This window comes from Nitrosophilus alvini (assembly GCF_015100395.1).
GTDB classification, from domain to species: domain Bacteria; phylum Campylobacterota; class Campylobacteria; order Campylobacterales; family Nitratiruptoraceae; genus Nitrosophilus; species Nitrosophilus alvini.
The window spans coordinates 680,172-737,842 of the sequence record NZ_AP022847.1 but is presented as its reverse complement, the minus strand read 5'-3'; the positions used below and the strand labels follow the sequence as shown (position 1 = coordinate 737,842).

The 57,671-nt window shown below is 36.8% G+C and carries 58 protein-coding genes, 1 tRNA gene and 1 pseudogene (2 of these 60 cut by a window edge); 28 read left to right on the top strand and 32 right to left on the bottom strand.

The window, feature by feature from the left end; translation table 11 throughout:
* The 4 genes from EPR_RS03845 to EPR_RS03830 form a co-directional block, all read left to right on the top strand.
* Window positions 1–38, top strand: partial view of an N-formylglutamate amidohydrolase gene (locus EPR_RS03845; RefSeq protein ID WP_200763957.1) — the end only. Its footprint begins 760 nt before the window's first position; only the last 38 of its 798 coding nucleotides appear in the window; the start codon falls outside the window, past its left edge; it ends in the stop codon at window positions 36–38.
* A complete protein-coding gene (locus EPR_RS03840; RefSeq protein WP_200763956.1) occupies window positions 35–1,939 on the top strand; it encodes a flavohemoglobin expression-modulating QEGLA motif protein in 1,905 nt (634 codons plus the stop codon). The genes EPR_RS03845 and EPR_RS03840 overlap by 4 nt, the downstream gene beginning before the upstream one ends.
* Window positions 1,936–2,979 carry a glutathione synthetase gene (locus EPR_RS03835; RefSeq protein WP_200763955.1) on the top strand — a complete coding sequence of 348 codons (1,044 nt, stop codon included), beginning with the start codon at window positions 1,936–1,938 and terminating at the stop codon, window positions 2,977–2,979. Before EPR_RS03840 ends, EPR_RS03835 begins: the two co-directional genes overlap by 4 nt.
* A 57-nt stretch (window positions 2,980–3,036) precedes the next feature.
* Window positions 3,037–3,111, top strand: a tRNA-Glu gene (locus EPR_RS03830).
* Window positions 3,112–3,115: 4 nt separating this feature from the next.
* Here EPR_RS03830 and EPR_RS03825 read toward each other — a convergent pair.
* The 12 genes from EPR_RS03825 to EPR_RS03770 all read right to left on the bottom strand — a co-directional run bounded on the left by EPR_RS03825 (window position 3,116) and on the right by EPR_RS03770 (window position 16,127).
* A complete protein-coding gene (locus EPR_RS03825; protein WP_200763954.1) occupies window positions 3,116–3,634 on the bottom strand; it encodes a hypothetical protein in 519 nt (172 codons plus the stop codon).
* A 63-nt stretch (window positions 3,635–3,697) separates the two neighbouring features.
* Complete coding sequence (locus EPR_RS03820; RefSeq protein ID WP_200763953.1) at window positions 3,698–5,437, bottom strand: ABC transporter ATP-binding protein; 1,740 nt, start codon at window positions 5,435–5,437, stop codon at window positions 3,698–3,700.
* Window positions 5,438–5,448: 11 nt separating this feature from the next.
* Window positions 5,449–6,354 (bottom strand): histone deacetylase family protein, encoded by a 906-nt coding sequence (locus tag EPR_RS03815; protein WP_200763952.1) that lies wholly within the window; start codon window positions 6,352–6,354, stop codon window positions 5,449–5,451.
* A gap of 9 nt (window positions 6,355–6,363) precedes the next feature.
* Window positions 6,364–7,632 (bottom strand): glucose-6-phosphate isomerase, encoded by a 1,269-nt coding sequence (locus EPR_RS03810; RefSeq protein ID WP_200763951.1) that lies wholly within the window; start codon window positions 7,630–7,632, stop codon window positions 6,364–6,366.
* Window positions 7,632–8,573, bottom strand: coding sequence for a ferrochelatase (gene hemH, locus EPR_RS03805; protein ID WP_200763950.1), 942 nt, complete (start codon window positions 8,571–8,573; stop codon window positions 7,632–7,634). The genes EPR_RS03810 and hemH overlap by 1 nt, the downstream gene beginning before the upstream one ends.
* Window positions 8,570–9,694, bottom strand: a complete 1,125-nt coding sequence (locus EPR_RS03800) for an NAD(P)/FAD-dependent oxidoreductase (RefSeq protein ID WP_200763949.1) — start codon at window positions 9,692–9,694, stop codon at window positions 8,570–8,572. The genes hemH and EPR_RS03800 overlap by 4 nt, the downstream gene beginning before the upstream one ends.
* 32 nt (window positions 9,695–9,726) lie before the next feature.
* Window positions 9,727–11,775: a glycine--tRNA ligase subunit beta gene (gene glyS / locus EPR_RS03795; RefSeq protein WP_200763948.1), complete on the bottom strand. Its 2,049-nt coding sequence runs from the start codon at window positions 11,773–11,775 to the stop codon at window positions 9,727–9,729.
* Between the two features lie 171 nt (window positions 11,776–11,946).
* Complete coding sequence (locus EPR_RS03790; RefSeq protein WP_200763947.1) at window positions 11,947–12,411, bottom strand: tRNA (cytidine(34)-2'-O)-methyltransferase; 465 nt, start codon at window positions 12,409–12,411, stop codon at window positions 11,947–11,949.
* A 26-nt stretch (window positions 12,412–12,437) separates the two neighbouring features.
* Complete coding sequence (purU, locus tag EPR_RS03785) at window positions 12,438–13,274, bottom strand: formyltetrahydrofolate deformylase (protein WP_200763946.1); 837 nt, start codon at window positions 13,272–13,274, stop codon at window positions 12,438–12,440.
* Window positions 13,271–14,470, bottom strand: a complete 1,200-nt coding sequence (locus tag EPR_RS03780) for a CCA tRNA nucleotidyltransferase (protein WP_200763945.1) — start codon at window positions 14,468–14,470, stop codon at window positions 13,271–13,273. Before EPR_RS03780 ends, purU begins: the two co-directional genes overlap by 4 nt.
* Window positions 14,471–14,480: 10 nt before the next feature.
* On the bottom strand, window positions 14,481–15,548 hold the full coding sequence (gene leuB / locus EPR_RS03775) for a 3-isopropylmalate dehydrogenase (protein ID WP_200763944.1): 1,068 nt from the start codon (window positions 15,546–15,548) through the stop codon (window positions 14,481–14,483).
* 72 nt (window positions 15,549–15,620) lie between these two features.
* Window positions 15,621–16,127, bottom strand: a complete 507-nt coding sequence (locus tag EPR_RS03770; protein ID WP_200763943.1) for a 3-isopropylmalate dehydratase small subunit — start codon at window positions 16,125–16,127, stop codon at window positions 15,621–15,623.
* A gap of 243 nt (window positions 16,128–16,370) precedes the next feature.
* Between EPR_RS03770 and rpoD the strand changes: the two genes are divergently transcribed.
* Complete coding sequence (gene rpoD, locus EPR_RS03765; RefSeq protein WP_200763942.1) at window positions 16,371–18,200, top strand: RNA polymerase sigma factor RpoD; 1,830 nt, start codon at window positions 16,371–16,373, stop codon at window positions 18,198–18,200.
* Between the two features lie 13 nt (window positions 18,201–18,213).
* Window positions 18,214–18,906 (top strand): hypothetical protein, encoded by a 693-nt coding sequence (locus tag EPR_RS03760; RefSeq protein ID WP_200763941.1) that lies wholly within the window; start codon window positions 18,214–18,216, stop codon window positions 18,904–18,906.
* On the opposite strand, the gene EPR_RS03755 is transcribed toward EPR_RS03760, so the two are convergent.
* The 3 genes from EPR_RS03755 to hemL form a co-directional block, all read right to left on the bottom strand.
* The gene (locus EPR_RS03755) at window positions 18,894–19,436 is read right to left on the bottom strand and encodes a hypothetical protein (RefSeq protein ID WP_200763940.1); all 543 of its coding nucleotides are present in this window, start codon (window positions 19,434–19,436) and stop codon (window positions 18,894–18,896) included. The genes EPR_RS03760 and EPR_RS03755 overlap by 13 nt on opposite strands.
* Before the next feature lie 9 nt (window positions 19,437–19,445).
* Entirely contained in the window at window positions 19,446–19,754 is a 309-nt protein-coding gene (locus EPR_RS03750; RefSeq protein ID WP_200763939.1) for an AtpZ/AtpI family protein, read from the bottom strand.
* Window positions 19,755–19,861: 107 nt separating this feature from the next.
* Window positions 19,862–21,148 carry a glutamate-1-semialdehyde 2,1-aminomutase gene (gene hemL / locus EPR_RS03745; RefSeq protein ID WP_200763938.1) on the bottom strand — a complete coding sequence of 429 codons (1,287 nt, stop codon included), beginning with the start codon at window positions 21,146–21,148 and terminating at the stop codon, window positions 19,862–19,864.
* 140 nt (window positions 21,149–21,288) lie between these two features.
* On the opposite strand from hemL, the gene EPR_RS09295 reads away from it, so the two are divergent.
* Window positions 21,289–22,194 carry an energy transducer TonB gene (locus EPR_RS09295; protein WP_200763937.1) on the top strand — a complete coding sequence of 302 codons (906 nt, stop codon included), beginning with the start codon at window positions 21,289–21,291 and terminating at the stop codon, window positions 22,192–22,194.
* On the opposite strand, the pseudogene EPR_RS09345 reads toward EPR_RS09295, so the two are convergent.
* The 7 genes and pseudogenes from EPR_RS09345 to EPR_RS03705 all read right to left on the bottom strand — a co-directional run.
* Window positions 22,184–23,392: pseudogene (locus tag EPR_RS09345) on the bottom strand (EAL domain-containing protein); the annotation flags it as partial. The gene EPR_RS09295 and the pseudogene EPR_RS09345 sit on opposite strands and share 11 nt — an antisense overlap.
* Before the next feature lie 18 nt (window positions 23,393–23,410).
* On the bottom strand, window positions 23,411–24,130 hold the full coding sequence (locus tag EPR_RS03730; RefSeq protein WP_200763935.1) for a sensor histidine kinase: 720 nt from the start codon (window positions 24,128–24,130) through the stop codon (window positions 23,411–23,413).
* A complete protein-coding gene (locus EPR_RS03725; protein WP_200763934.1) occupies window positions 24,120–24,662 on the bottom strand; it encodes a hypothetical protein in 543 nt (180 codons plus the stop codon). Before EPR_RS03725 ends, EPR_RS03730 begins: the two co-directional genes overlap by 11 nt.
* 2 nt (window positions 24,663–24,664) lie before the next feature.
* Window positions 24,665–26,731: a TonB-dependent receptor plug domain-containing protein gene (locus EPR_RS03720; protein WP_200763933.1), complete on the bottom strand. Its 2,067-nt coding sequence runs from the start codon at window positions 26,729–26,731 to the stop codon at window positions 24,665–24,667.
* Entirely contained in the window at window positions 26,715–27,314 is a 600-nt protein-coding gene (locus EPR_RS03715) for a GNAT family N-acyltransferase (protein WP_200763932.1), read from the bottom strand. Before EPR_RS03715 ends, EPR_RS03720 begins: the two co-directional genes overlap by 17 nt.
* A gap of 84 nt (window positions 27,315–27,398) precedes the next feature.
* On the bottom strand, window positions 27,399–28,349 hold the full coding sequence (locus EPR_RS03710; protein ID WP_200763931.1) for an HpcH/HpaI aldolase/citrate lyase family protein: 951 nt from the start codon (window positions 28,347–28,349) through the stop codon (window positions 27,399–27,401).
* An 8-nt stretch (window positions 28,350–28,357) separates the two neighbouring features.
* Window positions 28,358–28,693, bottom strand: a complete 336-nt coding sequence (locus tag EPR_RS03705) for a cytochrome c (RefSeq protein WP_234697174.1) — start codon at window positions 28,691–28,693, stop codon at window positions 28,358–28,360.
* Window positions 28,694–28,799: 106 nt separating this feature from the next.
* Between EPR_RS03705 and folD the strand changes: the two genes are divergently transcribed.
* The 9 genes from folD to ychF all read left to right on the top strand — a co-directional run bounded on the left by folD (window position 28,800) and on the right by ychF (window position 36,948).
* Window positions 28,800–29,645 carry a bifunctional methylenetetrahydrofolate dehydrogenase/methenyltetrahydrofolate cyclohydrolase FolD gene (gene folD, locus EPR_RS03700; RefSeq protein WP_200763930.1) on the top strand — a complete coding sequence of 282 codons (846 nt, stop codon included), beginning with the start codon at window positions 28,800–28,802 and terminating at the stop codon, window positions 29,643–29,645.
* A 52-nt stretch (window positions 29,646–29,697) separates the two neighbouring features.
* Entirely contained in the window at window positions 29,698–30,462 is a 765-nt protein-coding gene (lepB, locus tag EPR_RS03695) for a signal peptidase I (protein WP_200763929.1), read from the top strand.
* Window positions 30,463–30,573: 111 nt separating this feature from the next.
* Window positions 30,574–31,248, top strand: a complete 675-nt coding sequence (locus EPR_RS03690; protein WP_200763928.1) for a site-2 protease family protein — start codon at window positions 30,574–30,576, stop codon at window positions 31,246–31,248.
* A 15-nt stretch (window positions 31,249–31,263) separates the two neighbouring features.
* The gene (gene rpiB / locus EPR_RS03685; RefSeq protein ID WP_200763927.1) at window positions 31,264–31,701 is read left to right on the top strand and encodes a ribose 5-phosphate isomerase B; all 438 of its coding nucleotides are present in this window, start codon (window positions 31,264–31,266) and stop codon (window positions 31,699–31,701) included.
* A gap of 102 nt (window positions 31,702–31,803) precedes the next feature.
* A complete protein-coding gene (locus EPR_RS03680; RefSeq protein ID WP_200763926.1) occupies window positions 31,804–32,355 on the top strand; it encodes an adenine phosphoribosyltransferase in 552 nt (183 codons plus the stop codon).
* Window positions 32,355–33,560: a tryptophan synthase subunit beta gene (gene trpB / locus EPR_RS03675; RefSeq protein WP_200764150.1), complete on the top strand. Its 1,206-nt coding sequence runs from the start codon at window positions 32,355–32,357 to the stop codon at window positions 33,558–33,560. Before EPR_RS03680 ends, trpB begins: the two co-directional genes overlap by 1 nt.
* Before the next feature lie 18 nt (window positions 33,561–33,578).
* On the top strand, window positions 33,579–34,139 hold the full coding sequence (locus EPR_RS03670) for a DedA family protein (RefSeq protein WP_200763925.1): 561 nt from the start codon (window positions 33,579–33,581) through the stop codon (window positions 34,137–34,139).
* 59 nt (window positions 34,140–34,198) lie between these two features.
* Window positions 34,199–35,668 (top strand): leucyl aminopeptidase, encoded by a 1,470-nt coding sequence (locus EPR_RS03665; RefSeq protein WP_200763924.1) that lies wholly within the window; start codon window positions 34,199–34,201, stop codon window positions 35,666–35,668.
* 176 nt (window positions 35,669–35,844) lie between these two features.
* Complete coding sequence (gene ychF / locus EPR_RS03660) at window positions 35,845–36,948, top strand: redox-regulated ATPase YchF (protein ID WP_200763923.1); 1,104 nt, start codon at window positions 35,845–35,847, stop codon at window positions 36,946–36,948.
* 14 nt (window positions 36,949–36,962) lie between these two features.
* Here ychF and EPR_RS03655 read toward each other — a convergent pair whose 3' ends face one another.
* Together EPR_RS03655 and EPR_RS03650 are read right to left on the bottom strand one after the other, a co-directional pair.
* The gene (locus EPR_RS03655; protein WP_200763922.1) at window positions 36,963–37,247 is read right to left on the bottom strand and encodes a hypothetical protein; all 285 of its coding nucleotides are present in this window, start codon (window positions 37,245–37,247) and stop codon (window positions 36,963–36,965) included.
* Between the two features lie 3 nt (window positions 37,248–37,250).
* Window positions 37,251–38,072 (bottom strand): phosphatidylserine decarboxylase, encoded by an 822-nt coding sequence (locus tag EPR_RS03650; RefSeq protein WP_200763921.1) that lies wholly within the window; start codon window positions 38,070–38,072, stop codon window positions 37,251–37,253.
* A gap of 116 nt (window positions 38,073–38,188) precedes the next feature.
* On the opposite strand from EPR_RS03650, the gene gltX reads away from it, so the two are divergent.
* The 3 genes from gltX to EPR_RS03635 are packed head-to-tail and all read left to right on the top strand — an operon-like array spanning window position 38,189 to window position 41,393.
* Window positions 38,189–39,487: a glutamate--tRNA ligase gene (gene gltX / locus EPR_RS03645; RefSeq protein WP_200763920.1), complete on the top strand. Its 1,299-nt coding sequence runs from the start codon at window positions 38,189–38,191 to the stop codon at window positions 39,485–39,487.
* Entirely contained in the window at window positions 39,487–39,780 is a 294-nt protein-coding gene (locus EPR_RS03640) for a YggT family protein (protein ID WP_200764149.1), read from the top strand. Before gltX ends, EPR_RS03640 begins: the two co-directional genes overlap by 1 nt.
* Complete coding sequence (locus EPR_RS03635; protein WP_200763919.1) at window positions 39,777–41,393, top strand: lytic transglycosylase domain-containing protein; 1,617 nt, start codon at window positions 39,777–39,779, stop codon at window positions 41,391–41,393. The genes EPR_RS03640 and EPR_RS03635 overlap by 4 nt, the downstream gene beginning before the upstream one ends.
* Here the strand turns inward: EPR_RS03635 and EPR_RS03630 are convergent.
* Window positions 41,341–41,847, bottom strand: a complete 507-nt coding sequence (locus EPR_RS03630) for a hypothetical protein (RefSeq protein WP_200763918.1) — start codon at window positions 41,845–41,847, stop codon at window positions 41,341–41,343. The genes EPR_RS03635 and EPR_RS03630 overlap by 53 nt on opposite strands.
* A 122-nt stretch (window positions 41,848–41,969) precedes the next feature.
* Here EPR_RS03630 and mobB point away from each other — a divergent pair, with 122 nt between their 5' ends.
* Genes mobB through EPR_RS03595 form a run of 7 tightly spaced genes read left to right on the top strand, consistent with a single transcriptional unit; the run spans window position 41,970 to window position 48,766 of the window.
* Window positions 41,970–42,464 (top strand): molybdopterin-guanine dinucleotide biosynthesis protein B, encoded by a 495-nt coding sequence (gene mobB / locus EPR_RS03625; RefSeq protein WP_200763917.1) that lies wholly within the window; start codon window positions 41,970–41,972, stop codon window positions 42,462–42,464.
* Window position 42,465: 1 nt separating this feature from the next.
* Entirely contained in the window at window positions 42,466–43,308 is an 843-nt protein-coding gene (locus EPR_RS03620) for a class 1 fructose-bisphosphatase (RefSeq protein ID WP_200763916.1), read from the top strand.
* Window positions 43,309–43,326: 18 nt separating this feature from the next.
* A complete protein-coding gene (locus EPR_RS03615) occupies window positions 43,327–43,530 on the top strand; it encodes a hypothetical protein (protein ID WP_200763915.1) in 204 nt (67 codons plus the stop codon).
* Window positions 43,531–43,542: 12 nt separating this feature from the next.
* Window positions 43,543–45,453 (top strand): methionine--tRNA ligase, encoded by a 1,911-nt coding sequence (metG, locus tag EPR_RS03610; RefSeq protein WP_200763914.1) that lies wholly within the window; start codon window positions 43,543–43,545, stop codon window positions 45,451–45,453.
* Window positions 45,454–45,485: 32 nt separating this feature from the next.
* Window positions 45,486–46,478 (top strand): hypothetical protein, encoded by a 993-nt coding sequence (locus tag EPR_RS03605; RefSeq protein ID WP_200763913.1) that lies wholly within the window; start codon window positions 45,486–45,488, stop codon window positions 46,476–46,478.
* Between the two features lie 14 nt (window positions 46,479–46,492).
* Window positions 46,493–47,650, top strand: coding sequence for a calcium:cation antiporter (locus EPR_RS03600; RefSeq protein ID WP_200763912.1), 1,158 nt, complete (start codon window positions 46,493–46,495; stop codon window positions 47,648–47,650).
* A gap of 18 nt (window positions 47,651–47,668) precedes the next feature.
* Entirely contained in the window at window positions 47,669–48,766 is a 1,098-nt protein-coding gene (locus EPR_RS03595; protein ID WP_200763911.1) for a TRAP transporter substrate-binding protein, read from the top strand.
* Window positions 48,767–48,840: 74 nt separating this feature from the next.
* Here the strand turns inward: EPR_RS03595 and queC are convergent, their stop codons facing one another.
* From queC to EPR_RS03575, 4 genes are read right to left on the bottom strand one after another with little or no spacing between them, the layout of a single operon-like run.
* Entirely contained in the window at window positions 48,841–49,512 is a 672-nt protein-coding gene (gene queC / locus EPR_RS03590; protein WP_200763910.1) for a 7-cyano-7-deazaguanine synthase QueC, read from the bottom strand.
* Between the two features lie 36 nt (window positions 49,513–49,548).
* Complete coding sequence (locus EPR_RS03585) at window positions 49,549–50,319, bottom strand: CheR family methyltransferase (protein WP_200763909.1); 771 nt, start codon at window positions 50,317–50,319, stop codon at window positions 49,549–49,551.
* Window positions 50,312–50,884 (bottom strand): CheB methylesterase domain-containing protein, encoded by a 573-nt coding sequence (locus EPR_RS03580; protein WP_200763908.1) that lies wholly within the window; start codon window positions 50,882–50,884, stop codon window positions 50,312–50,314. Before EPR_RS03580 ends, EPR_RS03585 begins: the two co-directional genes overlap by 8 nt.
* A 14-nt stretch (window positions 50,885–50,898) precedes the next feature.
* A complete protein-coding gene (locus EPR_RS03575; protein WP_200763907.1) occupies window positions 50,899–52,893 on the bottom strand; it encodes a methyl-accepting chemotaxis protein in 1,995 nt (664 codons plus the stop codon).
* Window positions 52,894–53,053: 160 nt separating this feature from the next.
* On the opposite strand from EPR_RS03575, the gene ybeY reads away from it, so the two are divergent.
* Complete coding sequence (gene ybeY / locus EPR_RS03570) at window positions 53,054–53,470, top strand: rRNA maturation RNase YbeY (protein WP_200763906.1); 417 nt, start codon at window positions 53,054–53,056, stop codon at window positions 53,468–53,470.
* A gap of 101 nt (window positions 53,471–53,571) precedes the next feature.
* Window positions 53,572–54,510, top strand: a complete 939-nt coding sequence (locus tag EPR_RS03565; protein WP_200763905.1) for a calcium/sodium antiporter — start codon at window positions 53,572–53,574, stop codon at window positions 54,508–54,510.
* 28 nt (window positions 54,511–54,538) lie between these two features.
* Here the strand turns inward: EPR_RS03565 and mrdA are convergent, their stop codons facing one another.
* The 3 genes from mrdA to yihA form a co-directional block, all read right to left on the bottom strand.
* Window positions 54,539–56,332 (bottom strand): penicillin-binding protein 2, encoded by a 1,794-nt coding sequence (mrdA, locus tag EPR_RS03560; RefSeq protein ID WP_200763904.1) that lies wholly within the window; start codon window positions 56,330–56,332, stop codon window positions 54,539–54,541.
* Window positions 56,333–56,758: 426 nt separating this feature from the next.
* Window positions 56,759–57,223 (bottom strand): N-acetyltransferase, encoded by a 465-nt coding sequence (locus EPR_RS03555; protein WP_200763903.1) that lies wholly within the window; start codon window positions 57,221–57,223, stop codon window positions 56,759–56,761.
* Window positions 57,220–57,671, bottom strand: partial view of a ribosome biogenesis GTP-binding protein YihA/YsxC gene (gene yihA / locus EPR_RS03550; RefSeq protein WP_200763902.1) — the 3' portion only. It continues 151 nt past the right edge of the window; only the last 452 of its 603 coding nucleotides appear in the window; the start codon falls outside the window, past its right edge; the stop codon is at window positions 57,220–57,222. The genes EPR_RS03555 and yihA overlap by 4 nt, the downstream gene beginning before the upstream one ends.

Here is a 57,671-nt window from a genome sequence, read left to right as displayed (position 1 = left end):
TACTCAAAGAGTTGGTATCGTTAGGAGCAAAATTATGAAAAATCAATCAGACGGACTAACAGCCAAACATATAGATGAAATATGCGAAAAACTCCGAAAAAATATGCTTATAAGAGAAAGACTGCCCGGATGGGGAAGAATTCATATTGACAGAATGCTGCCTTTTTTGGCACTTTACAGAAGACCCGCAAATAGAGATGATATAGGTACCAAAAGACTTGTTTACGGTGAAGCAGCATATATCATTGCAGAAGAGTCTGCAAACAGTCGCCTAAAACTACTTATAAAAAAAATTGCTGATACAGTAAAAGAGGACTGTGGTGCATTTTTACTGGTGGAGATATGGTCTAAACCCTATAATAAAAATATAGAGGAGTTTTCGGAAGAGGAAAAAAGGCCCGAATTTACAATATATGCACCTAAACTGGGGGTACTTACAAACAGTGTAGAGTCCCTGAAAAACAAGCTGTCAGAAATCTCCATACATAAACTTGAAGCAAAAGTCAATATCAAATACTCAAAAACCATTTCACCTCCAGACATTGAACCTCTGTTCGACAAAGAGTGTTCTGAGCAAAACAGAATATTTTGCATAGGTCTTGAGGTAAAACCGATATATCAAGACATAGAAGGTAAAAAACTTTATCCGTTTGAACTGGCAAAACTTCATAAAGGAGTCTCTCAGGCTCTTAAAAAAGCTTTTTTTACCTTTTCAAAAGAGCATACAAATACTGTTCCTGCCGACTATAGGGCTCTGGGACGAAGAGCGGTTACAAAAATTGTCAAAAAAACAGATGAAGAACTGGCAAAAATCGAAGATAGTTTTGACTTCCTTCTTCAGGCTACACCTGTAAATATTCACGATGCATGGGAAAATTTCAAAAAAAGCGGTTTTGAAAAAGAGCCTGTTTTTTATTACAGACCTCGTCCTTTTGATCCTTCCATCGTCAAAAGAGAACTTTTTTCGATTCCGATTGAAGATATAGAAGATCCTACACTTTTTGAAATTTTTTCAGAAAAAAGAGATGAACTTGACAGAAAACTGACAATGCTTAGCGACAGAGGCACAAAAAAGTTCCTCTACGGAAGCCTTCAGGTTTACGGAAGACCGGATGAAAACCTCAAAGAGAGCGCAAAAAAAATAATAGAAATTACAAAAGAACATACTACCCCAAAAGAAAGCAAAAAAATCGATGCCAAACGGTTTGCCGAATACGCAAAAAAAGAGATAGAATATTATAAAAATATATATCCTGACTTCAAAGCTGATATAGAGATAAGAGAAGATATAGTCTCAAGTGCGATGGTCAGCAGCGAAAAATTTCTTATCTATAAATGGGCCACTTTCCCTGAACATAGAATCGAAGCACTGCTTAATCATGAAATAGGAACACATATACTAACCTTTTTCAACGGCCTTTCCCAGCCTTTCAAACAGCTTCACACAGGTCTTTGCGGATATGATGAAATGCAGGAAGGGCTCGCTGTCCTTTCCGAATATCTATGCGACGGGCTTACTATCCAAAGACTAAAAATTCTCGCAGCAAGGGTTCTCGCTGTGGATGCTATGGTAGAAGGTGCCGATTTTATTGAAACTTTCAGATTTTTGATAAATTCTGCCAATCTTTCACATAAATCGGCTTTTTCTGTTACTACACGGGTATTCAGAGGCGGCGGGCTGACAAAGGATGCCGTATATCTCAGAGGTTTTCTGGAAATATTGAACTATATAAAAGAGGATGGAAAGATAAAACCTCTATATGCAGGGAAAATAGCAGCAAAACATATACCGATAATTCAGGAACTGATACTTAGAAAAGTACTGCATGAGCCACCTTTATATCCTAAATACCTCGATACACCAAATGCAATAAAAAAAATTGAAAATCTGAAAAAGGAAAAAGATATTTTGGAAATTATAAAAAGGGATCTACAATGAGAATCGGTTTTGTACTTAATGACGTTTTTAATGAAACACTGCCTAGCACCACGATAAGGCTTGCACTTACTGCTGCAAATATGGGTCATGAGGTATGGCTAACTGATGTGGGGAGTTTTGCATATGATCCGGATGAGAAGATTTATGCAAGATCGGTTTCTCCTTCAAGAAGAGATTTTAAAAACGATTTTGACTTCATGAAACATCTGCAGTCAAAAGAAGCCAAAAAGGAACGAATCACGGTAGATGCTCTGGACATTCTGTTTCTTAGAAACGATCCCGCTTCCGATTATGAAAAACCGTGGGCTCAGCATGCAGGTTATATTTTTGGAAGAACTGCAAGAAGACACGGGGTTATAGTTTTGAATGACCCAGACGGACTTGCAAAAGCTATAAACAAGATGTATTTTCAGCATTTTCCCAAAATTGTAAGACTTAAAACTTTAATTACGCGCAATCATGATGAAATAAGAGAGTTTTATCTTCAAAACAATAAAAAGATAATTCTCAAACCGCTTCAGGGCTCGGCAGGAAGAAGTGTTTTTTTTGCCGGACCTGAAGATGAAAACAATCTCAATCAGATGGTAGATGCAGTCATAAGAGACGGATATGCCATAGCACAAGAGTTCTTTTCAGAGGCAACAAAAGGTGATGTAAGACTATTTATGATGAATGGAAAACCTTTTAAATACAGAGGAAAATATGCAGCTTTTAAAAGAGTCAGTGGTAAAGGAGATATAAGAAGCAATATACATGCAGGGGGACATGCCGAACCGGCGAAAATCACCGATAAGATGCTTGAACTTGCTGAAATCATAAGACCAAAGCTTGTTCAGGATGGTATGTTTCTGGTAGGACTCGATATCGTTGGAGACAAACTGCTTGAAGTTAATGTTTTCAGTCCTGGAGGTCTGCATAGTGCACAGAAATTTGAAAAAGTAGATTTTGCAGAAGGTGTTATACATGCACTCGAAAAAAAAGTCTTATATAAAAAATATTACCACAAAAACTTTGATAATAAAGAGCTAAACACTCTTTAAATTTTTTAACTTTTTTTAAGATTTTTTCGGTATCATTTCATTCACATTTAAAACGCTGGCCCCATCGTCTAGCGGTTAGGACACCGCCCTTTCACGGCGGTGACGGGGGTTCGAGTCCCCCTGGGGTCACCACAATTTAGTCTTTTTTTCTTGCCTCGATAATATATCTCTTATCAATCCAAAGGTCTTTTTCTTCTTTAACCCATTTGCCATTTTTAAAATATCCGCTAATTTTATATCTGTTTTTATCATCATGCAGATAGGAAGTAAATTTTCTTCCTTTCTTCCATTTTTCAACTTTTTTGTTTGCTATATCTACAAGATAGGCATCTCTCACTATTTTAAAAACATTAGGCCTGAAAAAAGTTATTATAAGCTTTTTTCTATTTTCCAAAAGTGAAACTCTTTTTTTCGTTTTTTTCAATCTTTTTATCTCATTCTTAAAATAATCTACCTGCTGATTGAGATAATTTATCTTTTTTTCCATCTTTTCTATCTTTTTATTACAAGTTTGAAGCTTATTGCGACATTGTATTTCGGAACTTTTTACTGTAAGCGTCATACCGCCATTTCTGATAATGCTGACCTCATTTTGTGTCGCGAAAAGTACTGAAGCAAGAGAGAGAATTATTGTGATTTTGATTAAACTTTTCATAAGAGCTCCTTTATTAAGGACACTTTAAATATTACTATACAAAAATTTAAACATTGTTTAATCTTATTTTTGTTCTTTTATTTTTTCAAATTCTCCCTCTTTTACTATTTTACCGTTGTCTAGAAAATAGATATAATCTGCCTGTTTTATAGTGCTTGGTCTATGTGCTATGATAACTGTAGTTCTATTTTTCAAAAACTCATTCAATGAATCAAAAAGTCTATATTCTGTATCCATATCTAAAGCTGATGTAGATTCATCTAAAATGACAACTTTTGGTTCCTGAATGATCATCCTCGCAATTGCAATCCTTTGTCTCTGTCCGCCGGAAAGTCTTATCCCCCCTTTTCCTACCGCGGTATCGAGTCCTTTCTCCATCTCCTTTACAATTGAATCTATTTGTGCAATTTTCAAAGCTTTCCATATCTTTTCTTCCGGAATATCTTTTCCCAAAGTAAGGTTGAATCTTATAGTATCATTGAAAAGCACGGGAGTTTGAAGTACCAAAGAGACATGCTCCCTTACAACATCGAGTCCTATCTCTTTTATAGAAACATCGTTATAATACAATTCTCCCGACGATACAGGATAAAACCCTACAAGAATTCTGGCAAGAGTGGTTTTTCCGCTTCCGCTGGCTCCAACAACAGCCACTTTTTTGCCGCCTTCGATTTTCATTGAAACATTTTTAAGAATCTCTTTTGATTCATCATATGAAAAAGAGACATTTTCAAGCTCGATAGAAACTGGCCAATTGCTCAGAAACGGGTTTTTTTTGTGCGGATACTGCGGTTCGTTTTTAAGTTCCAGCAGTTCATTAATCCTCTCAAGAGCAACAGTGGCATTTTTATACGCATACTGTATACCCAAAATCTCCTGAACAGGTGTCATCATAAACCAGAGATATCCAAATATCGCCAACATAAGACCTATACTCAGATCCGAATACGCAACCGCAAGGATACCGGCTGCTCTGAATATTTCAAAACCACTTACAAAAACAAGAAAAGAGAGTCTGCTTGCCGCATCACTTTTCCAACTGAAATTTATAGATCGCTGTTTTACCTCTTTGGCAAGATCGACAAGTTTTGAGAAAAATTCTCTGTCCTTGTTTGCTGCTCTTATCTGTTCAAAAAGTTCTAGAGTCTCTATAAGAGTTTTTTGAAAAATTTCGATTGCACGGTTCTCTTCTTTTTTAAGTTTTGAAACTCTTCTGGCAAGTTTCGTTGCAAAAACAACAACCAAAGGATTTAAAAAAAGAATAAAAAGGGCAAGCTGCCAGTGGATCCACAAAAGCACTATACTTACACCCGTGAGCGTAAGAACGGAAATAAGAAATTTGCTTATGGAGATGCTCAAAAAAGTATCTATTGTATTTATATCTGTCACCATTCTCGATGCAATGGAGCCGCTACCAAGCATCTCGTATTCGGCCATGGAAACTTTTTCTAGATGATGTAGAATATCTCTTCTTATAATATAAGTTATATTTTTGGATATATTTTCAAATATTCTGTTCTGTATAACATTTAAAGCAAAAAAAGCTGCCCTCAAAAAGAGCACTACAATAAGAACTATAACAACATAGTACAATGCGCTTCCGGGGCCCAAAAGAGAGTCGATAGCTCCGGTCAAAAATCCCGGTTTATGCAGTAAAACCTCATCTACCAGCACCGGCATCAGAAGCGGCGTAGGAACACTGGCCGCCACCGCAAACAGTGCCAGCATCTGAGCGATGAAAAATCTCTTTTTGTCCCTTTTTATAAACTTTATTATCTTTTTCCAGCTGTATCTATTTTGCATTTCACTCTTTTTTATCTAAAATTTAAAAGTCTCTCAACGGTTATTTCGGCGCTTCTCGCCAAAGAGCTCAGATTGTATCCGCCCTCCAGAACAAATGCGATCGGTTTGTCTCCTGCGTATCTGAGTATTTTTTCTATAAGTTTTTCAAGCCCTTCAAATGTTATCTGCGCAGTCGATATCATCTCATCTTTCATAAGATCATATCCTGCACTTACCAGAACTATATCGAAATCGAACCACTCAGGCAGATCATCATAAAGTTTAAGCAGCTCTTCATCACTGCACTCAGCCCCGTAAGGCCTGTTTAGATTGAAGCCTTTTCCTCTGCCTTCGCCTCTCTCATCTTCGCTTCCGGTAAAATAGGGATAGTTATCTCTCTCATGAGTAGAAAAATAAAAAACAGTATCGTCACTGTAGAAAATTTCCTGTGTTCCATTGCCGTGATGCACATCGAAATCTATTATCATGACTTTTTCAAATCCAGCATCCTGGGCATATCTGGCCATAAGCGCGATATTGTTGAATATACAAAACCCCTGTCCCTGACCGCTTTCGGCATGATGTCCCGGCGGCCTTACATTTAAAAACGCTCTGCTGATAGAACCTTCTCTCATCGCTTCTATAACAGGAAGCGTGCTTCCGGCTGCATAACATGCCACCTCATAGCTTTTCTCACTTAAAACGGTATCACTGTTGAGTATAAATCTGACACCGTTTTCATATGCTGTCTCTACCCAGTCAACGTATCTTTTTGTGTGAACTTTATAGAGTTCCTCTTTCGATGCTTTGTGAAGTGGGAGTCTTTGCAAAGGAAAGTTTTGCAAAACTTCGTTTATGACAACAACTCTTTGGGGAACTTCTATATGCTCACCTGTTTCATGCAGAGTAAAAATCGGATCATATATATAGCCCACCATAATGGCTCCCTATTTCAGCTTCTCATAGAGTTTGCGTTTTCCTATCTCGACTCCAGGCTGATTGTAAGTATCGATATCCAAAAGTGCTCCCACGGCCGAGGTAAGAAGTTCAAAATAGTATATAAGATATCCGATGCTCTGTTCGCTCAACTCATTTATTTCCAGCAGATCAACCGGAACATCTGACTCGATAACGGACTCTATGGTAGCATCACACTGTGTATTGATGATAGTCTGGAATCTTCTGCCGTTAACAAAATCGGTAGCTTCAAGATGCGGAAGAGTCATTTGGGGAATGGTTACGGGAAGTTCAAAATTTTTCAGCTTCAAAAATGTAACCGTTTTATCTTTCGGTCCCTCCAGTATCAGCTGCAAAAAGGAGTGCTGATCTACCGAGCCGATAAGACCTATGGGAGTGAGCCCCACCCTGTTACCATCGCTATCTTTCTTGCCAAGACTCTCTCCCCAAAGCTGTACATACCATTTGTTGAACGCTTCAAACAAAGAGGAGTAGGAAAAAAGAATATTTATGTTGTGAGAAAGTCTGTTTTTATAGTAAAAGTAAGCCTTTTTGAAAAGAAGTAGTTCAATACCGGTTTTCAAAAACTCATCCCGCATTTTTGCAGCACCATCCAAAAGAGCTTCTATATCGTAACCGAGCATTGCCAGAGGAAGAAGACCAACCGGAGACAAAACGGAAAACCTGCCTCCAACATTTTTAGGTATATAAAACCTCTCCCAACCTCTCTCACCGGCAAGTTTGTCAAGAGGAGATTCAATCTCAGTTATAACGGCAATCCTTCTGTTTATATCCACAACCTCTTCGTTTTCCTGCATAAGAGAGAGCATATATTTCGCAATCGAAATAGTCTCTATTGTAGTTCCCGATTTTGAGACGATGATAACAAAAGCGCGCGAAAGATCTATACGTTTTACACTGTTTACCAGATACAGAGGATCGAGATTTTCAAGAAAGTGTATATTTATGATATTTCTGTGCCTGCTGAACTGAAGAAGCGTATCTATCGCTCTCGTTCCTAGAGATGAACCTCCTATACCCACTATCACAAGATCTTTTATCAGATGGCCTGACAAAAGTTCATTTTCCGCAATAAAACGGTAAATATTTGCAATCACATCATCCTGATTTACAGGCAGGTCATAATATCCTGAAAGTGAGGTATTCATCTCTGTAAGCATTCTGTCATATGCTTCTTCGATTTTCAGAAGAGCTTCATTGTCAAAGTTCTGTTCAAAAAAGATAGTTTTTTGTACCATTACATCCCTTTGTATATATCTCTCAACGCTTCGCAGAAAGTGTCGCTCTCGTTGGGGCATTCACATACCCTGTAATCCTCGAAACCTAGCTCCTTGGCAATCTCTTTGTATTCAATATGCAGTTCATATACCGTTTCACTGTTATCAATGGTAAAAGATAGAGGATATATAACAACTTTTCTGTTTTCTATCTCTTTTAGTTTATCATCAAGTCCCGGTTCCAGCCATTCCACAGGACCCAGTTTCGACTGATAGGCGATATGGATATTTTTGAACTCGATTCCGTTTTTTTTCAGCAACTCTTTCAAAATTTCCACATGCTCCGTTATCTCTTTTTGGTACGGATCGCCTTTTTCTATCATTTTTTTGGGAAGGGAATGGGCCGAAAATATCAGATCATACTCTTTTTCATCGATATCTTTTATGCACTCCTTGATTTTCTCTATCACGGTTTCATTGAATTTTTCGTTTTTGTAAAATCTTTCAATTTTGTGGATTCTCGCTTTCATTCCCTCTTTTTTGGCCGACTCTTCGAAATCTTCGAGCGAAGATTTTGTTGTAGTAAAAGAGTATTGAGGATAGAGCGGTATAAGATAGACATCGGTTATATCTTTTTTCTTTAACTCTTTTATCACATCTTTTGCAAAAGGGGGAGTATATCTCATTGCAAAAGTAACATCCGTATCACCCAGTTTAGATGAGAGTTTTTCCACAAGTTTTTCGGTAATCCCTACAATAGGAGATTTTCCTCCAAGTTTTTCGTAATTTTCCCGAGCCTCTTTTTTTCTGGCATTCGTTATCATAAATGAAACAAATTTTCTTAAAATTCTGTTTTTTATCGGTATGATATTTTCATCATTGAACATATTTTTCAAAAATAGTTCTACTTCCTCAAGGTTGTTGGGGCCTCCCATATTCAGAAGGACAACGGCTTTTTTCATACTTTTCCCCTTTTCCTGATCCATCTGTAAAATAGTCTGTTTGCATCAACTTCGCTTTTCAGAGGCTTCTTATGTACCAAAAAATCAGTAAGCATTTTTGCAATGAAAGGTCCAAAAACAAACCCTCTGCCTCCAAAACCGTTTATTATATAAAGATTTTTAATCTTTGGCAATTTTTCACTCTCTACTTTTGTTCCGTTTTTTAAAAACGGGAATTGTTCGAATGCTTTTCCTATATCGATAACCTCGCCCACAATAGGAAAATGGTCAATACTTGCTGCCCTTTGCCCGTAAAAAACTCTTTTAATTTCAGTCTTTTCAAATCTGAGCATTTTTTTGGCTTCATCCATAAGAGTGTCATATCCCAAAGGACATTTTTGGGGACTGCACTCCTTCATTCTAACGTGTGTGGCGCCTATAGCAACAGTGCCATCTTTTTTCGTAGCCGAAACAGATATTTTTTTGTGAATATTAAAAGGTATTTCTATATCGCTCTTTATATCAAACCTGTGTCCACAGATCCCGTTTATCACGATATAGGAGAGGTCGGCAAAATCTATCTGGGCAGCCCCTGTCGCCAAAATCACTCTTTTTGCTTTTATATTCCCCACTCTCCACAGAGCGTTCTTATATTCAATCTTTCCGGTATCGAAATTTTCATAAACATCGGCTCCCTCTGATAGAGTTTTACACATATTTTTCGCTTCGACAATTCCTGCATCTTCAAAAAATATGGCGTCAAAGTCTGTTGCATATTTTTTCAAAAAAGAGAAGTTTTTGGGATCGATATCTTTATACTCTATATCAAGATGTTTTTTGTAGATTTCGAATTTTTGGGCATCCTTTTCATCTTTCGGAAGTTTAAGAAGCCCATTTTGCAAAAAGAGTTCCGGAAAGTTTTTGTAAAAATCTATACTGAACCTGTACGCTTCATTCGTCAGTTTCTGAAGTGGACCGCCCTTGCCAAGCCTGGGAGAGATAAAGGCACCTGCAGCCCCGCTTCCCCCTGCAGCTATGGAATTTTTATCAACAAGAGCAACATTTCCTCCCTCCCGGGATAAAAAATATGCCGTACTGCATCCGGCAATACCGGCACCCAAAATACAAAAATCGTAAACCATAAAAAGCTCTTTAGATAGTTAAAAACCAAAAATTATATGCTAATCTCTTTTATGTCGGCTATCTCTTTGAAAGATCTGTAAATAGAACCGATCAGATTTTTTCTGTTTGTTCTGATTTTTTCATCTTCCGCATTTACAAGAACGTTGTCAAAGAAGTTGTCAAGCTGATGTTTCAGTGAAAAAAGTGCGTCAAGGCGCTCTTCATATGAGTCATATTTTTTGCAGACCACCTCTTTGTACTTCTCATAAAGCTCTTTTTCAAATCTGCTCTCAAAAAGCGATTCATCAACCTTCAACTCTGATGAGAGATCAAGGTCTTTTACTATGTTTGCAACCCTTTTAAATGTTGTAAACACCTCTTTGAAAGAGTCGCTTTCGGCAATCTGGGCAACCGCTTCTATTTTTTTCGCTATTTCGACGATATCTCTCTCACCGCTGTCTATAACGGCTTTTATAATAGACGGATTCACATCGAAAAATTGATAGATTCTCTCTAAGAAAAAGTTTTCAAGCTCTTTTATATCGAACTCTTTGTATTCGCCCTTAAATTCCTCAAATATACTTGAGAGATCAAAGGGAAGTTTCCTATCCAGAACTATTCTGATAACACCGGCAGCCGCTCGTCTGAGCCCAAAGGGATCACGTGAACCCGTAGGGATCTTGCCAACAGAAAATAGCGCCATCAGAGTATCAATCCTGTATGAAAGAGCTATCAGGGAAGAAAAAAGAGTCGAAGGAAGTTCACTCTCTTCACCTTTTGGAAGGTATTGCTCTTTTATAGCTTCTGCTACGAGAGGATCTTCACCCAGTGCAAGAGCGTAATAATACCCCATAATTCCCTGCAGTTCCGGAAATTCATAAACCATTTCGGTAAGAAGATCCGCTTTTGAGAGCATAACGGCTCTTTCTATCAGCGCTTTAAGCTCTCCTTCCTCAAGAGAACTCTCCTTTATAAGCTTTTCTTTATATTTTTCAAAAAGTCTTGTCGCAATTGCAAGCTCTCTTAGTTCTTTATCAAATACAGACCCCAGACCATCCATAAATATGATATTTTTCAGTCCCTCCACATCAAAACCTCTTTCCAGGTCTTTCTCATAAAAAAAGATGGCGTCCTGAAGTCTAGCTTTGAGAACTCTTTCGTTTCCTCTAACAACAAAAGAGAAATCATCCGTTTTGGCATTCGACACTACGATAAAACGGTTAGTAAGTGTACCATTTCTGAAACAGGGAAAATATCTCTGGTGCTCTTTCATAGAGGTTATGATAACCTCCGGCGGCAGTTTCAGAAACTCTTTATCAAACTCTCCGCTAAGCGATGTGGGAAATTCGGTTATTGCCACAACCTCTCTTAGCAGCTCTTCATCCTTTTGGATAGAGAGACCCTCTTTTTTCTCAATATCTTCAAATCCCTCTTTTATTTTCTCTTCTCTAAGATCCTGATAAAGAACAACGCCGTAACTTTTGAGTTTTTCGAAATAATCGCTCTGGTTTTCTACAACTACAGGCTCCATAGATACGCTTCTGTGCCCGTATGTATAATTTGAACTTTGGATATCGTAAAACCGGTATGAAAGAAAATCTTCACCGAAATTTACAATACTCCATCTAATAGGCCTTATGAAACTCTCTTTAAGCTCCCCCCATCTCATAGCACGACCGAAATTGAGGCTTTTGAGCCAAGCTTCTATCATCTGACCCAGAATCTCGGGTGAAGGGCGTCCTTCTATATTTTTTTTGAAATAGAGCACCTCTTTGCCGCCTTTTTGCGCACGTCCAAGCTCATCTATACCTACACCGCACTTTTTTGCAAAACTCTCTGCCGCTTTTGTAGGCTCTCCGTTTTTAAAAGCGATATCAACCGGCGCTCCGAAAAACTCCTCTTCACTATCGGGCTGTTTTTCCGGAAATTCCGGGTGCCATAAAACCAATCTTCTGGGAGTAAAATAAAAATCAAATTCGCATAGCAGACTGTTCTCTTCGAGGATTTTCGCCCACTTTTTTTCTATATTCGGTAACTCTTTTAAAAAAGGAATTGCAGGAAGCTCTTCCGTTCCTATTTCTATCAAAAGAGGTTTGAACATCTCTTTCCTTTAAATAATATCTCTTATCACTCTTGTTAATAATCGGCTATTTTATCCAAAACTACTTTTCATCTCGCTTATGGTGCCCCCTCTGGTGGTGATAACCTACGATTATCCAGATCATAAAGAGTACAAAAAGAGCAATCATAATATAGTCAAAAAAATTTCCCATCACAAACCCTTAAATGTATCGAAATTCTGCCTTATAGCTTCATATAGAATTATACCTGCACTAACTGCAAGATTGAGACTTCTGCCCTCTTTTGTCATTGGAATAGTTACAGCGTTTTTCCAGTTTTTTTGCATAAACTCCATCGGAAGGCCTTCGGTTTCGCTACCGAAAATCAGATAGTCTCCCGGTTTGTAGTTAACTTCAAAATACGGCTTATCGCTTTTGGTAGTTGCAAAAAAAGCTCTTTTGAAATCTATACTTTCAGAAAACTCCTCAAGACTCTCCCAAACCATCAAGTCCAGTTTATGCCAGTAATCAAGCCCCGCCCTTCTGACACTCTTTTCATCTATATCAAATCCCAAAGGTTTAACCAGATGCAGAGTTGAACCGGTATTGACACAGAGTCTGCCTATATTTCCGGTATTTGGAGGGATCTTGGGATTTACCAATACAATATTAAACACCCTTTTCTCCCACACTCACACTCACACTAAAATATCACCGTTTTATTCGCATATACAAATATCCTGTCTTCAACAGCCAGTTTCAAAGCCTTTGCAAGAACAACTTTTTCCACATCTCTGCCTGCATTTCTCATATCTTCCCATGAATATGTATGATCCACATGTATCACATCCTGAGCTATTATAGGTCCTTCGTCCAGATTGTTATTTACAAAATGTGCAGTTGCACCGATGATTTTAACACCTCTGTCATACGCCTGTTTGTATGGATTGGCTCCTATGAAAGCGGGAAGAAACGAGTGATGAATATTTATGATACGATTTTCATACTTCTCCACAAAACCCGGAGTCAGAATCCTCATATACTTTGCCAGAACAATATAGTCTATATTTTCGAAAAGATTTAGATAATCCAATATTTTTTCTTCATGTTCGCTTCTTTCAAGACCATTATGAGGGACATGAAAATATTCTATATCAAACTTCTCAACAAGAGGTCTAAGCAGATCATAATTGGATATAACAGCAACTATATCCACCTCAAGTTCACCGTCGAAATGTCTTATGAGTATATCACCCAGAACATGCGACTCTTTCGTTGCCATTAGCACTATCTTTTTTCTTTTAGGCTCGATTACTTTGATATTTGCATTTTCCGGCAGTATATCTTTTAAAGCTACAGCCAATCTGTCTTTTTCAACTCTGCCGCTTACTTCACTTCTCATAAAAAATTTACCGTTTGTTCTGTCCACAAATTCGTCATTTTTTACAATATTGAGATCATTCTCAAAAAAAACTTTGGAAACTTTGTAAACAAGTCCTTTTTCATCTTTACAATCGATCAAAATTCTATAGTTTTTCATACTCTGCCCTTATATCTTTTTCTAATTATCTCAAGTCTTCTGCGCCTAAGTTCTATTCCAAGCTCTTTACCACTGTAGCCCTCTTTGATAAGCTGTTTGGGTGTTACTCCTCCGTCAAAACATCTATCCCATACGCCAAGCATAAGAGCTCTTTTCTTTACCTCATCAGCATAATTTCCAAGCCAGTCTCTGATAGGATAGAGCATAGAAAGAGCTACCAAAAACCTGTCCGTTATATTTTTCGGAACAAATTTCTGTTTGCTAAGAGCCTTTCGATACTCGTTTGTAGCTCCTATTCTATCTAAAAAAAACAGCGGATTTCTATGTAAATTTTTTGAAAATATATATAAAAAATAGAATTTTTTAAGATGAGGCTGAAATTTTTCTCTTTTTTTGGCAAGCTCTTTTGAGATTTTGAAAAACTCATATTTTTTGGGACTAATTTTAAGTATTTTTTCCGAAATCTTTAGGCATAAAAGATAATATAACCCAAAATGTAGATATTTTGCCCCGAAAAGTTTTTCAAACTCCCAAAAAATTCTCTCTTTGCTCAAATCATCAAGATCTATCTTTTTCATAATTTCAGCACTTTTTTTATCTATCTTATATCCAAATCTAGCAGCAAACTGCATACCTCTGAGAACTCTTAAGCTATCCTCTTTGAACTTCTCTTCATCTATAATCTTTATTCTCCTGTTCAATATATCATCGAGCCCTCCCCAGAAATCGAGAAGATTGCAGTTATATATATTGAGCATCAAAGCGTTCATGCAAAAATCTCTTCTTTTCGATGCCTCTCTTTCATCATATGCCAGTTTTACTTCAAAAGCTTTATGACCAACACCGATTTTTCTCTCGATTCGTGGAAGTGCTATATCGATATTTGATCCAAATTTATATACAAAAAAAGATTTTCCTACACCTTTTGCACCTATTTTTTTCATCAATTCATCAAAAAAATGGGGCTCGACAGAATACACTTCAATATCTATATCCGTTATATTCGCCTCTTCGGGGCTTACCTGTTTTGTATAGATCCTGTATAGATCTCTAACGGCTCCCCCTACAAGATATATTCTATGTGTATATGGATCGAAGAAATTTTTCAGAAATTCAAGCTCTTTTTTTAACCTCAAAGGTAGAAGTTCGTAAAGATGGGAGCCTATATCCCATCTTTTTATTTCATGCTCTTCCATTGCATAATTTTTATTTTGAAGCGTAATGAGCTATCAAAGAGCCCATCTCACTGGTAGAGACTATCTCTTTTGCATCATATGAGCTGAGATCCTTTGTTCTGTATCCTTCTGCCAAAACCTGTTTGATGGCTCTGTCTATTCTGTCTGCCGCAGCATCTTCTCCAAGCTGATATCTAAGCATCATACTTGCACTCGCAATAGTAGCAATAGGATTTGCGATACCCTGTCCGGCAATATCGGGAGCAGAGCCGTGAATAGGCTCGTAAAGACCATGTTTTTCGCCTATGGAAGCGGAAGGAAGAAGACCGATGGAACCGCTAAGCATACTTGCTTCATCACTCAGTATATCACCGAAAATATTTCCGGTCAAAATAACATCAAACTGTTTTGGATCGCGTACAAGCTGCATCGCCGCATTATCCACATACATATGCTCAAGAGTTACTTCAGGATACTCTTTTGCAACCTCTTCTACGCTCTCTCTCCAGAGCTGACTTACTTCAAGAACGTTTGCTTTATCAACAGAAGTGACTCTCTTTTTTCTTTTCATCGCTATTTCAAAAGCTACTTTCGCGATCCTCTTAACCTCATCTACACTGTAAACCATCGTATTAAAAGCTTTGTCGCCTTCTCTTCCTCTGGGCTCTCCAAAATATATGCCGCCGATGAGCTCACGTACAACCATAAGATCAACGCCCTGAATAACTTCCGGTTTCAAGGTGCTGGCATTTATAAGTTCATCATAAACAGTTACGGGTCTTAGATTTGCAAATACTCCCAAAGCCTTTCTAAGCTTTAAAAGACCAGTTTCAGGTCTTTTGTCTCTTGGAAGGTTATCCCATTTTTCACCGCCTATAGCACCAAACAGAACTGCATCGGCATTCATTGCACCTTCTATAGTCTCTTCAGGCAAAGGTTCACCCGTAACATCGATAGCAGCCCCGCCTAAAAGAAACTCTTTGTAGCTGATTTCAAAACCTTCCGCAACGGATACGGCATCAAGAACTTTTATCGCCTCCTCTACAATTTCAGGGCCTATTCCGTCACCTTTAATAACAGCTATTCTATATTTTTTCATATATCCTCCATTTTTATAAGTGACAAAGCAATAAAATCAGATAAATATAAAAGCATTACCCAATCCTAAACTTTATCTGTCACTCTCTTTAAGAATCTGTGCCTTTGCATAATTTATAAGTCCTCCGCATGCAATAAGTTCTTGCATAAAAGGCGGAATCGGCGTAAATTTATATTTTACGTTTTTGTTTATATCTTCTATAACACCCTCATCCATTTTTATCGATATCAAGTCCCCTTCGTTTATCTTATCGGCATCTTTGAGTTCAAATATAGGCAGTCCCATATTGAAAGCGTTTCTATAGAAAATTCTCGCAAAGCTTTTTGCAACAACAGCAGCTACACCTGCAGCCTTGAGGGCTATAGGAGCATGCTCCCTGCTGCTTCCGCATCCGAAATTCTCACCCGCGACTATAATATCACCCGGACTCATCTTTTTTACAAATTCGGGATCGGCATCTTCCATAACATGTTTCGCAAGCTCGTGAGGATCGGAAGTATTCAAATATCTTGCAGCTATTATCAAATCGGTATCTATATTGTCACCGAATTTCCAGACTTTTCCGGTTATAGTATTCATACCTTTCCTTCTATGGGCAAAAAAGACCCTTAAAATTTTGGGCAATTCTACCAAAAAAACATTTAAAACAAAATCTTTGTAAAATAAGCCTTAACAGCTCTAACAGTCTATTTTCCAATCTATCTTCAAACCTGTTAAAGTTTAAAGTTAATTATTAATGTAAATTTAAACTTTTTTATGTATAATCGGGCATGATTAGATATTTTCTACACATACCCCTTTTTCACAAGGAGAATTCCCACTATGGCAACTGCTAAAGAACTAAACAAAAAAATCGAAGAGCTTTTCAAAGAGCATAAAGACTCATACATAACATATGAAAATTTAGTGGAACTTTTTGAAAAACAACCCACTCTGGCGCAGACAAAAAAGATAAAAAATCTTATGGAAAAATATAACGTAAGACTTATCACCTCTTCAGAAGCCGCCAAACTCATGAATATAGAAGAGAAACAAAAAGATATAGAGGAAAAAAAGAAGGTTAGTGACGAGGCACTGGTAGAAGAGTTTGACCTGATGAAAGAAAAAGACCTTCTGGAATGGAGCAGAAGCGATAGTCCGGTAAGAATGTACCTCAGAGAGATGGGTCAGATTCCTTTGCTTACAAAAGAAGAAGAGATTGAGCTAAGCAAAAAGATCGAGATGGGAGAAAATATCATTCTCGATGCAATCTGCTCTGTCCCTTATCTGATCGATTTTATTCTAGATTACAAAGAACCTCTTATAAACAGAGAAAGAAGAGTAAAAGAGCTTTTCAAAAGTTTTGAAGAAGAGGAGACTGAGGAAGAGGAAACCGAAGAGAGCAAAGAGAGCGCTAAAATTACAAAAAACTCAAAAAGAGCGAAAAAGGTAATTGAGAGTTTTAAAGCTCTTGAAAAAGCGAAAAAAGAGTGGCTCAAAGTCAGAGATAAACAGCTTCCTGAAGATGCATCTGAAGAGGAAAAGCTTCATCATCAGCTCATTTTGTCATTTAAAAAGAAAATTATTAAAGAAAAATTGCTTGATCTTGGCCCTACAAGCAAACTCATCAATGAACTTGTAAAGTCTATGGAAACGGCATTGAAAAGTGATGAGGGTTTTGAAAAAGAGCTTAAAAGACTAGAATACAAACTTCCTCTTTTCAATGAAAAGCTTAAAGAAGATCATAAAAAACTTCTTGAAAATATTGTAAATATGTCTAAAGAAGAGATAGCTGCGGCCGTTCCGGAAGCAACTATGGTCAGCACCTATATGGAGATAAAAAAGTTGTTCCAGGCAAAAGAGGCAAGCAAAAAAGGTTTCAACCTGGAACCTGAGAAACTTGCCGAGATACTTGAGCAGATAAAAAGAGGTAAAAAAATAAGCGAAGAAGCCAAAACCAGAATGGCAAAATCAAACCTTAGACTTGTCGTCTCAATCGCTAAAAGATATACAAACAGAGGCCTGCCTTTCCTCGATCTTATCCAGGAAGGCAATATAGGACTTATGAAAGCCGTTGACAAGTTTGAATACAAAAAAGGATATAAATTCTCCACCTATGCAACTTGGTGGATAAGACAGGCGATTTCAAGAGCCATTGCCGATCAGGCAAGAACTATAAGAATTCCTATTCATATGATAGAAACGATAAACAGAATCAACAAAATCATAAGAAAACATCTACAGGAAACAGGTAAAGAACCTGATGTAGAGACTATAGCAAAAGAGGTTGGATTATCAGTCGACAAAGTAAAAAATGTCATCAAAATAACAAAAGAACCTATCAGTCTCGAAGCTCCTATAGGAAGTGACGAAGATGGAAAATTCGGTGATTTCATTGAAGACAAAAGTACTGTAAATCCTCTTGAGGCTATTTTGAAAGAGGATCTCAAACATCAGATAGAAGACGTTCTTGATCAGCTCAACGAGAGAGAAAAGGCGGTTATCAGAATGAGGTTCGGCCTTATGCCTGATGAAAGCGACAGAACACTTGAAGAGATAGGTAAAGAGCTAAATGTCACAAGGGAAAGAGTAAGACAGATAGAATCGAGTGCCATCAAAAAACTAAAACATCCTAAAGTGGGCAAAAAACTTAAAAACTATATAGAAGAGTAAGAGCTGATCTGAAATGGACTTTTTTGAAAAGTGGATAGAGTACGACTTCAATCCCTTCTTGATGTTCAATAAAGAGGGGAAAGTCGTCTCTTTAAACCAAGAAGCTCAGTTCCTTATAGGTTCGGTTGCTCCAAGCGTACTATATGAGCTCGCTCTGAGCTACGCAAGCGCCTCATACGGATTTAAAACAACATTTGTAAATCTTGAATTTGGCAGATTTAAATTTTTTGGAATATGCGTAGGATATGAAAACGATGAAAATATAGGTATAAAGCTATATCAATACCCTTCCATGAAAATAGAAAACATAGAAGAAGATGTGGGAGAAATCACAAATATATACGCTTTAATCGATCTATGTATAAGCGCCAATGCAACAAAAACAGATGCAAAGTTTACAAAAATCCTTGACCCCACTTTTCCGGAAATAAAAATAAAAACAGAGTACTTTATAAAACTGCTCAATCACATATATGAACTCTTTTTGGATTCGAAAGAGATCAAAACAAAACTCTATTTCAAAATCGGCGAATATCTCAAACTTAAACAGAAAAAATATACCCTTTTTGCAATTGATATATGCGGTGACAACATAAAAAAGAGTAGTTTTGATGAACTAAAAGAGCTGGCTCAAGAGATAAACGGCTATATAGAAACACACAAAAACTGCATTACAATCAGTGCACCAATAATCTACAACGACTGATTTTCCCCACCGATTTTTTTCCCGGAAACAAAAGAAGTTATCAACGCAGAAACAGGAACTATTGAAAGCCCTACAAGATAAGAGAATATATCAAGAACTTTTCTGTCTATCAGCATAAGCAAAGTTACAGCTAAAAAAGCATACGCTGCGATTCTATATATAGATAAAAATCCTTTTGAAGTCAAAACAAAGTTTTTTAGAGCAGTTTTTGGGCTCTTAAGCTTTTTTTTCTCTTCGACCACTATCTCTTTAAAAGTTTTTTCGTCAATTCCTTCACTCTCGCTCTCTTCATCATAAACAAAATATGGGTCTTCTATCTTTTCCAAAACATCTCTGTTATCTGCTACAATATGCTCCTTAGATTTCTCTTCCACCACTTTTTTGTAACTTATATATGTTCCAAACGAGACAGCCAATGAACCCAAAAGAGCAACCTGAGTATTCAGCATCCATATAAAATTATTATTTATCAGACAAAATATAATTACCATAAAATCAATAACCAAAAGAACCTTAAAAAATATTTTCATCAATTCTGCCTATTTCTCATAAACATCCTGTCCTTCAAAATCGGTCTCATCGCTTTTGTCGATATAGTTTTTGTATTTTGGATCGTTTTTAAGCTCATCAAGCTCTTTTTTCTGTTTCTGGTATGCTTTGTAGATATTCAAACCGGCTGCAGCTACCCCCCAGAAAACTCCCAACCACAAAAGCCATGAATATCCAAATAAGTTTTTCATCCATATTCCAATCCCTACCCCTATAAGTATAGCTACAACAATAGAGACACCCAGAGACAATGCCTCGGCACCTTCAATTATCTTTCTGTATTTTGGCTGCTTACCCATCTTTTTTCCTCAACGTTGGTGCTAGTGTTAGTGTTGGTGTTGGTGTTTGTGTTAGTATTAGTGTTAGCAAGAGAACATCAACACCCACACTCACACCTACACTCACACTACTTAATGATACCGAATACCTCTTTCGCTTTTTCTATAGTTTCATCTATAAGCTCATCTGTCGTTTCAGTACAGATAAATCCTGCTTCAAACTGACTGCAGGCAAAATAAACACCTCTTTCTATCATCGCTGCATGAAATTTTGCGAAAAGCTCAGTATCTGATTTTAATGCATCGTCAAAATTTTTTACAGGATTTTCATTGAAGAAAAATCCAAACATACTTCCTCTTACATCTATCTGCAGAGCTATGCCGCATTTCTCGGCTGCTTCTTTCATACCCCCCACAAGTTTTTTGGCACGGTTTTCTAAAACTTCATATATATCAGGATTTTCTTTAAGGCGTTTGATAGTAGAAAGCCCCGCAGCCATTGCAACCGGATTTCCGCTTAGAGTTCCTGCCTGATAAACAGGGCCTTCAGGAGACAGGCTGTTCATTATCTCTTCTCTTCCTCCAAAAGCTCCTACCGGCATTCCACCGCCTATGACTTTTCCAAGTGTTACAAGATCAGGCTTTACATCAGTAAGCCCCTGCGCACCTTTCAGACTTGCTCTAAATCCGCTCATAACCTCGTCGAAAATCAATAGTGTACCGTTTTCATCACAAAGAGATCTAAGTTCCTTCAAAAACTCTTCATCAGCAGGTACAAGCCCCATATTTCCTGCAATAGGCTCTAAGATAACACATGCTATTTCACTGCTTGACTCGAAACACTTTTTTACACTTTCTATATCATTGTATCTTGCCAGCAGAGTATGCTTTGTAAAGTCAGCCGGAACTCCGGGAGAGCTTGGATTTCCAAAAGTAGCGGCACCGCTTCCCGCCTGAACGAGCAGTGAGTCGCTATGGCCGTGATAGCACCCTTCAAATTTAACAATATCATCACGTCCTGTATATCCTCTTGCCAGCCTGATTGCACTCATAACCGCTTCTGTTCCACTATTTACAAACCTAACCTTATCAACAGTGTCAAAAAGATCTGTTATCTCTTTTGCCAGCTCTGTTTCCAAAAGGGTAGGAGCACCAAAGCTAAGGCCCTTTTTTGCAGTTTCCGTAACCGCTTCAAGTGTCTTTTCATCTGCATGTCCAAAAATCAACGGCCCCCAGCTTTGCACATAGTCTATATATCTGTTGGAATCGATATCGTACAGATATGCACCTTCACCTTTTTCTATAAAAACTGGCGTACCTCCCACGCTTTTAAACGCCCTTACAGGAGAATCGACTCCACCCGGTATATACTTTTGAGCTTCTTCAAAAGCTTTGATACTATTTTGGATTTTCATATTCACCTCTCTTTGATTTAATACCAAAAAACTTACTGAATATTACAAAAATATTGATTAATAGATATTAAAACTATATAATCTCTATTTTAATATACCAAACACCAATTACTTATATAACTAAATTTTATAGGCGGACAATGTCAAGAAAAAGGCAAGCTTTTTTTATATCATTTATAATTCATTCTATTGTACTTTTACTCTTTTATTACGAAATAAAGACACCTGAAATACCCTCTTTAAAAGCAAAAGAGAGAAAGAGCATATCTTTAAATCTATCAAGCTTTAACCAACAACAAAAAACGGAACAGATAAAGAACGTGCCTATAAAACCTACTCCAAGGACCAAACCTAAACCAAAACCCAAGATAGTAAAGAAAGAGGCACCAAAACCAAAGCCAAAGCCAAAATCTAAGCCAAAATCTAAGCCAAAACCTAAACCTAAACCTAAGCCTAAGCCTAAACCAAGTCCCCTGCCAAAACCTGAACCCAAATCCAAACCAAAACCTAAGCCCACCCCTGCACCGGTACAAACACCTGAGCCCGAATTAGAGCCTGAACCCAAACCTGAGTCTAAGCCTGAGTCTAAGCCTGAGCCCAAGCCTAAATCCACACCAACACCGACACAAGCATCTCCTCTCTCATCTTCACTAAAAAAACTTCCCTCACTTACAGATATAAGCAAATCAATTGAAGATGAAAAATATAGAAAACTATATAAGGATGATTTCGATACCTTTACAAAAGGACAAAAAGAGTTTATCAGAGAAAATCTGGACAAAATAGGAGAGATAACACAACGCTATCTCAGTCAAAGAGGATATCCTGTAATTGCCGCCAGAACAGGACAACAAGGAGTCTGTATAGTTGAATTTTATCTCCATCCAAACGGGGATATAAGCGGTCTGAAAGTTATAAAAAGCTCAGACTACACCATACTCGATAAAAACTCTATAGAAACGATTGAGACAGCATATAAAGACTATCCGAGACCGCGGGAAACAACAAAAATCAAAATATACGTTCAGTATAAACTTATTCAATAATTACAGTATCAGGTGCCGGTTTTCCAAGAAAAAATCCCTGAGAATATCCTATTCCAAGCTTTTTCACTTTGGCAAGAATTTTATCCGAACTTACAAACTCAGCAACTGTTCCTATACCGAGTCTGTTTGCGAAATCTACAATCGTTTTAACGATAATCTCAGCATTTTTATCATGTTCAAGGTTTTTTATCAAAGAGGCATCAATCTTTATGTAGTCTATTTGCAGTTTTAAGAGATGTTCAAAATTTGAATATCCGGTACCAAAGTCATCCACCGCAATTTTACATCCCATCTTTTTCATATCGGATATAAACTTTGCAATCTCTTCATACTCTTCTATACCTTCTGATTCTACAATCTCAAAAACTATTTTATCTTCTACTTTATATTTTTTTATCTCATCTTTTATATACCAAACCACTTCTTCATTTAAGATATCATCTACCGACAAATTTATAGAAAATTTACAATCGATATTTTGAAAATGTTCGCAACATTTTGTCACCATTTTTTTGGTAAGCTCCGAATAGAGTCTACTTTTTTTTGCTATTTCAAGAAAATCACCAGGTAGATATAGATCATAATTCTCATCAGTCATTCTCATTAAACACTCAAAGCTGACCGCACTCCCTGTTCTGTTATCGAAAATAGGTTGAAAATAAGGAACCACTCTATCATAATTTATTGCTTTTTTTATTTTTTTGACCCATTCCATATTCTCTTTGTACTGTTTCTCTATCTTTAGATTTTCGTCATAAATCATAAAATGCTTTCTGGTTTTTCTAGCGTGTTTTAACGCAATATCAGCTTTTTCAAGAGCAGATTCCATATCAAGCGTAGCGCCTATAGTCACTCGTATAGAAATTTCATTGTCCTCATGATAAAAAATCATCTTTTCAATATGATCGATCAATGAGTTTATATAGTGAGAAAGATCGTTTTTTGTCATAGGAGTATGTATATAGAGTGCAAATTCATCTCCCGAAAGGCGGTAGATATCTATATTTTTATCTTTAATTATAACTTTTAGTCTGTTTGCGAAACCTTTTAAAACCTTATCGCCCGCAATTTGACCGTAGAAATCGTTAATCTCTCTAAAATCGTCTATATTTATTATCAAAAGTATCTCTTCACTCTCTTCATCGATATCATTCATAAGACTAAATCTATTCGGAAGCAGTGTCAGTGAGTCTGTATAAAGCTGATTTCTAAGTTCTTATGTTTTCTCTTTTACTTTTTCTTCAAGTGTTTTATTTACTCTTTTTTGAAGCTTTGAATACTCATCTATTCTTTTTTGCATCTCGTTGACAGTATTTGAGATCAGACCGATTTCATTGTTCTCGTTTTCATACGGCAGTTTTATAATACCTTTTTTAGGTGAGTAGTTTTTAAGTCTTGTAGCTATATCTCTTAGAGGATAGAGATATTTTTGAACCTGCATACTAAAAAGTATAAAAATAAAAGCAAGAATACCGCTTAAGCCAAGAATAACATATGTATATTTACTAACAAGTTCATTGTAGTGAGTACTTGAGTAGAGTATCTCTAATTTTCCTATTTTTTCTCCCGTATTGGGTTTGTGTATATCTCTGACAATCAAAAAAGAGTTAGCCCAGTTGTTTTTATATCTGCTTGATTTCGCTTCTTTTAAAATTTTCCCTTTTTTAAAAATCCTTACTGCTAAGATATTGGGGTTTTGTATCAACTGCTTTACTATCTGATCTATTTTTCCATCCAGATCAAGATAGATATCAAGTGCTATAAAAGGCTCGACTGTCTGTGCTATAAGATTGGCTTTCTCCTTTTCAACATCCATTAATGCGGTTTTGCTGATTTTTTCAAATACAAAAAAGATTATAAAAAGAATAAGGACGGACATAAGTGCAGTAGAAAATATAATTTTTCCCGAAAGACTTTTATTATATCTATTTTGCATCAACCAACCTGACTAAATGATAAAGTTCGTCAATAAAGTCTGTTTTGTAGAGTTTCAATGTATTTTTATTCATATAAATAACAGTGGTATTTTCTATCATTAATGAAAATAGAAATCCATATTTGAGATTTTTGATATCATAAGCAAAAGATATTATACCTTTTGACAATACAATATATCCCAGTCTGCTCATATCCTCTTCTGCGGAATTCAGAGCATAAACCGCAGTTGAATCGAAATCATAGGATATTTCGGAATATTTTACCATATTGATAGAAAAGTTGTAATTTCCAAGTTGATGGTCATGGTATTTTACTATCATATTTCTTACTTCAAGAGCGGTGTATTCGTCATTTTCATTATAGACTATAGTATAGACTATACTCCCGTTCACAAGTTTTTCATTCAATTTTTTATCAAGAAGCAGCAGTTTAGGAAACAGCGAAGCCTGAGCTTTTAACAATAGTTCATTATAGTTGTATCCAAAAAGAAAAATTTTAAACAGTAACAATATTAGGACTGCTTTTCTCATATCTAAAACTCTTTCTTAAATGTAAACATATAGTTTCTTCCTTCCTGCGGATAATCATCATAATACGTATACGGCTCAGAAGGGTATTTTATGCTGTTATTAAACATATTTTTTACAGAAAACTGCAAAGTATACTTTTTTTTGTAGTTTCTGTACCTCAGTGACGTATCGAAGCAATAATATGGATCAAGTTCATCTCTGTTATCATAATATACCCGCTCTTTGGAGCCCACATATTTTCCCGTCAGACTCCATGCAACTTTGCTTGTGATGTTGTAGAGATAGTATCCCTTTATCATATGCTTTGCGACATTGGCCAGATGGTGATCTTCATTATCTTTACCGTCCACATAGGAATATGTCATATATATAAGATCTTTGTGTGTTATGTTCCCCTTATATTCAAGTTCAAGACCATAGATATCTGTATCCATAGCATTTCGATATTCGTTTTCGGCGTTTGCCTTGTTTATCTGGTCTTTGTTTATGAGATAGAAAAGATTTGCCTGCATATAACTGTCAGCAGAAAACTTTTTTATATATGCGGTCTCAAAAGCGTGAACTATCTCCGGTTTTAGATCCGGATTTCCTCTTCTTGCACGATTATTTTTCGTATATAACTCCTGCCATGAGGGGTTTCTGTGAGACCGGCTATACATAGCTTTGAAGATGTTTTCGCTATCTTTTAGATAGACAAAAGATACTCTGGGATTTAGCTGCCCTTTTATATGTGTGTTGTTTTCATAGTTGAGACCGTACGAAAGACTCAGTTTATCACTGTAGTCGTATTTATCCTGAAAAGAGATGATATAGGTATATCTTTTTGCATCCTCATCGAAAAAAGGATAGGAGTCGCTATAGTCCACAAGACCTGTGCCGGTATCTCTGTCAGTAGTTTTAGTGACTACCTTGTAGGTCTCCTCTTTTGACAGATAGTAACCGAACGTCAATTTATGCTTATCTATGCCAGTATATTTCAAAAAGCTGGAATGATAAAAGGTTCTCTGTTTAGCTTCATGTATACCATAAAAGCCATTTGGGTAAGGCACTGGTATGGAGGGATTAGAAAGACTGGGAAGCACAAAACCATCAGGAGCAAGTTTTGACTGACTATAGAAACTATCAAATTTAATGCCTGCTTTTAAAACTGTTTCAATATTCTTTCTTTTTTTATCATAGGAAATCTCCATATAATTACTTGGAAATTTCATAAAATCTTCATCTTCCGGCAAAATGGCGTTTATACCGTATGCACTTCCATGCTTATAGTAAAGCGTTCTCGCTTTAAGAGTAAAATCATGATACTTTGCAGTAATACCAAGAGAGTAGTTTCTAAGCCACAAAGGAGCTTTGCCTGACCTTGAAAGTTTTTTATTAATATCACCAAAAATACCTTGACTCAACCCATCATAGCCTATAGGCAACTTTTTATTATCTTTTTGATAGTAAAAATCTGTATATATTTTAAGATCCCCTTTTTTATAGTTTTTTACAAATCCAGCCGCTTTGTAATTATATGACCCAGCCTTTATAAATAGTGTGTCTTTGTTTTTCAACTGTTTAAACTCTTCCGCATATGTTATGACATTTATAGACCCTGCATATGCATTAACTCCATCCGTTTTACTTCCCGGTCCTCTGACTACCTCTATCCTTTTGATAACTTCTATCGGCATATATAGATAGTTGGAGTATCCGTCATACATCAGATCGTTTACAACAACACCGTCTATTATAAGTTTCGACTGACCGTATGCGAAAGGATTGGAGCCTCTAAAGATAGGTGTTTTGTTATCGATATTATCTGTTGCCATATCCACACCGGGAACAAGTTCGAGAGCCTCTTTTAGATTTGTAATACCCAGTTTTTCAAGTTCCTTTCCCTCATAAACTGATATAATAAAGGGCTGATAGTGGATATTCTCTTTTGTCTTTGTAGCAACCTCTTTATATTTTTCAAGTTCGCCGCTTATTTGTGTCAATATTTTGTCCGGCTCCTCCGCATATACAAACCTGCTATTCAATAAAACGATAGCTGTTATCATTAAAAACTTAAACTTTGAGCACATCTCTTTGTCTCTCCCACTCTTCCAGTAAACCAGGATTTATATTTTCTAAATCTTCAACATACATTATGCATGGATATCTCAGAACAGAATAAAATTCTTTTCCAATTCCAATTTTCTTGTAAGGAATTTTAAAAATATTAAGAAGTTTAATAAAATTATTTTCAAGAGCACCATAACTATACTCAATTCCAAAATCTTTCATCTTAAAATAGACATATTTTTTGACAAATTCCATCAAAACCTTTGTATCCTTCATATTTCTATATTTTTTATCTATAAAAATCCTTGAAACTTCACACAATTTTTCTCTGTCAAATTTATATTTTTCTTTGTCAAACTCCAGATTATTTTCCGTAGGATATCCTATAGGTGAATGGTGTATCAGCCTTACACAGGCACAAACCTCATCATTCTCATCTAGAGCCGCAAACTGAATTGCATATTCATCATATTTGTCTCTCTCTTTTTTATCTGGAAAATCGTTAATATCTAAAAACTTTTTCTCTTCACACATTATTTTGCATCTGAATCTGAAAACTTTATCGAGCAGTTCTTCCGTATCGGCCTCTACAAATCTAAACATTTTCTTTCCTTCCTCTGTTTTTTTCTATTTTAGCTCACAATCTTAAATTTTCAACTTAAAAAATGGTGTAAGGAAAGAAAATTTTTACAATTTTGTAGAGAATTTTCCTTTTTTGATAATATTTAGCGCATCTTTATATATCGGCTCGTCTATAAAACCGTAATTTTCATCCACAAATCCGGTTATACCTTTTTTTCTCATCTCTTCAAATCTCCTGACGATATAGATCGCTTTTTCTATATCATTATCGTAAATTTTAAAAATTCTGTTAGCTATTTCTACCTGAGACGGAGATATGCATCCTTTTGCGCTGTATCCCATCTCTCTTTCATATCTGCACCACTCCTCAAACTCTTCTAAGTTTTTGTAGTCCTGATATACAAAAGAGACCGGATATGCTCCTACCGCTTTAGAGACTACCAAAAAGCGTGTGAGTATATAGTCGATAGTTGGATTCTCGATTTTTAAAATCCCCTGCGGAATATCAAGTGAACTTAAAAGATCTAAAATACCCAGGTAAAAAAAGGTTACTCTCTTATCAATTTTAAGTTTTTCGAGATTTAAGAAAGCCTCTTTTGTTTCTATAGAGAGATGAACATCTATATCATCATCTATGAGTGTAAGCGCTTTTTGGACATCTTCGGCATTTTTTATCTTAGGAACTCTGATAGCATCAGGTTTAACCCGGTTCAATAAACCTATCTCCTCTTCACCCCCTTCACCCAGGGGATTTATACGAACAACCAGCATTGAGTCAGAAGTTTTGATATGTGAGAGAAAAACGGCTGCAAGTTTTAAAGCAAAAGGTTTGAGTTCACTGCTAACACCGTCTTCGAGATTTATCATCGCTATATCTGCTTTCAAACAATCAAGTCTGTTCATATGCTTTATCTGATGAGCTGAAACCATTAAAGCACTTTTTGGATTTTGAATAGACTTTTTTACCCTACCCGGCTCTTTTATGTAATCGTCAAAACCGTATATATTCCTTTTTTCCAAAAGCTCATTGAGAAAAGCAGTATCTTCAAAAATCATGAGTTTTCCTATTTTTTTGATGTTACATAGTAGTAGAGGATTTTTATCTCTTCATTTGTCAGAAAGTATTTTGGCATAAGTCTATGTTTGGATGAATTGAGCGCCTCATAAAACTTTTTAAATCTAAGCCCAGTTATATCAGGGGTTTTTAGTGGAGTTTTAGTTCCTTTTTCTACATAGTAGGCAATCGTTTTTCCTTTGGCATCATCACCGTGACAGAGATTACAGCCTATTCCTCTGGGGTTTTTATATAGCATCTGAGCATACTCTTTTTTGGTTATAAAAGAGTCTTCAGCATTTGCCAGTACAAGCATCAAAATCAAAATCACGCTTTTTTTAATCACCCAAATCCTTGCTTAAACCAATATCAAATCTATTTTTGCTATCATACCAAATATTTTTAAAAGTGAATGTAAGAAGAAAAACTACTCTATCGAAAAAGAGGTTCTCATGACTATTTTAGACGGTAAAGCGCTCTCCTTAAAGATCAAAGACGAGATGAAAAAAGAGGTAGAAGAGCTTAAACAGACAAGAAATATTGTGCCGGGCCTAGCAGTCATACTTGTAGGAGACGATCCTGCTAGCCATACATATGTAAAAATGAAAGCAAAAGCATGTAAAGAGGTCGGCATCTACTCAATAACCCATGAGATGCCATCTTCCATAAGTGAAGCGGAGATCATAGAAACGATAGAGATGATGAATAAAAACCCAAATATCGACGGAATACTGGTTCAGTTACCGCTTCCTGAACATATAGACTCTACAAAAATTCTTGAAGTAATATCTCCCAAAAAGGATGTGGACGGTTTTCATCCGTACAATGTGGGAAGGCTTACATCGGGACTTGATAGTTTTGTACCATGTACGCCTCTTGGAGTTATGGAGCTTCTGAATGAATACCATATAGATCCAAAGGGAATGGATGCTGTAGTGGTAGGAGCCAGCAATATAGTCGGAAAACCGATGGCTGCACTTTTGCTCAATGCCAACGCAACAGTAGATATATGCCATATATACACAAAAGATCTTAAAAGCCATACGCAAAGAGCAGACATACTTGTCGTAGGTGTGGGAAAACCCGGACTTATCACTGAAGATATGGTTAAAGAGGGTGCCATAGTCATAGATATAGGCATCAACAAAACCGAAGATGGGAAAATCGTCGGTGATGTGGATTTTGAACATGTAAGTAAAAAAGCGAGTTTCATAACACCGGTCCCCGGTGGTGTGGGCCCAATGACAATAGCCATGCTGCTCAAAAACACGATAAAAGCGGCAAAAGGACGAAATTGAGAATTTATTGTATAACTAACACCAACACTAACACTAACTAAAAAGGGGAAAGTTGAAAAAAGCGTTTAAAAAATTTTACGACTGGTCAAATACTTGGACAGGCACTATAGTTATCGTTCTTCTGGTTATTTTTTTTGTTGCTCAGGCATTTGTTATACCGAGCGGGAGTATGAAAAATACACTTTTGATAGGAGACCACCTTTTTGTCAAAAAGTTTGCATACGGAGTTCCTACTCCGCATATTCCCTGGCTTGAAATACCGGTCTGGCCTGATAATGACGGCGACGGTCACATAATAGAAGGAGAAAGGCCAAAAAGAGGAGATATAGTTATTTTCAGGTATCCTGTAAATGAAAAGATTCATTACGTTAAAAGATGTGTGGCAGTGGGAGGAGACTATCTTTTTGTTCATGAAAAATCACTCTATCTGCATCCTCATGAAGGAGATGAGTTTATAAAAAATAACTATCCTAAAGAAAATATCGTTGAAATAAACAGTATGCTGTGGGTTAAAGATCCATATAGAAACGATCATCCCGGTATCCATAACGATCCGGAAGTCATAAACGACGGAAGATTTCCACCGCAGATATTTAACTTTGGGCCAGTAAGAGTACCTGATGATGAATTTTTTATGATGGGAGATAACAGAGACCATTCAAACGATAGCAGATTCTGGGGAAGCGTTCCTTACAGACTCATCGTAGGAAAGCCGTGGTTTATCTATTTTAGCTGGGATAAAAATTATGAAATAAGATGGGAGAGGATAGGCAAAACGGTCAGTATGATTGAAGAGGAGATGAAAAAGGGACGTTAAGCGTAAGCGTAAGTGTGGGTGTGGGTGTGGTGTGAATGATAGTGTTAGTATGGATATAAGCAGTCACGAATCACGAGTCACGAGTCACGAATTATAAACCTAAAGGCTACTATGAATATTTTAGAAATTTTTACCATTATCGCCACTATTGTCGCACTTGTTATCGCAGTTGTTGGACATGAGATAATGCACGGATATGTTGCTTACAGATATGGCGATTCTACAGCAAAAGATGAAGGAAGGCTAAGTATAAATCCTATAAAGCACATTGACCCTGTAGGTACTGTTATCATACCTGCAATGCTCTATATACTTAATGCCGGATTTATATTTGGATGGGCAAAACCCGTTCCTGTGGATATGAGAACTGTTTTAAGAAATGGTGGAGAGAAAGCCGCCATTGCCGTAAGTTTAGCAGGAGTCGGATATAATTTCACTGTTGCGGCTATTGCGACACTTTTACTTACAATTTTAGGCGAACCAAAAAGCATAATCGAATTGATTTTATTTTTGATTTTTGTGAAACTAATCCAGATAAATATAGTCCTTGGTATCTTCAATCTATGGCCTATTCCGCCTCTTGACGGATCAAATGCTCTTATATATACCGCTCTTAAGATGAAAATGTATAAACTTGTAGAGTTTTACCAAAAAATCCAGCCTTACGGAATGATAATACTAATAATAGTAATAGCTACTCCACTAAGTATGATTCTCTTTTCACCGGTCTATTTTCTTTTAATATTTCTTTCTCAGATTACAGGTATAAATTTGCTACAATTCTAATGGAAAGGATAAAAAATGATATGTTACATAGCTAGCGATCATGCGGGATTTGAAGTTAAAGATTTTGCAAAGGAAATTCTTCTCAAAAAAGGATATATAGTTGAAGATCTTGGACCAAAAAGTGCCGAAAGAGTCGATTATCCCGATTTTGCTGAAAAAGTTGCTATGAAAGTGGCGCAAAACCAAAACAGTTTCGGCGTTTTGATATGCGGAACCGGTATAGGCATGAGCATAGCCGCCAATAAAGTAAAAGGCATAAGAGCCGCTTTGTGCCACGATGCTTATACTGCAGCTATGGCAAGAGCGCACAATGATGCAAATATTTTATGTTTCGGAGAAAGAGTCGTAGGCAAAGGGGTTATAGAATCTATCATAGATGCCTGGAGCAAAACCGAGTTTGAAGGTGGTAGACACGCCGGAAGAGTCGAAAAGATAATGAACCTGGAGCAATAAAATGGGAATAGAAACAGTTGGGTACATTCTGTTTGGAATACTTTTTTCCGCTATGATTGCGATGAAAGTTTTTATGTTCAGAGACTGATAAAAGGATACAAAATGGCATATCTAAGCGAAAGTGACAAAAAATTTCTGCTCGAGTCCATAAGAGATATTCCAGATTTTCCTAAACCGGGAATTGTTTTCAAAGATATAACTACACTTTTAAACAATAAACAGGCATTTTCTCTGCTTATTGATCATCTTGAAAAAAGATACAAAGAGTATGATTTAGATTATATAGCGGGAATTGAAAGCAGAGGTTTTATATTTGGCTCCGCTCTGGCAGCAAGGCTTGAGATAGGCTTTGTACCAATAAGGAAAAAAGGGAAACTTCCTTATACCACCGTTGCCGAAAAATACTCTCTCGAATACGGCTTTGACGAAATAGAAGTACATATAGATGCATTTGGACATAAAAAAGGCGCAAAAGTTCTGCTTATAGATGACCTGATTGCTACAGGAGGAACGGCAGTTGCCGCGGCAAATCTGATAAACAAAGTAGAAGCAGAATGTATTGAAGCCTGTTTTCTGATAGGCCTTAAGTTCCTGAAAGGGGAAGAAAAACTAAAAGATATTACAAAAGTTTACACTATACTGGAGATTGATTGATGTATATACCAAAACCGAGCAGTTACGATCCAGATGAAAAAGGCCATTTCGGGATTTTCGGCGGAAGATATGTTCCCGAAACGTTAATGCCTATTCTTTTTGAACTGGAAGAGGATTATAAAAAGATAAGATTTGATGAAAATTTCTGGAAAGAGGCAAGATACTATCTTGAAAACTATATAGGACGTCCAAACCCGCTCTATTTTGCCAAAAACATATCTGACGAGTTGGGTGCTTTAGTTTATCTCAAAAGAGAGGACCTCAACCATACCGGTGCACATAAAATCAACAATACTATTCTTCAGGGTCTAGTTGCGAAAAGACTCGGTAAGAAAAAAGTCATAGCAGAAACAGGAGCCGGACAGCACGGAGTTGCAACTGCCACCATGGCTGCTCTTTTCGGACTTGAATGCGAAATATTCATGGGTGAAAAAGATGTCAAAAGACAAGAACTCAATGTTTTCAGAATGAAGCTTCTTGGCGCAAAAGTCCATAGTGTCAAAAACGGTTCAAGAACCCTCAAAGACGCTATGAATGAGGCCATAAGACACTGGGTTACAAATGCAAGAGATACATTTTACGTTATAGGGACAGTCGCAGGACCGCACCCCTACCCAATGATGGTTAGAGATTTTCAGGGAATTATCGGATATGAGGCAAAAGCACAGATACTAAGAGCTGAACATAGACTTCCGGATTATGTAATAGCATGCATCGGAGGCGGAAGCAACGCCATAGGAATATTCAATGCCTTTTTGGATGAAGAAGAGGTAGAGTGCATAGGTATAGAAGCCGGAGGTCTGGGACTCGAAACGGGAAAACATGGGGCAAGCCTCGCAAAAGGAAGTCCAGGGGTGCTGCATGGACAGATGAGCTACGTTCTGCAAGATGATGACGGGCAGATACTTGAGGCCCACTCCATAAGTGCCGGTCTGGATTATCCCGGAATCGGTCCAGAACACTCCTATTTAAAGGATCTGGGCGTAGTAAAATATGATAATATCACCGATCAAGAAGCACTAGATGCTTTTGTATGGCTGAGTCAAAAAGAGGGTATCATCCCGGCATTTGAAAGCTCCCATGCAATAGCATATCTTAAAAAAATGGACAAAGAGATGCTTAAAAACAGCCTTATTATCGTAAACCTCTCCGGCAGAGGCGACAAAGATATGATTCAGGCAAAAGAATTGCTCAGTTTCGACTGATAAAACATAGGGGAGCAGATGGAACAACTTTTTATCGAGTGGTTAAGAGAGTATGGTTATGTAATACTTTTTATCTGGAGTATAATGGAGGGTGAAACAGGTCTTGTCATGGCCGGAGTTATGTGTCATACAGGTGATATGAATATATTTACAGCTATAACGGTAGCATCTCTTGGAGGCTTTATCGGTGACCAGATATATTTTTACACAGGCAGATTTAACAAAAAATATATACATAAAAAACTTAAAACCCAAAGAAGAAAGTTTGCCCTTGCCCATCTTCTTTTGAAAAAATACGGTTGGCCCGTAATTTTTATACAAAGATATCTCTACGGCATGAGAACAGTAATTCCTATGGCGATTGGTCTTACAAGATATGATGCAAAAAAGTTTGCTCTTATAAATTTCGTAAGTGCTATTGCGTGGGCAAGTATAACAATAATACTTGCTTATATATTTGGAGAAGAGATACTTAAAATTCTTCACTTTGCAAAAGAACACTGGTATTTTGCTCTTCCTTTTGCAATCATTATCGGCGGAGGGATATATTACTATTTTCACAAAGCGACACAGAAATAGGTATTGACAATGAATGACTTTTTCCACACTCATACAAGAATATAGAAGGAGATAAGAGGATGAATTTTGAAGTATATGATAAGAAACTATCAGAAATAAAAGCGGATTGCGAAGTAATTTTTGTAATAGATAAAAATTTTGAGCATAAATGGGTAACGGATAAAAAGGATCTGAAACTTCTAAACTTCAAGGCAGAGCCTGAAGAGGTCGCTTTTCTTCCGCATCTAAAAAAACTGTATGTGGGAGCAAAGTCGTTAAATCATGATGAAATAAGAATAGCTGCGGCAAAAGCAGCCAAAAAGCTTAAAAAAACCGGTATAAAAAGTGTTAAAATCGGTACATATATAGAAAACTGTCCTATTACCAATATCAAAGCGGTTGTAGAGGGTTTTATACTAGGAAGCTACTCTTTTGACAAATACAAATCCAAAAAAGAGACACATCCTCTTGAAAATGTTTATATGGCAAAAGAGGATTACAGTGATAAAGACTTTACAATTGAAAATGCAAAAAAATCGATAAAAGAAGCCAAAATCGTAAGCCTCGCAACCAACTATACAAGAGATATAGTCAACCATCCACCTCAGGATATGACACCCGAAAAACTGGCCGAAGAGGCAAAAAAGCTTGCAGAAGAGAACAATCTAGAGTGCAAGATATATGATGAAAAATATCTTGAAAAAAACGGCATGAACGCATTTTTGGCCGTTGCAAGAGCAAGTACGAACCCCCCGAGACTCATACATTTGACATATAAACCAAAAAATCCGAAAGCAAAAATAGCGATTGTAGGTAAAGGTCTTACTTATGATAGCGGCGGACTCAGTCTGAAACCGAGTGATTTTATGGTTACTATGAAATCGGACAAAAGCGGCGCTTGTGCTGTGCTTGGCATCATAAAAGCCGCAAGTGAGATGGAGCTTCCCGTTGAAATTCATGCAATTGCCGGTGCAGCTGAAAATATGGTGAACGGAAATGCATACAAACCCGATGATATCCTGACAGCCAAAAACGGCAAAACCATAGAAGTAAGAAACACAGACGCTGAAGGCCGTCTTGTGCTAGCAGACTGTCTATGCTACGCACAAGATGAAGTAAAACCGGACTTCATCTTAGACTTTGCCACTTTAACCGGTGCGTGTGTCGTTGCTCTGGGTGAATACACAAGCGGTATCATGGGGCACAACAAATCACTTATCAAAAAGATACTCAACGCTGCAAATGCCAGCGGAGAGCTAGCCTCGGAACTTCCATTCAATAGATATCTACCTAAGCTTTTAAAAAGCGAAGTTGCCGATATTTGCAATATAAGCTCTTCAAGATACGGCGGAGCAATTACTGCAGCTCTCTTTTTAAGTGAATTTATTGAAGAAAAAAACAGGGACAAATGGGTTCATATAGATATCGCCGGTCCTGCATTCGTTGAAAAGGCATGGGGATGCAATCCGTACGGTGCCAGCGGTGCGGGAGTGAGACTTGCCATAAAATGGCTGCAAAAAGAGTTTGTTTTCCATAAGAAGCATTCGTAGATAATTGTGTGAGTGTGGGTGATAGTGATAGTGTGAGTGTTAGTGTGGGTGTGGGTGAAAGCTCAATCACCAATCACCAATCACGAATCACCCGCACCCTACTTCTAATATCCTCTGTTAAACATCAATCAGTTATGATATAATTTCGCAAAAATTAAATAAATTTAAGGAATAAAATGGGACTCAGCGTAGGTATAGTGGGACTTCCCAACGTAGGAAAGTCAACAACATTCAATGCTCTTACAAAAGCTCAAAATGCAGAAAGCGCAAATTATCCGTTCTGCACAATTGAACCTAACAAAGCCGTAGTTCCTGTTCCCGATCTACGTCTATCTGAGCTTGCAAAAATCGTAAATCCGCAAAGAATTCAGCATTCAACTATCGATTTTGTGGACATTGCAGGTCTTGTCAAAGGAGCGAGCAAAGGAGAAGGACTCGGAAACCAGTTTCTCTCAAACATAAGAGAGACGGATATGATTTTACATATGGTCAGATGTTTTGAAGATGAAAACATAACGCATGTTGAAGGCGGTATCGACCCTATAAGAGATATAGAAATAATAGAGAGCGAACTTATATTTGCCGATATACAGCAGCTTGAAAAGAAGATAGAAAGGCTACAAAAACAGGCACGTGCAAACAATAAAGAAGCAAAAGCTGCGCTTGAAATCGCTTTGAAACTAAAAGAACATCTGGATGAACTAAAGCCTGTAAGCACATTTGAAGAGAAAGAAAATGATGTTTTTAAAGCTTTGAACAAAGAGATGAGATTTTTGAGTTCAAAACCTATAATTTACGGTGCAAATGTTGATGAAGACGGACTTCTGGAAGACAACGAATATGTAAAAGCTGTGAAAAAGCATGCCGAAGAAGTGGGAGCAGACGTTATAAAGCTTTGTGCAAAAATCGAAGAAGAACTTGTCTCTTTGGATGAAGAGGAGGCAAAAGAGTTTCTGGCAGAGCTGGGAGTTGAAGAGAGCGGGCTTGACAAGATAATAAGAACTGCCTTTGAAAGACTGGGACTTATCAGCTATTTTACAGCCGGTGTAAAGGAAGTCAGAGCCTGGACAATACACAGAGGGTGGACAGCACCCAAGGCTGCAAGTGTAATACATAACGATTTTGAAAAAGGCTTTATAAGAGCCGAAGTCATATCATACGAAGATTTTATAAAATACGGCGGAGAACAGGGTGCCAAAGATGCCGGTAAAATGAGACTTGAAGGAAAAGACTACATCGTACAGGACGGCGATGTTATGCACTTTCGTTTCAATGTGTGAGAAAGGAGACTTTCTCACTCACTGCCCATTGACTCCATATCCTCATGAAACTTAACAAGCTTATACCTTACATCTTCTATCATCTCTTTTGTTGCATTTGGCGACTCTAGCCATACCGCTTTAAAATTCTCTTTCTCGGTTTGATATACACTTTCGGTTAAAAAATCACTATATTCCTGAATAGTGTTACAGTTTCTAACCTCATCCGTTTCAGTATTTACAGCCTTTATATACCAGCCTCCAAGACCGTTTGGTTCAATCGATGCCGTTACAACAAGTATATCTTCTCTCTCTTCCATTTTCTATCCTTTCTTGAATTTTGCTACTTCTATACCGTATTTTACCCTATCTTTGCTTTTAACTCTCAATTCCACACTCTCTTTTTCAAATAACATAACGATTGTAGAGCCCATTTTGAAATATCCGAACAGTTCTCCTCTTTTTAGCCACAGATCTTCATACTCGTAAACTTTTATATCAGGATCCAGATTTGTTCTTATCCTCTCTTCGAATGTCAAAACCATCTCTCCTACATTGAGAGCACCCACAAGAACGATATAAAAAAGTACTCCTTCTTTGTTCAAACACTCAAGAATGACTCTCTCGTTTTCCACAAAAAGATTTAACTTCTTTTTTAGAAACCTCAGATTGACAGGATAGAGTCTACCGGGTATATGCACCGCTTTTCTAACCTGCATATCGCAAGGTACATGATATCTGTGATAATCTCTTGGGGAGAGATAAAAGTTGATATATTCACCATCTAAAATCCTGTTGATATTTTGAGCACTTATCTCTTTTAAAAGCTCTTTTACGGAATACTCCATACCTTTTATCTGCAGAAGTCTATCGGACTCAAGCCTTCCACACTCTGTGATAAGAGAGTCAACGGGAGATATAATTGATTCGTCAGCTATATCTATAACCCTCTTTTTTACAAGACTACGTGTAAAAAGTTCATTTAAAGACCTGTACTCTTTAGGCTTTTTAAATTCGCTCATATCCAGTTTCATCAACTTTACATAGGATATATTTATAAATTTTTGAAGAACCGGATGAAATCTGTGTGAGGCAAATTTTCCAAAAGACCTTGAAACTATATTGGTAATTACTCTTTTTTTCATCAATTCCTTTCATAATATCCGGAAACAAAATTTTATACACCGTATTTGAATAGTAATTTTATCGAAACTTTGATAAAATCCGAAAGCGCCATCATATCTGAAAAAAAGGATTTTTAATGCTAAGATTTGCACCGAGCCCCACAGGAGACATGCATATAGGAAACCTGAGGGTTGCAATTTTTAACTATATCGTTGCAAAACAGAGAAATGAAAGATTTATAATACGTATAGAAGATACCGATATTGAAAGAAATATTGAAGGAAAAGACAAAGAGATACTTAAAATTTTGGAAAAATTCGATATTGAATATGATGATGTGATATATCAGAGTAAAAATGTGTCTTTTCACCAAAATTTTGCATACAAACTTCTAAACGAAAAGAAAGCATTTGCATGTTTTTGTACCCCTGAAGAACTGGAAGTCGAAAGAGAAAAAGCAAAAGCTAAATCTTTGGCGTACAGATACAGCGGAAAATGCGAAGAGATAACTATCGAAGAAGCGGCAAAAAGAGCCGAACCTTTTGTAATAAGAATAAAGAAGCCTACAGAGGCGATAGCTTTCAAAGACCTTTTGAAAGGTGAGCTTTTGTTTGAGCCCAAAGATGTGGACTCTTTTGTCATCGTCAGAGCAAACTCGATGCCTACATACAACTTTGCATGCGCAGTAGATGATATGCTGCACGACATATCTTTGGTGATAAGAGGAGAGGATCACCTATCAAACACCCCTAAACAGATACATGTAAGAAATATGCTTGGCTACACAAAGGAGATAGAGTATCTACACCTTCCCATCATACTAAACGCGGAAGGCAAAAAAATGAGTAAAAGAGAAAAGGCTTCAAGTGTAAAATGGCTTTTAGAAGAAGGATTTTTACCTGGTGCAATTGCAAACTATCTGATATCATTGGGAAACAAAACTCCAGAAGAGATATTTACAATGGATGAGGCTATAGAGTGGTTTGACATAAAGAACCTCTCCAGAGCCGCCGCAAAATTCGACCTTGACAGACTGAGATTTATAAACAGAGCTCATCTAGGCCGGTTAAACGATAAAGAGCTTTCGAAACTTTTGGGTTTTGAGAATGAAAACATAGGAAAACTTGCTAAAATATATCTTGAAGAAGCTAGTACACTTAAAGAGCTCAAAAACAAAATCGATGCGGTTTTTTCCGAAAAAAAGATTGAAGGCGAATTTAAAGAGAGTGCCGAAAAACTAAAAGAAATTATACAAAACTCTCCCCAATTTGAGAGTTTTGACGAATTTAAAAAATATCTTATGCAAAAAAGCGGACTCAAGGGAAAAAACTTTTTTAAACCTTTAAGAGTACTGCTTACCGGTAGCGAGCACGGCCCTGATCTGTCCGATATATATCCATACATTAAAGAAGATATCAAGGAGATAGCGAAATGATGGTGATAGCAACACTCATAGAAGCGATAGCAAATATTTTACATATGGTAATAAACATATATATCTGGGTCGTGATAATAGCGGCCTTGATAACATGGGTAAGACCCGATCCTTACAATCCCATAGTTCAGATACTATACAGACTTACAGAACCTGTCTATGCGTTTATCAGAAGATATATTCCAACGGTGATAAGCGGAATTGATCTGAGTCCTCTTATCGTGATTATTGCACTGCAGTTTATAGACCTTTTTCTGGTCAAACTACTATTTGCTCTTGCAGCAAGTCTATGAAAACACTTGTTTTAGCGGCTCTTTTGCCGCTTTTTCTCTTTTCTAAAGAGATAACACTACAGTTTTTGGAATCAAAACCCACTTCAATCGCAAAAGACTATTATATATGGAGATATCTCTCTCAAGATATCACTCCCCAGGAGGCAGAAAAAGCTTTTTATCAGGCAAAAAGCGTAAATATCAAAATATTTTCAAGATTTGCCAAAAAGAGCGGAAACAAAGAGTACAAATATCTTGCCCACTGTATGAAAATGAAACCTAAAGAGCTTATAAAAGAGTCTGCAGAATGTATAGCAACGGGTCTTACTCCCTATAAGATGACAAAGCTCTCTTTGAAACAAAGAAGAGAACTTCTGCCTAAAATAAAAAAGTTTGAAAAAACATACAGTTCACTTTTTGTCCTCTCTTCTTCATTTCCTTTTGCATCTTTGCTGAAAAGTGAAAAAGAGATTTTTTTATATGTTTTCTCTTCGGTAGGTGACAGTTTCAGAGAAAAATATCTAAACCATTCCATACCGGCAAATTACCTTGAAGGGCTGAAAAAACAAAAAGGATTCGACACTTTTGTAAATATAGCCGTAACCAATCCCAAAATGAAAAAACTCCACTACTCTCTTTTTGCCCTCTCACCTGAAAATCTAAGCCACAGCTCTGCCTTCCTTCTTGCTATGAATGCCGTGAGATACGGTCAGAAAAAAACAGCTCTTAAGTTTTTGGAAAAAGCAAAGGAAAAAGCCTATTATAGATTTGATATAGATAAATCAATATTCTGGCAGTATATGCTGACAGGTGAGAAAAAATACCTTGAAGAGCTCTGCGACTCTTTCGATCTGAATATATATACAATTTATGCAAAAGAGAAACTGGGCAGAAAAATCGACAATTTTGTCCATCTTCGTGTATCAAATATCGAGAAAACAGATATAGACCTTAAAGATCCTTTTATATGGCTCGGTCTTTTGAAAAAAATCAACAAAATACCTAAAGAAAAACTTTTCGAATTTGCAAAAAAATTCAACTCAAAACAGACTATAAGTGCATACGCTTTTATTTTGGAAAGAGCATACGGATATAAAAAACACCCATTTATAACTCCATACGAAGATATCCTGAAAGGTTTGACAAATGACGAAAAAGCTCTTGTGTATGCTCTGGCCAGACAGGAGAGCAGATTTATCCCCTCTTCCATATCCACATCATATGCACTTGGAGCTATGCAGATAATGCCTTTTTTGGCAAAAGCCATCGCCAAAGAGATGAGAGTTGAAAATTTTGATCTGGATATGATGTTCGATCCCAAAATCAACGTCAGATTTGCACTTCATCACTTGAAATATCTAAAAAAATATCTAAAACATCCTGTTTTAATATCATACGCGTATAACGGGGGTATAGGTTTTACAAAGAGAAAAGTTATAAAAAACTCCCTTTTCAAACAAAAAGAATTCGAACCCTATTTAAGTATGGAGCTTATTCCATATCCGGAGTCCAGAAGGTATGCCAAAAAAGTGCTGGCGAACTATGTGATATATAAAAAGATTTTTGAAAAAAGCGGAAAAATCACTCCCCTTTTTCAAAAATTAGCCGAATTTGACCATAATCATCGCTTTTGAAAATAAGTTTCAGCGTCTGTGACTCTGTTTTGGAAAATTTTACCAGATAGATTCTATACCATTTTTTGACCAGTGGCATGGATTTTGCAAGCTCATCTTCCATAGAGAGCTCTTTTATCTCAACCGGTTCGTTCTCATTCAGATAGATGTGATATTTTGGATTGAAGAGGCCCGCCCTACTGCTCTCATCAAAATCGTTATCTATAAAGACCCTTACAAAAAAATATTCGCCATCTGCATATTTTTTTTCATAATTTTTATTCATTTTATTCAGATATGTTGCGATAATAATAGCTTTGTTTTCCAAAGAGGAGAGAATTTCGCCTTTTTTGGTATTGCTTATAGCCTCTTCATACAATTTATCTTTACTAAATACTCTAAATGCGCTTTTATCGGCACATCCGGAAAATATAGAGATTATTAAAAAAACAGATATCAATAGTTTAAACTTCATCTGACACCTTTTTGCAAATTTTTAGCCATTATATCAAATGATGATTGTGAATTAACTGAGTTTTATATATGATTTGGTAAAATTGAACTCACTATTTAATTCCAGAAAAACAAAGAGGCTTTATGAAAAAAAGAAGACTTGCAGTTGCCTTTACAGGTCCGTCAAACAGCGGCAAAACAACGCTTATCGAAAAAATTGCAAAATTACTTATAAAAGAGTATAAAGTAGCGATAATAAAAAATGATCCCAAAGACAAAGCAAAGTTTGATATAGAGGGAAAAGACAGCTACAAGTTTTTCCAAACAGGTGCGGAAGTGGTAGTCACATCACCTACAAGAACCACATATTTTTCGCACAGAAAAAAGAGTCTGGAAGATATCATAGATATGGTAAACGACTTTGACATTCTTCTTGTAGAAGGACTTAAAACTTTGCCTCTGCCTAGGATTGCGGTTTTCAGAAACAGTCTGGATGAGAGCTATTTGGGCTATATAGAAGCAATTGCAACAGATGAGAGTGTAGATAAAAACTCTATACCCGAAAATATAGATATACTTGATTTGAACAATCCAAACCAAGTGATAGAGTGGATATTCAAAAACGCCAAAGAGGTATAAAATGCACGAAATTTTCGAAGCGATAAAAAGAAGCGCAAAACGAATCAACGAAGCGATAAACAATGAAGATTTGGGCTACTCCGAACAGCAAAACAGATCAGGGGAGACACAGCTGAAGCTTGACATAAAAAGCGATATGATTATCGAAGAGGAACTAAGCCAAACATCAAGCGTCAAAACACTTGCCAGTGAAGAAAAAACGGAACCTGTAGTTATAAACGAAAAAGGAAAATATCTCATCGGATATGACCCGCTTGACGGCAGCTCATTAGTGGATGTAAACCTGAGCGTAGGTTCGATTTTCGGAATTTATGAAAACGATTTTTCCGGCAAAAATCTCGTAGCGGCTGCATATGTAGTCTATGGTCCTAGAGTCGAACTTGTAATTGCCGACAGATGCACCAGTCTCTATCTTCTTCAAAACGGAGAGTTTGAGTTTGTAAAGGAGATAAGGCTTAAAGAAAAAGGCAAAATAAACGCACCAGGTGCTACACAAAAATTTTGGCCTGCTCACCACAAGGAGATGGTGGAATCTTTGTTTAAAGAGGGCTACAGACTCAGATATTCCGGGGGAATGGTTCCGGATTTGCATCAGATACTTCTCAAAGGGGGCGGACTTTTCAGCTATCCAGGAACAGAAGACAAACCAAAAGGCAAACTCAGACAGGTTTTCGAAGTATTTCCTTTTGCAAAGATTTTTGAAAAAGCAGAAGGGTTTGCGATAGATGGTCACAAGAGACTTCTTGAACTGGAGCCGGAACATATTCACGATACCACTCCCTGCTTTTTTGGCTCACAATATGAAATCCAGAGAGTCAAAGAGTATTATAAAAACCGATCGTAAACAACAGGAAAATTTTATATGAAAAACAGCAATAAAGAGTATGACGAATATGAACTTAAAATGTTTGAAAAGCTTGAAATTCTCAAAAAATGCCAAGAAGAAAACAGTATCAATAGCTGCCTCAAATGCAAAAAAATAATAGGTTGCGAAATTAGAAAATCTTATGTAAATGCCGTATATGAAAGTATGAATAAAGGAAAAGGCGGCGGATTTGAATTTTAAAAAAGGAATGAAATGAGCAGTAAAATGTATATAACTACTCCTATCTATTATGTAAATGATGTTCCACACATAGGTCACGCATATACCACAATCATTGCAGACACGGTCGCAAGATATGCAAGACTCAGGGGAATGGATACATTTTTCCTTACAGGAACAGATGAGCATGGACAGAAAATCGAACAGTCCGCAAAAGCGAAAGGAAAAACTCCGCAGGAGTATGCAGACGAGATAAGTAGAAAATTCAAAGAACTGTGGGACAGTTTTGAAATAAGCTATGACAAATTTATAAGAACTACAGACAAAGAGCATATTGAAGGTGTTCAAAAAGCCTTTGAGATAATGTATGAAAGAGGAGATATATACAAAGGTACATACGAAGGGCATTACTGCATCAGCTGTGAAGCCTTCTTTCCGGAAAGCCAGTTGGTAGATGGGGAGTTTTGTCCAGACTGCGGCAAAGAGACCGTAATTGTAAAAGAGGAAAGCTACTTTTTCAGACTTTCAAAATATCAGGAGAAACTACTTGACTGGTATAAGAGTGAGGAAGAATGCATACTTCCGAAATCGAAGAAAAACGAAGTGATCAAATTTGTGGAGGGCGGTTTGAATGACCTCTCCATTACAAGAACAAGTTTTGACTGGGGAGTAAAACTGCCAAAATCTCTTAATGACCCCAAACATGTTATGTATGTATGGCTCGATGCACTTTTGAACTATATTACCGCTCTGGGATACGGTACGGATGAAAAGCTTATGCGCTACTGGCCTGCAGATTTCCATCTTGTCGGGAAAGATATTCTTAGATTTCACGCCGTATACTGGCCGGCATTTTTGATGAGTCTTGGATTGCCTCTTCCAAAACATATAGCCGCACACGGATGGTGGACAAGAGACGGTGAAAAGATGAGTAAATCCAAAGGAAATGTGGTTGATCCGAAAATTGTAGCAGATGCATACGGACTGGATAATTTCAGATATTTTCTTCTAAGAGAAGTTCCATTCGGTCAGGACGGGGATTTTAGTCAAAGAGCTTTGATAGACAGAATAAACAGCGATTTGAGCAACGATCTTGGCAACCTTTTAAACAGAATCATCGGTATGAGCGGAAAATACTTCGATCATAAAATATCCGGCACAAATGTAAGAAAATATCACGCCCGGGAGATTAAAAAAACAGAAAGTATCATAAATGGACTTGAAGAGTATATGTTTGATATGCGCCTTCATAAATATCTCGAAGAGCTTTGGAAAATACTGGGTATCGCAAATAAATCCATAGACACATATGCCCCATGGTCAAAAATGAAAGAGGGCAAAGAAGACGAAGCTATGGCCACAATCGCTCTCGTTGCAAATATACTGGCAAAGACCGCTTTGATGCTGCATCCTGTTATGCCAAAAACCACTCTGAAAATTGCCCAGGCTCTCGGTTTTGAAATAGAAAACAAAAATTTTGAAAAATTCATATTACAAAACGAACTTCTGCCTGACTTTACTATAAAAAGCATCCCGCCGCTTTTTCCAAAAATTGAAAAACCTCTGTTGGAAGAGAAAAAAAGAGAAACCACACCCAAAAAAGCACCAAAAGAAGAAGGTATAATTACTATAGATGATTTCTTCAAAGTCTCTTTGAAAATAGGAACAGTTATAGAAGCTGAAGAGGTACCCAAAAGTAAAAAACTTCTAAAATTGAGAGTTGATCTGGGTGAAGAGAGACCAAGACAGATAATTGCAGGTATAAAAGAGTTTTATTCTCCTGAAGATCTTATAGGAAAACAGGTATGTGTTGTGGCAAATCTTAAGCCCGCAAAACTGATGGGACTTTTGAGCGAAGGAATGATACTTGCCGCAAGAGATGAAAACGGACTCAGCCTGTTGATGCCTGAGACAACAAAAAAACCTGGAACACCCGTAAAATAGGACTGGATCTAATTGATATCGGAAAACAGAAAGTGAAAATAGACAGCATCGCATATCTCATCGGAGGCGAACTTAAAAACAGCCCTTCGATAAGCGAAATAACCGGTTTCAGTTTTGAAGCGTCGAAGGTAAAAAGAGGGGATCTTTTTTTCGCTGTAGACAAAGAAGAGATAGATGAAGCTGTCAGGAACCGTGCTTTCGGAATAGTTTTCGAAGGATGGGCTCAAATTACCGACAATGAAATAGCCTGGATAAAAACAGGATCTCTAGAAAATGCAGCTTTGAGACTTCTTAGATTTTTTCTAATAAACAACCAGTCAAAAATCATCTTTCTTGATTCGGTATCTTATGAGATAGCCCAACAGATAAACGACTCCAAAAAACTTCTTTTTTTTACCGACTCCGTTTTTGAAAACTGTAAAAAATTATACAAAAACAGTGATACGGAATATGTCGCGATATCAGATATGGATTTCATCAAAACTCTTTCTTTGGATTTTGAGATACCCAAAACGATAGCAGAACTCAAAATTATAAAAAGTACACTTTTTGAAACCTCCTTTTTATACGAAAATGAGTTTTTTGAACATATCCGCATCTCACCTCTTTTCATAAACGAACTTAAAAAAACAGTCGGTTTTTTCAAAAATAGTGCTTTGGATTTTTCGCTGAAAAAGCTGCATGAAATTAGCCATTTTAAACCGCACTTTGTAGATAAGCATCTCAATATAGTAGAATTTGGAAAGAGTGATAAAGTTTTAATTACAGAAAGTAACCCATCCCTTTTGGAAAAAGAGACTCTTTTTATAAACAAAAATGCAACTTGGGCAAAAAAAGTAATTTTAGCACATTCAAAATATAAAAAAATTTTAGGTTATAATAACAATTATCTTTATTTCAACAGCAATGGAGAACTGGCAGAAATTTTGCAAAACAGAAAATTCAACTACGCACTTATTGCGGGTAATGATATATCAAATATCACACATTTTGCAAAAAAACCGGTTCAGCCTACGCTTTTTTAAAAGGAGAAGTAAAATTGGAAAGTTCCGACACACCATCCCCCTCGCGTAGTAAAGAGCTATTTTTTGCATATTGGGATATTGTAGGAGGTTTTGTTTTTGCCATACTGGCTTTTATCTTTCACAAAAACGGTCATTCTCATCTGAGCACACTTCTTGCAGCTCTATCGATAGGTTTTCTTTCTGTCACCATATCAGAAATTGCAGAAATTCTTGCCGAAAGACTGGGTGAACCTTACGGCAGTTTCGTATTGACTTTCAGTGCAGTAGCTGTTGAGATATTGCTTCTATTTATGATCTTGCAAGAGTCCAGCAGCAATCCTGAAGCGATTGAGACAGTAAAAAGCGGTATTATTTCCGCAGTAATAGTCGATATGAATGTTCTACTAGGTCTTGCGGTTTTCATAGGCGGCCTTGCATTCAAAGAGCAGGAACATAACGAAGATACATCAAGTACATATACGACTATTCTGCTTGTTACTGCTTTGGCACTTCTGGTCCCAAGTCTTTTACAATTCTCACCCGGAGGCGAAGAAAAACTAAAACAGGCAAGTGTTATAGTCTCATTTCTTCTTATCGGTTTTTATATAGTTATCTATATATTTCAGACAAAAACGCACTCCCATTTCTTCAAACCTACAGCAAGAAGTAGAATTTTCAGACTAAAAAGAAAAAAGGGAGAAGGAGAAGAAGAGGAAGAGGAGAATTATATTTTTGAAAAACTTCCCAATTTCATAAATCTTTTTGTTATTTTTATGCTTATTCTTATAGTTGGAATAGCCGCAGAAATTTTCGCAGCAGACGGTATGCCGCTTTTTAAAGAAATGGGAATATCAACAGGACTCGCCGGTCTTATAATAGCAATAATAAGTGTTTCACCTGAACTTTTTACAGCTATCAAAGCTGCAAAAAACGATCAGATACAAAGAGTTGTAAATATAGCTATGGGAGCGTCTACCGTATCAATTCTTCTTACTGTTCCAATTTTGATGGCGCTTGCAAGTCTCAACGGAATTGATCTGACACTTGATTTTAACAGTCTTCAGATAGGAGCGTTAATACTGACCGTTATACTTGCATGGAAAACCACCGATGACGGTGAAACAAACTATTTCGAAGGAATATCACATCTAATGTTTTTTATCTGTTTTGCTGTAATTGCAGCACTATATTAAATAAATCAAGGATAGATTGTGAAAAGAAGAGTTTTTTTGACAGGAAGTGCCATTCTGGCAGCATCTGCAATTACCGGCTGCGGAACTGGCAAAGAGGGTGAAGAAAAAAAACGATTCAATATAAACAGAAACAGAAAAGTCAAGATAAAACTGGCAACGAGCTGGCCTGCAAATTTTCCAATAATGGGGGAAGGTGTAGAGAGGTTTGCAAAAAGAGTTAAAGAAGCCAGTGGCGGCAGTATCAAAATAAAAGTTTATCCCAAAAATGTACTCGTTCCTGCTCTGGCTGTATTCGATGCCACCAGCAGCGGCCAGATAGACGCCTTTCATTCAGGTCCATACTACTGGAAAGGTAAAAATGCCGCATTTAGCCTTTTTGGCGGCTTTCCTTTCGGTTTTACATCAAATGAAATGGGTGCATGGATGAACTACGGCGGAGGCCTTGATATTTGGAGAGAACTTTATGCCAGATACAATCTCTATCCTCTTTTGGGAGGTAATACCGATACTCAGATGGGAGGATGGTTTAGAAAACCTATAGAATCCCTCTCAGATCTCAAAGGCCTTAAGATGAGAATACCCGGTCTAGGTGGAGAGGTAATGGCAAAACTGGGTGTAAATCCCATACTTCTTCCCGCAGGCGAGATATTTACTTCACTTGAAAGAGGCACGATAGATGCTACCGAATGGGTAGGACCTGCTCTTGATATAAAAATGGGATTTTACAAAGTTGCAAAATATTACTACAGCGGATTTCATGAACCGGGTTCCGTACTTGAACTGACTTTTAACAGACACAAATGGGAAAAGCTATCCAAAGAACACAAGGCTATCATAGAGATGGCATCAAATGAGCTTAATTCTCAGATGGTATATGATTTCCAGACTCAAAACGCAAAAGCACTGAAAACTATAGAAAAATACGGCGTGAAGTTGATGAATTTTCCTGATGAAATAGTAGAAGCCGCAAAAAAAGCGCTATTCGAAGTTATTGAAGAACAAAGCGATAAAAGTAAGGATTTTAGAGCCGTATGGGAAAAAATTGAGCCTTTCTGGAAAGATAACAGAGAGTGGACAAAACTGGGAATGGGAAATTTCCTGAAAATGAGGGGATGATTTCGTGATTCGTGATTCGTAATTCGTGCTTACCCCACACTATCACCCACACCCACACTCACACTCACACTTATTTAACCTTCGACCACCTCATAAGGTATCTTGTCTTCTATACCGGCTTTTTTAAATCCTTTCAATCTCAAACGGCAGCTATCGCATACTCCGCAAGCTTTATCTTCACTTTGATAGCAGCTCCAGGTGTATTCCAGGGGCACACCCAACTCAACCGCTTTGGATACGATGTCCTCTTTCTTTAGATGGACTAAAGGTGTAGCGATTTCAATAATCGTCTCATCTTTTGTACCAAGATTTATCGCTTTTTGCATAGCTTCTATAAATGCTTCTCTGCAGTCGGGATATCCGCTGCTATCCTCCTCAACAACACCGATATATATAGACGTTGCTCCCTCTTTTTCTGCAACTGCTGCCGCAATACTTAAAAAAATACCGTTTCTAAAAGGGACATAAGTAACTGGTATGCCGGGCTTTATTCCCTCTGTAGGTACTTCTATTTTTTCATCAGTCAATGCAGAGGCACCTATAAGTTTAAAAAAGGGAAGATCTATTTCGTAAGTTTTGGCATTTAAAGATCTTGATATGTTTCTGAAACATTCAAGCTCTTTTCTCTCAGTCCTTTGTCCGTAGTTAAAATGCACGGCGATTATTTCATAGCCTTCATTTTTAGCCATATATGCCGCAACAGCACTATCCATGCCTCCACTGATAATACAGATCGCTTTTTTCATAAATAAACCTCTTACACTCTTTTGGCGGCGATTATATCAAATCTTCTCATATATGACTACACCATTTATCAGCTTTTTTTCAAATCCTATCATATTTTTAACCGTATCGGCATGTCCAAGTATCAAACAGCCTCCGGGTTTTATAATACTATGAAAAACTTTCAGGGCCTTTTGTCTTGTCTCATTATCAAAATAGATAAAAAGATTTCTACTTATGACAATATCGAATTTTCCCATTTTCATAGAGGAGAGTTCAAAAAGATTCATTCTTTCAAATTTAATATGCTCTTTATACTCATCTTTAAAATAGTAAAAATCACCCTCTTTGTAAAAATATTTTTCTAGTATCTCTTTGGGTACATTGTTTACTCTTCTGCTACTATATCTGCCAAGTTTTGCAATCTCAATAACTTTCGAATTTATATCAACTCCTGTAATTTGCAAATCATTCAGTTTTACATCATGCTCCAGACAATATATAAGAAGGGTATAAGGCTCCTCGCCCGAAGAACATGGAATAGACAAAACTCTCTTATTGCCTCTTTTTCTTTTCAAAATTTCAACGATTATATCAAAATGCTTTGTTTCTCTATAAAAATAACTTTCCGATACCGTCAAAGAATCTATAAAGTACTGAAATAGCTTTTTATTTGATTTAAGCTGTGAAAGAAAAATTTCACATGTGGCAAAGTTCAAATCGGTAAAAAATTTACCTATCTTTTTTTCTAGAATATGCAGCTTGTTTTCAAAAACGATTCCTGTCTCTTTTTTAAAAAGAGAAAGAATATCTTTCATGCACTTATTCATTTAAGAATCTTTTCATTTTTTCTATTATTTCATCCAGAGTCAAAACTTCACTGCAAGCATTCTCTTCATGTGCACGTTTTGGCATACCGTATACGATACAGCTTTTCTCATCCGCAGCATATGTTTTTGCACCTCTGTCTTTTAGTACCTTGAGTCCTTCTACTCCGTCTTCTCCTATTCCCGTAAGAAGTATAGCCATTATATTTTTATAATCTGTAAAATTTTCCGCAACAGAAAGAAAAAATTTATTGATATCCGGCTTATAAAATGAGGAGCTATCTTTATCAAGTTTTAATATTTTTTTCTCCCTATCTCTTTTAAGAAGAGTATCTTTATCAGCTGTACAGACTATTATACTGTTTTTTTCGAGTCTTAACGCTTCCGCACTCTCATACACGGGCATCTGGCTTATATTCGACAGCCTTTTTACAAAACTTTTCAAAATCTCAGGCTGCATATGCAAGCAGATAACAATTACACCCCTCCTTGCCTCTTTTATCTCTTTAACAATTCTCTCTATCTGAGAAGGGCCTCCGGTGGATACCCCTATAACAGCTATCTTCATTCAAACTTCATTTATCACGTTTTAAATTCATCAAGCAAAATGTTAAGTTCTTCTATCTGCTTGTAGAGATGTTCGGTCGCTGTAGCTATCTCTTCGACACTTCTGGTATTAGATGATGATATTTCATTAATCTGTTCTATATCTTTTATAATCTCTTCGATTTTTTTACTGATTTCTTTCATATTTCCTACCGCTTCACTTGACAATGATACACTGTTTTGCATAACAGCAGAGACATCGTTAACATCATTTTCCACGTTTGAAGCAGAATCGGCAAGTTTGTTTATATTTTGGGCATTTGTAGATATTTTTTTTGCAATCATATTTATATTGTCAATAAATTTTGAGATGGTATCGTTTATTTCATCCACATATCCTCTCGATTTTTCCGCAAGATTTCTCACCTCTTCGGCAACAACGGCAAATCCTTTCCCGTGCTCTCCGGCCCTTGCAGCTTCGATTGCGGCGTTGAGAGCCAAAAGATTTGTTTGATTTGCTATATCTTCTATGAGTTTAAGAGCGTCTTTCGCTTCATCCGTACTCTCAACCACAGTATTAAGCTCTTCGACAATATGCTTCTCCTCTTCGGAACTTTTTTTCACAGCATTCAAAAGTTTCATAATATTTGCATTTGCGACATCGAGTTTTTCATAAGCATTTGTTACTACCTTTTTAGATTCGTCAAGTCTGCTGACAGAGTTTTGTAAAGGACCTATCATCTGTACAGCTTTTTCCGTTGTATGAGTTACTATTTCTGACTCCTCTTCAGCCCTTTTTCCTATTTCCATAGATGTAGAGCTAAGCTCGGCAGCAATAGAAGCGTTTTCCTGGGCAGAACTTTTTGCTTTTTGTATCACTTTGTTCGAAGATTCGATCAGTTTATTTATCGATTCAGCTATCTGTCCCATCTCATCTTTTCTGTCTAGTTTTATAGTCCTGGTCAAGTTTTTATTTCTTGATATATAATCAAGCTCCTCTTCTATTTTTTGAATAGTTTCGTTAATGTTTTTTTCTGCAACAATATATCCCAGAACAAGAATAATTATAGTCATAATTAGAACAATTGAAGATAGAAGTATAAGCTCCTGTTTTGATTTGTCCACTTCATATCCTATACCTTTTATAAGTTCACTGGAAATGGTATCTTCAACTTTTTTTAGATTGTTTATTTTGGCAGTAATTGTATCAAACCAGTAGGATGGATCTATGCCGAATTTTCCTTCCTGAAATTTCGACAATGCAATATGTTCCATTCTTTCTACTTCTTTTTCTGCCTTTCCCTGGCTTACTTTCATATAGTACTTTATAAAACTATCCGGAGCGGTTGTGTAAAAAGCTTTTAAAAAAGCCTTCTGCTCTGTGATGAGAACGACCAGCTTTTCGTAAAAACCAGGCAAAAAAGAGTCTCTTGCAAAAGTACTGGACAGAACCGCTCTCTCAATACCTGCTCTCTCTTTTGAAAGAAGAAAAAACGTATAGGCAAAGAGCTCTTTGCTGATACGGTCATTATGGCTAAGTTTTGATATAAGACCGATACTATCGAGAAAAAGTCCGTTCATTTTAGTATAGTAATCTAGAGCATTTTTCGTATCTATAGCAAACTTGTCTATCTTTTTTCTCACTTTTTCTATATTATCCAAAAGTTTAAGAGCAGCTTTAAGTTTATCCTTTATACCGCTAAGTCTTTTTTGATCCATTTTCGATATATATGCTTTTAAATCCTTTATCTTTTTATCTGTCAATTTTCTTTGAGAGAGTATCTCTTCAGCAAACTTTTCTCCTCTGCTTGAAAGAAAACCAGCTGTTCTTCCTCTCTCTTTCTGAAGCTCATGCACAAGAGCCGATATTTTTGTCGAAAGCTTTACCTGTTCAGATAAAATGGAATTTTCTTTATATGTTTCATAGTCCTTTGTAATTTCAAGATAAGAAAAGAACAGCATTCCACATATTGGCAAAAAAACAAGAATTGCCAGTTTTGTTTTAATCTTTATATTGTTCAAAAAACTCATTCAGACCCTTTGTCACGATTTATAAAATGTTTTTTTTATTTTAAGCCATTTGTATTAAAAACAATATTAAGGCAAACTAGAGCGCCCTTAATAAGCTAATTTTTGGTAAAATACACAAAATTGAACTTTACTGAGCACGGTTCAATCCAAAGGAAAAAAAATGATCGAATTTGACAACAGAACAGATTATCAGTTCGATATCAAACTTATCGAAAATATCGCTGATTCTCTTACTTCAAAAGATATAGAGCTGATCTTAACCGATGATGAAGAGATAAAAAAAATAAATAAAGAGTTTAGAGGTATAGATCAGCCTACCGATGTACTGAGTTTTCCGCTACAAGATACTCCCGGTGCTATGCTCGGCGTAATCGTCATTTCACTTGATCATCTTTTGGAAGCGGCTCAAAGATATGGTCACACTCCATCAGAAGAGTTTGCACTGCTTTTCATTCATGCTCTTTTACATCTGTTAGGTATGGACCATGAAAAAGATAGTGGTGAAATGAGAAAAAAAGAAGAAGAGATTATCGAGAAATTCAATCTTCCCAAAAGCCTTATTGTGAGAAACAGTTAGAGATAGTGTGGGTGTGAGTGTGAGTGTGGGTGTGGGTGAGTGCCAATCACCATTCACGAGTCACGAATTACGAATTACGATTCACGAAACAAGGAGTATATTTGGATTTTCTTATATTTATCGTCTCTATGGCTGTTTTGATAAAAGGTGCAGATATTGTTATAAAAGAATCGGAAAGAATAGCTCTTCATTTTAATATATCCGAATTTGTCATTGGTGCCACTCTTGTCGCAGTAGGAACCAGTCTACCGGAACTTGCGGCAAGTGTCGCGGCAAGCTACAATCATAAAAGCGAAATGGCCGTAGCAAACGTACTTGGTAGCGTAGTTTTAAATATTGCAATGGTGCTAGGTTTTGTATTTTTGATCGCAAAACATATAAATCCAAAAAGAGATATTTTTGCAAAAGACAGTGCCTGGGCGCTTTTCCCGGTTCTTATATTTGTTATGATGGCTTTTGACGGCTCTATAGACAGATTTGAAGGGTTTCTGTTTTTGATTATGATGGGTGGTTATCTGCTTTTTTTATCAAAAGATGCAAAACTTCTTGCTGAGGAGATAGACGAATCTCTCGCTAAAGAGCCTTTTTCCTGGATAAAAACGTCGATTTTTCTTTTGATAGGCTTTGTTTTGGTTGTAAAAGGAGCCGATTATGCTGTAGAAAGTGCAAGCAATATCGCAAGAGATTTCGGTGTAAGCGAATGGATTATAGGGCTTCTTCTGATAGCCTTCGGAACAAGCTTGCCCGAACTCATTGTAAGCATCGTCGCGGCAATCAATAAAAAGGCGGATATGAGTATAGGAAATATCATTGGCAGCAACGCTGCCAATTTTACCGTAGTACTGGGTTCGGCTGCAATGGTAAACCCCTTGACAATCGATATTCAAAAATATCTGTTTGATATAACGGCTGCCCTTGTCCTTTCTGTAGTTCTTGTTTTTGTAACTGCAAACAGACTCTATAACAAATCGGCAGGCATTACGCTTCTTGTATTCCTTGCGCTCTTTATATATAACAGTATAAAAACCATGATGCTTTAGGACAATTGTCTTTTGAGATACATTTAGTCTATTTGAGTTTTATATATCCCATTTCAACAAGTTTATCGTATATTTTTGAAACTATAGGTCCCGCTGCACTTCCTCCGTGCCCGCCGTGCTCTACAAGAACGGTTACGATATACTGGGGATTTTTGTACGGACCGTATGTGGTCAGCCAGGCATGAGAACGGCTGAAATATTTGAGTTCTTCTTCTTTCATTCTTTTTTTCTCATCCTGAGGTATGCCTACTACCTGCGCAGTACCGGTTTTACCGGCAATTTTTACTTTAGTTGTTATATTTGCCGTAGCTGTACCTTTTGGATGGTTACACACTTCATACATGGCTCTTTGTATAAATTTAAGTTTCCTTTTTTCCAAAGGAGTTAAAGCATTTTTTTCAAATTCAGGCTCAAAATTTTTATCAACAAACTTTTTTGCAAAATGGGGTTTCGGAAGCCTTCCTGTTGCAAGAAGAGCAGTAAATCTTGCCATCTGCATAGGCGTAACCAGATCATACCCCTGCCCTATTGAAGCTACCAGAGTTTCTCCTATATACCAAGGCTCTCCATACCTTCTGCTTTTCCATTCTTTATCAGGAATGATTCCGATAAATTCATTCGGCAGATCTACTCCGCTTTTGCGCCCAAATCCAAATCTTTTCATATCTGCAGCAATTTTATTGATACCGACTTTCATGCTTCCTTTATAAAAGTAATCGTCACAACTCTCTCTTATGGCTTTCTTCATTCTGGTTTCACCGTGTCCTGTCTGTTTCCAGCATCTGAATTTCCTGCCGCCAAGCTCATAGGCACCTGTACAATAAAAGGGTGTATACTCTCCTATTTTTTTTGAATCGAGAAAAGAGAGTGCTACGCCCATTTTAATCGTAGAACCTGGCGGATAAAGGCCGTTTACGAGCTTGTTGGTAAAAGGATGATTAAAATCTCTGATAAGCTTGAGCCACTTATCTTTGGAAATTCCGGAAACAAACATATTGATATCATACTCTGGAAAACTTCCTGCTGCCAATATATCTCCGTTTACACCCATAACTATCGCAACGCCGGCTTTGCCTTCAAAGAGTGTCTCTATATATTTTTGTAGTTCCAGGTCTATAGAAAGAACAAGATTTTGATTCTCTTTTGGAGGAACTCTTTCTATCTCTTCAATCTCTTTGTTGAACGCAGTAACTTTTATCTTTCTGTATCCAGGCTCCCCTTGAAGATAGCTGTTATAATACTTTTCTATACCTGCTTTTCCTATTATCCCGGTAAGTCTGGCAGTTTTATCATTTTCGGCCTCTTTTCTGTTTGTTCTGGATACATATCCTATGATATGAGAAGCGGTTTTGCCATTTGGATAATATCTCTTTACAGAGGGCTCTATTTTGATGCCTTCTACAAGATTTAACTTTGAGTACACAAAAATCATCTCTTCATACGGAATAAATGGAATAATCTCAATATATTCATGATTGTACGGCGAATCTTTTTTCTTATATTTTCTGATAATTTTTTCACGATTAAGATACGGAAAATATTTCATCAGGATTGAAATCTTTTTTTCAACTAGATGTATTCTTTTTTCGGAACTCAGATGAGGGGGTATTTTGATTTTGAAGCCTATTTTATTTATAGCTAGAGGTTTGAGGTTTCTATCTAAAATCTCTCCTCTTGTTGGTATGAGCCACTCTTTTTTTATAACATTCTGTCTGGCAAGAATTTCATAATAACTGTTAGATTTTATGCTTAGATAGTATACTCTGACCAGAAGAATTGTCCATATACTAATAAGTACGAAAATTATTATCTTCAGTCTCATATCAGATTCCGGATATCAAAAGTACAAATAAGGATTCTATAAAAATATAGTATAAAAAATAGGGACTGAAATCAAAATTCTGAAGAAAAAACAGCCTATCAATCAAATAAACAAAAAGCGGATAGCCAAGATAAACTGCAGCTATAGCAATCATATCAAGACATTTTTTACATGAGACCAGTTTTGAAATTTTTTTATAAAGGTAAAATAATAAAACAAAAAAAATCAGCAGTGAAAAGAGAGGCAAAGATCTGTCAGTCTCGAAAAGTATAAGATATACAAATACCGTGAACAACAAAAACATATCTTTTTTAAAAATCGATTTTACAAAAACAAGAAACGCCACCCCGGCCATCGGCGGCAAAAACTGGTATATTGAACTAAGAATCTCATAAAAAATAGCAAAAAGAAATAAAAAAAAACTGTTTATATTTTTTTTATTAATGATATTTCGTTGCATATCGGAAAATGTTTGCATTTTATACAATCTGCCCATATTTTGTGTTCGGGAATATCCTCTTTTCTTATTTCGGAAAAACCCATCTTTTCAAAAAACTCTCTTGAATAAGTAAGCGTCAATATCTCTTTGACACCCAGCTTTTTCCCCTCTTCTATAGCATGATGCACTAGCTTTTTTCCTATACCCTCTCCTCTGAATCCCTCTTTTACTACGAGACTTCTTATTTCAGCAAGTTTTTGGGTATGAATATGAAGGGCTACAAAACCTACGATTTTGTCATCTTTTTTTGCAACAGTATATGATCTAATATTCGTTGCTATCTCATCATCGCTTCTTTGAAGTATGATTCCCTGTTCGACTGCATCTGCAACAACCTTTTGCATTTGGGGGATATCAGAAAGTTTTGGTTTTGTATAAACTATTTTACTCATTTTACCGTTCCAAAAATCTTTTCTAAAACAATTTTTTTAAGCTCTTCTATACCTCTTTTTTTTGTATTAGAAACATATACGGCATTTGGAAACTCTCTTTTGAGTTTGGCCAATTCGCTCTGTTTAAGTTTATCGACTTTAGTAAATACTTCCACAAGAGCCTGGTCCGGTCTTAAAAAGGATTTTATAAATCTTTTTGCCTCTTCATCAATTTCTAGATTGGGATGTCTGGCATCGCGTAAAAGAACAAAAACTCTTATAGATGCCCTTTTTTTAATAAATTCCGTAAGACTCTTTTTCCACTCTTTTTGAAGTGTTTTTGAAGCCTTTGCATATCCAAAACCGGGAAGATCTATAAATCTTAGAGGATATTCGGCCTCATCAGTTTTATATACAATGTCAAAAAAATTTATAAGCCTTGTTTTTCCCGGAGTAGACGACTTTTTTG

Bases quoted from the DNA above. Each gene is read 5' to 3' on its own strand.
- EPR_RS03635 (WP_200763919.1), top strand. From the start codon at position 39,777: ATGAAAACACTTGTTTTAGCGGCTCTTTTGCCGCTTTTTCTCTTTTCT.
- EPR_RS03720 (WP_200763933.1), bottom strand. From the start codon at position 26,731: ATGTGCTCAAAGTTTAAGTTTTTAATGATAACAGCTATCGTTTTATTG.
- EPR_RS03815 (WP_200763952.1), bottom strand. From the start codon at position 6,354: ATGGTGGGCTATATATATGATCCGATTTTTACTCTGCATGAAACAGGT.
- hemL (WP_200763938.1), bottom strand. From the start codon at position 21,148: ATGAAAATCCAAAATAGTATCAAAGCTTTTGAAGAAGCTCAAAAGTAT.
- ychF (WP_200763923.1), top strand. From the start codon at position 35,845: ATGGGACTCAGCGTAGGTATAGTGGGACTTCCCAACGTAGGAAAGTCA.
- EPR_RS03730 (WP_200763935.1), bottom strand. From the start codon at position 24,130: ATGCAAAATAGATATAATAAAAGTCTTTCGGGAAAAATTATATTTTCT.
- EPR_RS03715 (WP_200763932.1), bottom strand. From the start codon at position 27,314: ATGTTTAGATTTGTAGAGGCCGATACGGAAGAACTGCTCGATAAAGTT.
- ybeY (WP_200763906.1), top strand. From the start codon at position 53,054: ATGATCGAATTTGACAACAGAACAGATTATCAGTTCGATATCAAACTT.
- rpoD (WP_200763942.1), top strand. From the start codon at position 16,371: ATGGCAACTGCTAAAGAACTAAACAAAAAAATCGAAGAGCTTTTCAAA.
- EPR_RS03670 (WP_200763925.1), top strand. From the start codon at position 33,579: ATGGAACAACTTTTTATCGAGTGGTTAAGAGAGTATGGTTATGTAATA.
- EPR_RS03575 (WP_200763907.1), bottom strand. From the start codon at position 52,893: ATGAGTTTTTTGAACAATATAAAGATTAAAACAAAACTGGCAATTCTT.
- EPR_RS09295 (WP_200763937.1), top strand. From the start codon at position 21,289: ATGTCAAGAAAAAGGCAAGCTTTTTTTATATCATTTATAATTCATTCT.
- EPR_RS03780 (WP_200763945.1), bottom strand. From the start codon at position 14,470: ATGGAAGAGCATGAAATAAAAAGATGGGATATAGGCTCCCATCTTTAC.
- EPR_RS03655 (WP_200763922.1), bottom strand. From the start codon at position 37,247: ATGGAAGAGAGAGAAGATATACTTGTTGTAACGGCATCGATTGAACCA.
- EPR_RS03710 (WP_200763931.1), bottom strand. From the start codon at position 28,349: ATGATTTTTGAAGATACTGCTTTTCTCAATGAGCTTTTGGAAAAAAGG.
- EPR_RS03835 (WP_200763955.1), top strand. From the start codon at position 1,936: ATGAGAATCGGTTTTGTACTTAATGACGTTTTTAATGAAACACTGCCT.
- folD (WP_200763930.1), top strand. From the start codon at position 28,800: ATGACTATTTTAGACGGTAAAGCGCTCTCCTTAAAGATCAAAGACGAG.
- purU (WP_200763946.1), bottom strand. From the start codon at position 13,274: ATGAAAAACTATAGAATTTTGATCGATTGTAAAGATGAAAAAGGACTT.
- EPR_RS03825 (WP_200763954.1), bottom strand. From the start codon at position 3,634: ATGAAAAGTTTAATCAAAATCACAATAATTCTCTCTCTTGCTTCAGTA.
- EPR_RS03755 (WP_200763940.1), bottom strand. From the start codon at position 19,436: ATGAAAATATTTTTTAAGGTTCTTTTGGTTATTGATTTTATGGTAATT.
- EPR_RS03650 (WP_200763921.1), bottom strand. From the start codon at position 38,072: ATGAAAAAAAGAGTAATTACCAATATAGTTTCAAGGTCTTTTGGAAAA.
- EPR_RS03725 (WP_200763934.1), bottom strand. From the start codon at position 24,662: ATGAGAAAAGCAGTCCTAATATTGTTACTGTTTAAAATTTTTCTTTTT.
- EPR_RS03630 (WP_200763918.1), bottom strand. From the start codon at position 41,847: ATGAAGTTTAAACTATTGATATCTGTTTTTTTAATAATCTCTATATTT.
- EPR_RS03760 (WP_200763941.1), top strand. From the start codon at position 18,214: ATGGACTTTTTTGAAAAGTGGATAGAGTACGACTTCAATCCCTTCTTG.
- metG (WP_200763914.1), top strand. From the start codon at position 43,543: ATGAGCAGTAAAATGTATATAACTACTCCTATCTATTATGTAAATGAT.
- EPR_RS03620 (WP_200763916.1), top strand. From the start codon at position 42,466: ATGCACGAAATTTTCGAAGCGATAAAAAGAAGCGCAAAACGAATCAAC.
- EPR_RS03665 (WP_200763924.1), top strand. From the start codon at position 34,199: ATGAATTTTGAAGTATATGATAAGAAACTATCAGAAATAAAAGCGGAT.
- trpB (WP_200764150.1), top strand. From the start codon at position 32,355: ATGTATATACCAAAACCGAGCAGTTACGATCCAGATGAAAAAGGCCAT.
- glyS (WP_200763948.1), bottom strand. From the start codon at position 11,775: ATGTTCAAACCTCTTTTGATAGAAATAGGAACGGAAGAGCTTCCTGCA.
- EPR_RS03585 (WP_200763909.1), bottom strand. From the start codon at position 50,319: ATGAATAAGTGCATGAAAGATATTCTTTCTCTTTTTAAAAAAGAGACA.
- EPR_RS03750 (WP_200763939.1), bottom strand. From the start codon at position 19,754: ATGGGTAAGCAGCCAAAATACAGAAAGATAATTGAAGGTGCCGAGGCA.
- EPR_RS03690 (WP_200763928.1), top strand. From the start codon at position 30,574: ATGAATATTTTAGAAATTTTTACCATTATCGCCACTATTGTCGCACTT.
- EPR_RS03820 (WP_200763953.1), bottom strand. From the start codon at position 5,437: ATGCAAAATAGATACAGCTGGAAAAAGATAATAAAGTTTATAAAAAGG.
- EPR_RS03800 (WP_200763949.1), bottom strand. From the start codon at position 9,694: ATGGTTTACGATTTTTGTATTTTGGGTGCCGGTATTGCCGGATGCAGT.
- EPR_RS03810 (WP_200763951.1), bottom strand. From the start codon at position 7,632: ATGGTACAAAAAACTATCTTTTTTGAACAGAACTTTGACAATGAAGCT.
- rpiB (WP_200763927.1), top strand. From the start codon at position 31,264: ATGATATGTTACATAGCTAGCGATCATGCGGGATTTGAAGTTAAAGAT.
- EPR_RS03555 (WP_200763903.1), bottom strand. From the start codon at position 57,223: ATGAGTAAAATAGTTTATACAAAACCAAAACTTTCTGATATCCCCCAA.
- gltX (WP_200763920.1), top strand. From the start codon at position 38,189: ATGCTAAGATTTGCACCGAGCCCCACAGGAGACATGCATATAGGAAAC.
- EPR_RS03580 (WP_200763908.1), bottom strand. From the start codon at position 50,884: ATGAAGATAGCTGTTATAGGGGTATCCACCGGAGGCCCTTCTCAGATA.
- queC (WP_200763910.1), bottom strand. From the start codon at position 49,512: ATGAAAAAAGCGATCTGTATTATCAGTGGAGGCATGGATAGTGCTGTT.
- mobB (WP_200763917.1), top strand. From the start codon at position 41,970: ATGAAAAAAAGAAGACTTGCAGTTGCCTTTACAGGTCCGTCAAACAGC.
- EPR_RS03680 (WP_200763926.1), top strand. From the start codon at position 31,804: ATGGCATATCTAAGCGAAAGTGACAAAAAATTTCTGCTCGAGTCCATA.
- mrdA (WP_200763904.1), bottom strand. From the start codon at position 56,332: ATGAGACTGAAGATAATAATTTTCGTACTTATTAGTATATGGACAATT.
- leuB (WP_200763944.1), bottom strand. From the start codon at position 15,548: ATGAAAAAATATAGAATAGCTGTTATTAAAGGTGACGGAATAGGCCCT.
- EPR_RS03615 (WP_200763915.1), top strand. From the start codon at position 43,327: ATGAAAAACAGCAATAAAGAGTATGACGAATATGAACTTAAAATGTTT.
- EPR_RS03840 (WP_200763956.1), top strand. From the start codon at position 35: ATGAAAAATCAATCAGACGGACTAACAGCCAAACATATAGATGAAATA.
- hemH (WP_200763950.1), bottom strand. From the start codon at position 8,573: ATGAAAAAAGCCGTTGTCCTTCTGAATATGGGAGGCCCCAACAACCTT.
- EPR_RS03770 (WP_200763943.1), bottom strand. From the start codon at position 16,127: ATGAATACTATAACCGGAAAAGTCTGGAAATTCGGTGACAATATAGAT.
- EPR_RS03640 (WP_200764149.1), top strand. From the start codon at position 39,487: ATGGTGATAGCAACACTCATAGAAGCGATAGCAAATATTTTACATATG.